The 57,671-nt window shown below is 36.2% G+C and carries 53 protein-coding genes (1 of these 53 running past the window's edge); 32 read left to right on the forward strand and 21 right to left on the reverse strand.

What is annotated here, in order from left to right; translation table 11 throughout:
• Window positions 1-141: 141 nt before the first annotated feature.
• Both ACQ76T_RS04545 and ACQ76T_RS04550 read left to right on the forward strand, forming a co-directional pair.
• Complete coding sequence (locus ACQ76T_RS04545; protein WP_431342149.1) at window positions 142-2,295, forward strand: alkaline phosphatase PhoX; 2,154 nt, start codon at window positions 142-144, stop codon at window positions 2,293-2,295.
• 54 nt (window positions 2,296-2,349) lie between these two features.
• Entirely contained in the window at window positions 2,350-3,249 is a 900-nt protein-coding gene (locus ACQ76T_RS04550; RefSeq protein WP_431342150.1) for a leucine-rich repeat domain-containing protein, read from the forward strand.
• 2 nt (window positions 3,250-3,251) lie between these two features.
• Here the strand turns inward: ACQ76T_RS04550 and ACQ76T_RS04555 are convergent, their stop codons facing one another.
• Complete coding sequence (locus ACQ76T_RS04555) at window positions 3,252-3,575, reverse strand: translation initiation factor (RefSeq protein WP_431342151.1); 324 nt, start codon at window positions 3,573-3,575, stop codon at window positions 3,252-3,254.
• 300 nt (window positions 3,576-3,875) lie between these two features.
• On the opposite strand from ACQ76T_RS04555, the gene gpmI reads away from it, so the two are divergent.
• The 5 genes from gpmI to ACQ76T_RS04580 all read left to right on the forward strand — a co-directional run bounded on the left by gpmI (window position 3,876) and on the right by ACQ76T_RS04580 (window position 8,737).
• Window positions 3,876-5,417: a 2,3-bisphosphoglycerate-independent phosphoglycerate mutase gene (gene gpmI / locus ACQ76T_RS04560; protein WP_431342152.1), complete on the forward strand. Its 1,542-nt coding sequence runs from the start codon at window positions 3,876-3,878 to the stop codon at window positions 5,415-5,417.
• A gap of 148 nt (window positions 5,418-5,565) precedes the next feature.
• Window positions 5,566-6,543, forward strand: a complete 978-nt coding sequence (locus ACQ76T_RS04565; protein ID WP_431342153.1) for an acyl-ACP desaturase — start codon at window positions 5,566-5,568, stop codon at window positions 6,541-6,543.
• 99 nt (window positions 6,544-6,642) lie between these two features.
• A complete protein-coding gene (locus ACQ76T_RS04570) occupies window positions 6,643-7,074 on the forward strand; it encodes a BT0820 family HAD-type phosphatase (RefSeq protein WP_431342154.1) in 432 nt (143 codons plus the stop codon).
• 86 nt (window positions 7,075-7,160) lie between these two features.
• Entirely contained in the window at window positions 7,161-7,970 is an 810-nt protein-coding gene (gene map / locus ACQ76T_RS04575; RefSeq protein WP_431342155.1) for a type I methionyl aminopeptidase, read from the forward strand.
• The gene (locus ACQ76T_RS04580; RefSeq protein ID WP_431342156.1) at window positions 7,970-8,737 is read left to right on the forward strand and encodes a class I SAM-dependent methyltransferase; all 768 of its coding nucleotides are present in this window, start codon (window positions 7,970-7,972) and stop codon (window positions 8,735-8,737) included. The genes map and ACQ76T_RS04580 overlap by 1 nt, the downstream gene beginning before the upstream one ends.
• 87 nt (window positions 8,738-8,824) lie before the next feature.
• Here ACQ76T_RS04580 and ACQ76T_RS04585 read toward each other — a convergent pair whose 3' ends face one another.
• Window positions 8,825-9,157 carry a DMT family transporter gene (locus ACQ76T_RS04585; RefSeq protein ID WP_431342157.1) on the reverse strand — a complete coding sequence of 111 codons (333 nt, stop codon included), beginning with the start codon at window positions 9,155-9,157 and terminating at the stop codon, window positions 8,825-8,827.
• A gap of 274 nt (window positions 9,158-9,431) precedes the next feature.
• Window positions 9,432-9,995 (reverse strand): Crp/Fnr family transcriptional regulator, encoded by a 564-nt coding sequence (locus tag ACQ76T_RS04590; RefSeq protein ID WP_431342158.1) that lies wholly within the window; start codon window positions 9,993-9,995, stop codon window positions 9,432-9,434.
• Between the two features lie 409 nt (window positions 9,996-10,404).
• On the opposite strand from ACQ76T_RS04590, the gene era reads away from it, so the two are divergent.
• The gene (gene era, locus ACQ76T_RS04595; protein ID WP_422692018.1) at window positions 10,405-11,280 is read left to right on the forward strand and encodes a GTPase Era; all 876 of its coding nucleotides are present in this window, start codon (window positions 10,405-10,407) and stop codon (window positions 11,278-11,280) included.
• 66 nt (window positions 11,281-11,346) lie between these two features.
• A complete protein-coding gene (locus ACQ76T_RS04600; RefSeq protein WP_431342159.1) occupies window positions 11,347-11,775 on the forward strand; it encodes a DoxX family protein in 429 nt (142 codons plus the stop codon).
• A gap of 63 nt (window positions 11,776-11,838) precedes the next feature.
• On the opposite strand, the gene ACQ76T_RS04605 is transcribed toward ACQ76T_RS04600, so the two are convergent.
• Entirely contained in the window at window positions 11,839-11,988 is a 150-nt protein-coding gene (locus ACQ76T_RS04605; protein WP_431342160.1) for a bacteriocin-like protein, read from the reverse strand.
• A gap of 121 nt (window positions 11,989-12,109) precedes the next feature.
• Here ACQ76T_RS04605 and ACQ76T_RS04610 point away from each other — a divergent pair, with 121 nt between their 5' ends.
• Window positions 12,110-14,512, forward strand: a complete 2,403-nt coding sequence (locus tag ACQ76T_RS04610; protein WP_431342161.1) for a prolyl oligopeptidase family serine peptidase — start codon at window positions 12,110-12,112, stop codon at window positions 14,510-14,512.
• A 76-nt stretch (window positions 14,513-14,588) separates the two neighbouring features.
• Window positions 14,589-15,323 carry a hypothetical protein gene (locus ACQ76T_RS04615; RefSeq protein ID WP_431342162.1) on the forward strand — a complete coding sequence of 245 codons (735 nt, stop codon included), beginning with the start codon at window positions 14,589-14,591 and terminating at the stop codon, window positions 15,321-15,323.
• A 31-nt stretch (window positions 15,324-15,354) separates the two neighbouring features.
• Here the strand turns inward: ACQ76T_RS04615 and ACQ76T_RS04620 are convergent, their stop codons facing one another.
• Entirely contained in the window at window positions 15,355-16,044 is a 690-nt protein-coding gene (locus tag ACQ76T_RS04620; protein ID WP_431342163.1) for an HAD family hydrolase, read from the reverse strand.
• Between the two features lie 76 nt (window positions 16,045-16,120).
• Between ACQ76T_RS04620 and ACQ76T_RS04625 the strand changes: the two genes are divergently transcribed.
• Entirely contained in the window at window positions 16,121-16,684 is a 564-nt protein-coding gene (locus tag ACQ76T_RS04625) for a Crp/Fnr family transcriptional regulator (RefSeq protein ID WP_431342164.1), read from the forward strand.
• Window positions 16,685-16,850: 166 nt separating this feature from the next.
• On the forward strand, window positions 16,851-17,354 hold the full coding sequence (locus ACQ76T_RS04630) for an N-acetyltransferase family protein (protein ID WP_431342165.1): 504 nt from the start codon (window positions 16,851-16,853) through the stop codon (window positions 17,352-17,354).
• A gap of 84 nt (window positions 17,355-17,438) precedes the next feature.
• On the opposite strand, the gene ACQ76T_RS04635 is transcribed toward ACQ76T_RS04630, so the two are convergent.
• The 10 genes from ACQ76T_RS04635 to ACQ76T_RS04680 all read right to left on the reverse strand — a co-directional run bounded on the left by ACQ76T_RS04635 (window position 17,439) and on the right by ACQ76T_RS04680 (window position 28,346).
• A complete protein-coding gene (locus ACQ76T_RS04635; protein WP_431342166.1) occupies window positions 17,439-18,263 on the reverse strand; it encodes a GLPGLI family protein in 825 nt (274 codons plus the stop codon).
• Window positions 18,264-18,323: 60 nt separating this feature from the next.
• On the reverse strand, window positions 18,324-19,718 hold the full coding sequence (locus ACQ76T_RS04640; protein ID WP_431342167.1) for an MATE family efflux transporter: 1,395 nt from the start codon (window positions 19,716-19,718) through the stop codon (window positions 18,324-18,326).
• Window positions 19,719-19,817: 99 nt separating this feature from the next.
• Window positions 19,818-21,002 (reverse strand): sigma-54-dependent transcriptional regulator, encoded by a 1,185-nt coding sequence (locus tag ACQ76T_RS04645; protein ID WP_431342168.1) that lies wholly within the window; start codon window positions 21,000-21,002, stop codon window positions 19,818-19,820.
• Between the two features lie 56 nt (window positions 21,003-21,058).
• Window positions 21,059-21,718: a YggS family pyridoxal phosphate-dependent enzyme gene (locus ACQ76T_RS04650; protein ID WP_431342169.1), complete on the reverse strand. Its 660-nt coding sequence runs from the start codon at window positions 21,716-21,718 to the stop codon at window positions 21,059-21,061.
• A 139-nt stretch (window positions 21,719-21,857) separates the two neighbouring features.
• Window positions 21,858-22,718 carry a polysaccharide deacetylase family protein gene (locus ACQ76T_RS04655; protein WP_431342170.1) on the reverse strand — a complete coding sequence of 287 codons (861 nt, stop codon included), beginning with the start codon at window positions 22,716-22,718 and terminating at the stop codon, window positions 21,858-21,860.
• A 292-nt stretch (window positions 22,719-23,010) separates the two neighbouring features.
• Window positions 23,011-23,739: a DUF72 domain-containing protein gene (locus ACQ76T_RS04660; protein ID WP_431342171.1), complete on the reverse strand. Its 729-nt coding sequence runs from the start codon at window positions 23,737-23,739 to the stop codon at window positions 23,011-23,013.
• A 5-nt stretch (window positions 23,740-23,744) separates the two neighbouring features.
• Window positions 23,745-26,603 (reverse strand): heavy metal translocating P-type ATPase, encoded by a 2,859-nt coding sequence (locus tag ACQ76T_RS04665; RefSeq protein WP_431342172.1) that lies wholly within the window; start codon window positions 26,601-26,603, stop codon window positions 23,745-23,747.
• Window positions 26,604-26,883: 280 nt separating this feature from the next.
• Window positions 26,884-27,444: a helix-turn-helix domain-containing protein gene (locus ACQ76T_RS04670; RefSeq protein ID WP_431342173.1), complete on the reverse strand. Its 561-nt coding sequence runs from the start codon at window positions 27,442-27,444 to the stop codon at window positions 26,884-26,886.
• On the reverse strand, window positions 27,441-27,836 hold the full coding sequence (locus ACQ76T_RS04675) for an acyl-CoA thioesterase (RefSeq protein ID WP_431342174.1): 396 nt from the start codon (window positions 27,834-27,836) through the stop codon (window positions 27,441-27,443). Before ACQ76T_RS04675 ends, ACQ76T_RS04670 begins: the two co-directional genes overlap by 4 nt.
• Window positions 27,837-27,932: 96 nt before the next feature.
• Window positions 27,933-28,346, reverse strand: coding sequence for a DUF6157 family protein (locus ACQ76T_RS04680; protein WP_431342175.1), 414 nt, complete (start codon window positions 28,344-28,346; stop codon window positions 27,933-27,935).
• Between the two features lie 524 nt (window positions 28,347-28,870).
• Between ACQ76T_RS04680 and ACQ76T_RS04685 the strand changes: the two genes are divergently transcribed.
• Entirely contained in the window at window positions 28,871-29,227 is a 357-nt protein-coding gene (locus ACQ76T_RS04685; protein ID WP_431342176.1) for an RNA recognition motif domain-containing protein, read from the forward strand.
• Window positions 29,228-29,338: 111 nt separating this feature from the next.
• Here ACQ76T_RS04685 and ACQ76T_RS04690 read toward each other — a convergent pair whose 3' ends face one another.
• The 3 genes from ACQ76T_RS04690 to ACQ76T_RS04700 are packed head-to-tail and all read right to left on the reverse strand — an operon-like array spanning window position 29,339 to window position 32,232.
• Entirely contained in the window at window positions 29,339-31,108 is a 1,770-nt protein-coding gene (locus ACQ76T_RS04690) for a DUF4153 domain-containing protein (RefSeq protein ID WP_431342177.1), read from the reverse strand.
• Window positions 31,109-31,129: 21 nt separating this feature from the next.
• Entirely contained in the window at window positions 31,130-31,621 is a 492-nt protein-coding gene (locus tag ACQ76T_RS04695; RefSeq protein WP_431342178.1) for a BlaI/MecI/CopY family transcriptional regulator, read from the reverse strand.
• A gap of 8 nt (window positions 31,622-31,629) precedes the next feature.
• Window positions 31,630-32,232 carry a phosphatase PAP2 family protein gene (locus ACQ76T_RS04700; protein WP_431342179.1) on the reverse strand — a complete coding sequence of 201 codons (603 nt, stop codon included), beginning with the start codon at window positions 32,230-32,232 and terminating at the stop codon, window positions 31,630-31,632.
• Window positions 32,233-32,809: 577 nt separating this feature from the next.
• On the opposite strand from ACQ76T_RS04700, the gene pdhA reads away from it, so the two are divergent.
• The 10 genes from pdhA (at window position 32,810) to ACQ76T_RS04750 (ending at window position 42,169) form a co-directional block, all read left to right on the forward strand.
• Complete coding sequence (gene pdhA / locus ACQ76T_RS04705) at window positions 32,810-33,811, forward strand: pyruvate dehydrogenase (acetyl-transferring) E1 component subunit alpha (protein WP_431342180.1); 1,002 nt, start codon at window positions 32,810-32,812, stop codon at window positions 33,809-33,811.
• A gap of 102 nt (window positions 33,812-33,913) precedes the next feature.
• On the forward strand, window positions 33,914-35,512 hold the full coding sequence (locus ACQ76T_RS04710) for a 2-oxo acid dehydrogenase subunit E2 (protein ID WP_431342181.1): 1,599 nt from the start codon (window positions 33,914-33,916) through the stop codon (window positions 35,510-35,512).
• Between the two features lie 265 nt (window positions 35,513-35,777).
• Entirely contained in the window at window positions 35,778-36,446 is a 669-nt protein-coding gene (locus tag ACQ76T_RS04715) for an ABC transporter ATP-binding protein (RefSeq protein WP_422692040.1), read from the forward strand.
• A gap of 16 nt (window positions 36,447-36,462) precedes the next feature.
• On the forward strand, window positions 36,463-37,041 hold the full coding sequence (locus ACQ76T_RS04720) for a murein L,D-transpeptidase catalytic domain-containing protein (protein WP_431342182.1): 579 nt from the start codon (window positions 36,463-36,465) through the stop codon (window positions 37,039-37,041).
• Between the two features lie 24 nt (window positions 37,042-37,065).
• Window positions 37,066-37,743 (forward strand): RadC family protein, encoded by a 678-nt coding sequence (radC, locus tag ACQ76T_RS04725; protein WP_431342183.1) that lies wholly within the window; start codon window positions 37,066-37,068, stop codon window positions 37,741-37,743.
• Window positions 37,740-38,654 (forward strand): hypothetical protein, encoded by a 915-nt coding sequence (locus ACQ76T_RS04730; RefSeq protein ID WP_431342184.1) that lies wholly within the window; start codon window positions 37,740-37,742, stop codon window positions 38,652-38,654. The genes radC and ACQ76T_RS04730 overlap by 4 nt, the downstream gene beginning before the upstream one ends.
• Before the next feature lie 101 nt (window positions 38,655-38,755).
• The gene (locus ACQ76T_RS04735; protein ID WP_431342185.1) at window positions 38,756-39,640 is read left to right on the forward strand and encodes a phytanoyl-CoA dioxygenase family protein; all 885 of its coding nucleotides are present in this window, start codon (window positions 38,756-38,758) and stop codon (window positions 39,638-39,640) included.
• Window positions 39,641-39,881: 241 nt separating this feature from the next.
• Window positions 39,882-41,003 (forward strand): hypothetical protein, encoded by a 1,122-nt coding sequence (locus ACQ76T_RS04740; RefSeq protein ID WP_431342186.1) that lies wholly within the window; start codon window positions 39,882-39,884, stop codon window positions 41,001-41,003.
• Window positions 41,004-41,027: 24 nt separating this feature from the next.
• Complete coding sequence (locus ACQ76T_RS04745; RefSeq protein WP_431342187.1) at window positions 41,028-41,540, forward strand: hypothetical protein; 513 nt, start codon at window positions 41,028-41,030, stop codon at window positions 41,538-41,540.
• 17 nt (window positions 41,541-41,557) lie between these two features.
• Window positions 41,558-42,169: an inorganic pyrophosphatase gene (locus tag ACQ76T_RS04750; protein ID WP_422692047.1), complete on the forward strand. Its 612-nt coding sequence runs from the start codon at window positions 41,558-41,560 to the stop codon at window positions 42,167-42,169.
• A gap of 82 nt (window positions 42,170-42,251) precedes the next feature.
• Here the strand turns inward: ACQ76T_RS04750 and ACQ76T_RS04755 are convergent, their stop codons facing one another.
• The gene (locus ACQ76T_RS04755) at window positions 42,252-43,973 is read right to left on the reverse strand and encodes an amidohydrolase (protein ID WP_431342188.1); all 1,722 of its coding nucleotides are present in this window, start codon (window positions 43,971-43,973) and stop codon (window positions 42,252-42,254) included.
• 132 nt (window positions 43,974-44,105) lie between these two features.
• Between ACQ76T_RS04755 and ACQ76T_RS04760 the strand changes: the two genes are divergently transcribed.
• The gene (locus tag ACQ76T_RS04760) at window positions 44,106-46,832 is read left to right on the forward strand and encodes a sodium-translocating pyrophosphatase (protein WP_431342189.1); all 2,727 of its coding nucleotides are present in this window, start codon (window positions 44,106-44,108) and stop codon (window positions 46,830-46,832) included.
• Between the two features lie 185 nt (window positions 46,833-47,017).
• Here the strand turns inward: ACQ76T_RS04760 and ACQ76T_RS04765 are convergent, their stop codons facing one another.
• The gene (locus ACQ76T_RS04765) at window positions 47,018-48,157 is read right to left on the reverse strand and encodes an aminotransferase class I/II-fold pyridoxal phosphate-dependent enzyme (RefSeq protein ID WP_431342190.1); all 1,140 of its coding nucleotides are present in this window, start codon (window positions 48,155-48,157) and stop codon (window positions 47,018-47,020) included.
• Window positions 48,158-48,320: 163 nt separating this feature from the next.
• Here ACQ76T_RS04765 and ACQ76T_RS04770 point away from each other — a divergent pair, with 163 nt between their 5' ends.
• From ACQ76T_RS04770 to ACQ76T_RS04800, 7 genes are all read left to right on the forward strand, one after another.
• Complete coding sequence (locus ACQ76T_RS04770; protein ID WP_431342191.1) at window positions 48,321-49,361, forward strand: M28 family metallopeptidase; 1,041 nt, start codon at window positions 48,321-48,323, stop codon at window positions 49,359-49,361.
• A gap of 108 nt (window positions 49,362-49,469) precedes the next feature.
• Complete coding sequence (locus ACQ76T_RS04775; RefSeq protein ID WP_431342192.1) at window positions 49,470-49,832, forward strand: glyoxalase; 363 nt, start codon at window positions 49,470-49,472, stop codon at window positions 49,830-49,832.
• A 9-nt stretch (window positions 49,833-49,841) separates the two neighbouring features.
• A complete protein-coding gene (locus tag ACQ76T_RS04780) occupies window positions 49,842-50,342 on the forward strand; it encodes an endonuclease V (protein WP_431342193.1) in 501 nt (166 codons plus the stop codon).
• A gap of 144 nt (window positions 50,343-50,486) precedes the next feature.
• Window positions 50,487-51,662 (forward strand): acetyl-CoA C-acyltransferase, encoded by a 1,176-nt coding sequence (locus ACQ76T_RS04785; RefSeq protein ID WP_431342194.1) that lies wholly within the window; start codon window positions 50,487-50,489, stop codon window positions 51,660-51,662.
• A 75-nt stretch (window positions 51,663-51,737) separates the two neighbouring features.
• Complete coding sequence (locus tag ACQ76T_RS04790; protein ID WP_431342195.1) at window positions 51,738-52,622, forward strand: leucine-rich repeat domain-containing protein; 885 nt, start codon at window positions 51,738-51,740, stop codon at window positions 52,620-52,622.
• Between the two features lie 158 nt (window positions 52,623-52,780).
• Entirely contained in the window at window positions 52,781-54,091 is a 1,311-nt protein-coding gene (locus ACQ76T_RS04795; protein ID WP_431342196.1) for a GEVED domain-containing protein, read from the forward strand.
• A gap of 367 nt (window positions 54,092-54,458) precedes the next feature.
• A complete protein-coding gene (locus ACQ76T_RS04800) occupies window positions 54,459-55,277 on the forward strand; it encodes a GLPGLI family protein (RefSeq protein ID WP_431342197.1) in 819 nt (272 codons plus the stop codon).
• 62 nt (window positions 55,278-55,339) lie between these two features.
• Here ACQ76T_RS04800 and ACQ76T_RS04805 read toward each other — a convergent pair whose 3' ends face one another.
• Window positions 55,340-57,671, reverse strand: partial view of a DEAD/DEAH box helicase gene (locus ACQ76T_RS04805; RefSeq protein WP_431342198.1) — the 3' portion only. The gene runs 1,010 nt beyond the window's last position; the window shows 2,332 of its 3,342 coding nt (coding positions 1,011-3,342); its start codon lies beyond the right edge, outside the window; it ends in the stop codon at window positions 55,340-55,342.

Genomic DNA, 57,671 nt, shown 5'->3' on the forward strand with positions numbered 1-57,671 from the left:
CGCATTATTTAACAAAAAATTAATTCTCTTAACATTGAGTTTCTGATAATTTAACATTCTCCGATTTATATTTAAAATCCTATTAACAAAGGGATAGCTTCAAAAAAATAGTTTTGCAACGTCTAATAAATTAAATTAAAAATGAAGAAAAAACTACTAACAATTGGAGCGTTAGCTTTAATTGCCTGCTCTGGTATTCAGGCACAGACCCTGATATTTGACAAAGGAGCATCATGGAGCTACAAAGACAACAATCAGGCACAACCAACAGGATGGAATGCTGCTAACTACGATGTTTCAACATGGGCCGTAGGAAATGGACCTCTTGGATACGGAGATCCTGTTACGACAACAATCAATTCCGGGTTAATTACGGCTTACTTTGCTAAAGATTTTACAGTAAATCTTTCTACACTTTCCGATAATATGGAGCTTGGTGTGATGAGAGATGACGGTATTATCGTATATCTTAACGGAGAAGAAGTCGTAAGAGACAACATGCCTGCAGGTACTGTTACGTTCAATACTTTTTCCAGTACAACAATTGACGGGGCTGCAGAAAATGTATACAACATTTTTTCTATTCCAAAATCTAAGTTCGTTAATGGAGTCAACAGAATTTCCGTTGAGTTACACAACAGAAGTGCTACCAGCTCAGATCTTAGAATTGATGCTTATCTGAAAACGACATCGAACACTACAAATCCTGTAGCTTGTAACGGAACTCATATCAGTTGCTTTACTTCTATCGTTCCGACAGCACAGACCGATAAACTGATCATTCCTGCGGAACATAAATATCAGCTTATCTTAAAAGAAGGTGACAATTACACAGAAGGAGGTGGATTAGTAGGAGGTCAGAATGACTTTACAGCATATGTTCCTAAAACAGGAAGCAGTACCAACGGATATCTTTCGGTAAACCACGAAACCAATCCTGGAGGAGTTACTATGGCAGAGATCAACTATAACGCTTCAACCAAGCTTTGGCAGTTGACAAAATCCAGAGCAGTAAGCTTTTCTGATCCTAGTTTAGTACAAACGATCAGAAACTGCTCGGGAGGGATCACTCCTTGGGGGACTGTTGTAACAGCTGAAGAATCTGTTACTTCAAATGATGTGAATGCCGATGGGTACAAAGATTACGGATGGTTGGTTGAGATAGATCCTGCAACAGCTCAGGTGATTTCTAAAAATCCTGATGGTTCCAAAGGAAAACTTTGGCAGATGGGAATTATGAACCATGAAAATGTAGTGATCAATAATGCAGGAACTATTGCTTATTATGGAGAAGATGGAGGAACTCACATGGTGTATAAATATGTGATGGATACTCCTAACGATCTTTCTTCAGGAAATCTTTATGTATTGAAGCTGGATCAGGGATTAACTGCTGCGGGAGATCCTGCAGGAACTACAGCAACGTGGATTCAGGTTCCGAATAAAACAAAGGCTGACCAAAATAATACCGCTTCATTAGCTCTTTCTCTTGGAGGAACCAAATTCAATGGAGTAGAAGATGTAGATATCAGCCCATTGGATGGAAGAATTTATTTTACCGCTAAAGGGCTAGACCGAGTTTACCGTTTACAGGATAACGGAACTACAGCTTCTCAGGTAGAAACTTTTGTAGGAGGGGGTTCTACTGTATATTCTTTCAATACTGCACAAGGAATGAAATCTGAAGTTTGGGCAGACGGTAATGATAACCTTACTTTCGACGAACTTGGAAACCTTTGGGTTCTTCAGGATGGAGGAAAGAACTATATCTGGGTTATTGCTCCGGATCATACTCAGGCGAATCCAAAAGTGAGATTGTTTGCATCTATGCCAGCTGGTGCAGAGCCTACAGGACTTACTTTTACTCCTGATCATAAATTTGGTTTCTTCTCTGTTCAGCACCCGGACTCTACCATTTCTACGGATGTAGATGCTACAGGAAATACAATCAATTACAAAGGGAAATCGGCAACGGTTGTTATCGCACTTAAAAGTAACCTGGGAATCGAAGGCTCTTTAGGAACTATTGAAAGTACAAACGCAGAAAATACCGTAACCGTTGCTCCAAACCCGACATCAGGAATAGTGAAGATCAATTCTGCAAAAGGATTGAAAGACATTTCGGTAACGGCTTACAGTATGGATGGGAAAATTGTCTATACAAAGAAATTCAACGGAACCAGCAAAGTATTAGACCTTGATTTCACGCAGCAGTTGGAAGGAACTCGTGTTTTAATTTTAAATATTGAAGCAGAAGGAGGATTCCAGAAAACAGTAAAGCTTCTAAAGAAGTAATAATTAATAATTTCTTTCTGGCGGCAACGAAGTTGCCGCCAGATTTCTATCTCTATGAAAAAACTGATTTTACTTATTTCCATACTGTCACTTTCCCAGATCAATGCACAGATTGATCCTGTTAAATATCCTACTTTTACTAATATTGAAGAGGCTTTAAAAAGTAAAAAAACGGTCTACAGCATCAGTTTTCGGGAAAAAGGAATGTTCAATCTTCCTCCACAGATTACCCAACTGGATTCTGTGTTCTTTCTGAATATTATGGCCAATAAGCTTGAAAAAATGGATCAGGAACTGTTTGCATTAAAGGCACTTGAAATTCTCAACGTCAACGAAAACAGTATTAAATATATTCCAAACGAAATAAGCCAGCTTACAAAACTGACGACGTTTTCTATGAATCTCAACAGTCTGACAAGTATTAATCCCAATCTTGCAAAACTTCAACGCTTAAAAGTTGTACATTTTGATGCCAATAATCTGAATGTTTTTCCAGAAGCATTAATGAAAATTCCAGCTTTGGAAGAAATTAATTTGCAGGGAAATCAGATCAGTTTCATTGCGGATGGATTGAATAAGATTACCAATCTGAAATTTTTGAACCTATCAGATAATCAGATCAATGATTTAGGCAATTTATCTTTTCCTAAAAACCTAAAATACCTTGAACTGCAGCAGAATGCTATCGTAAAACTTCCGGAAAACCTATTCAAAGCCAAAAACCTTGAATTTTTGAACGTAAGCGGAAACCAGATCACGGAAATTTCATCCCGAATAAAAGGATTGAAAAATATAGTCAGTATGAATCTTGCCAACAACAATCTAAAAGATCTTCCCGTAGAAATTCAACAGCTTAAAAACCTGAAAACATTGATTCTTACAGGAAATCCTATAGAAAAAAATACCATTGAAAATTTAAAAGCCTTACTGCCGGAAACCCAGATTTACTTCTAAACCTATCCGCCTACACGTTTGGTTTTATAACCCATTTCTTTAAGGATATCCATAATTTTATCACGGTTGTCACCCTGAATGATAATCGTTCCATCCTTTTCAGAACCGCCTATTCCTAAGGTGGTTTTTATTTTCTTTGAGATTTTTTTAAGGTCATCTTCACTGCCTTCCCAGCCTTCTACAATGGTGACAGGCTTACCATTTCTTCCCTTTTTTTCAAATTTGCATACCAAAGGTTCCTTTTGCTTGAACTCTTCTTCAGGCATTTCAAAATCCTGCTCATCATGATCAGGAAAAAGATTCTTCAATTGATCTCGTAAATCCATACCGCAAAATTAAAAAGATTTACCGATTTATGAAGGTAAATGAAGATGAATTTTTAGGATTTCCCCGTGTCAAGGTTTAAAACCTTGACACGGGGAAACTGGTTAGAAATATTCTTTTGAACGCAAAATCATCTCAATATCATAAGTCAGCGAGAAAACAAGCAATACGAATTAAGCCTACTTTTCATACAATAATTTTAAAAGCAATTCATTGATGATCAGTAATCAATAAAAATCGAGTCTTCAAATTCTTCTATTCATAGGAAATTCGATAAATTTGTCTAACAAAAGTTTTACAAAATGTCAAAAAAAGCAATACTGGCAATCCTTGACGGATGGGGATTAGGAACAAACCCTGACGTTTCCGCAATAGATAAAGCAAATACACCATTTATAGACAGCTGCTACCAGAAGTTTCCGCATACAACACTTGAAGCAAGCGGTTTGGCGGTAGGTCTTCCGGAAGGGCAGATGGGAAATTCCGAGGTTGGGCATATGAACCTTGGAGCTGGAAGAGTAGTGTATCAAAATCTCGTGAAACTTAATATGGCTGTTGAAAACGGAACTTTAGGACAGGAGAAAGCCATTCAGGATGCTTTTGAATATGCCAGAAAAGAAAACAAAAAAGTACACTTTATCGGATTGGTTTCCAACGGAGGGGTACACTCACATATCAATCACTTAAAAGGATTACTTACTGCTGCCAAAGAATTTGGTTTGAACGAAAATGTTTTTGTTCATGCTTTTACTGACGGTAGAGACTGTGATCCTCATTCAGGACTTGGATTCATTGATGAGCTTCAGCAGCATATGGCAGCCACTACAGGAAAGCTGGCTACCGTTGTAGGAAGATATTATGCAATGGACAGAGATAAAAGATGGGAGCGTGTGAAGCTGGCTTATGATGCCTTAGCAGAAGGAATAGGAGAACAGACTACCGATGCCTTAGCTGCTATTAAAACGTCATATGACAATAATATAACCGATGAGTTTATTAAACCCATCATTTTAGTCAATACAACAGAAACAGGAAATATAGTTCCGGTAGCAAGAATTATTGATAATGATGTGGTGATCTGTTTCAATTTCCGTACAGACAGAGGGAGAGAAATTACAGAAGTTCTTTCACAAAAGGATTTCCCTGAATATTCTATGAAAAAACTGAATCTGTATTATATTACATTAACCAACTACGACAAAACTTTCCAGAATGTAAAAGTGGTTTTTGATGAAAATGTTTTAACAGAAACTATGGGGGAAGTTCTTGAGAAAAATGGAAAAACCCAGATCAGAATTGCCGAGACAGAAAAATATCCTCACGTCACCTTTTTCTTCTCAGGAGGAAGAGAGCTGGAATTCAACGGAGAAAAAAGATTACTGTGCCCAAGTCCGAAAGATGTTCCTACTTACGATTTAAAACCGGAAATGTCTGCTTACGACATCACCAATGCTATCGTACCAGAATTGGAACAGGGAACGGCTGATTTTGTATGTCTGAACTTTGCCAATACTGATATGGTAGGTCATACAGGGGTTTTTGAGGCCGCAGTAAAAGCCGCAGAAGTAGTAGATGAGTGTATCCAAAAAGTAGCGACTGCCGCGTACGAAAACGGATATGCAGTTTTCATCCTTGCAGACCACGGAAACTCAGATGTGATGTTGAATCCGGATGGAACTCCAAACACTCAGCATTCAACCAATCTGGTTCCTTTCATCGTAATGGATAAAGATCATACATGGAACCTAAAACCAGGTAAACTGGGCGATGTAGCGCCTACCATACTTAAAGTAATGGGCGTAGAAAAACCAGATGCTATGACAGGTGACATTTTAGTTAGCTAAAATTCAATAATAATTATAAAAAAATGCCGTTATTATCATATATCGGCATTTTTTTATGATTTATGTCAGATAAGGTATGAGATGCATACTTTATTATGCTTTAAATAATAAATAAATCATATCTTTGCTGTTTAAAACTGAATAGAAAATGTATCAAAAGCTTGTTAGGAAAGAAGTAATGGGAATATTGGAAAAGGAAGTAGGTTCTTTTCTTGATAAATTTTTAACGCCAATTGAAAAAATATGGCAGCCTTCCGATTACTTGCCAGATCCTTCAAGCGAGGAATTCAAACATGATCTAGAAGAAATTCAGACTTTTGCCCGCGAGATGCCTTATGATCTTTTTGTAACGCTTATCGGAGACTGTATTACTGAAGAAGCTCTACCTTCTTACGAATCCTGGCTAATGGGAGTAGACGGAATTAATCAGGAAGAAAAAGTGGGCTGGGCCAACTGGGTGAGAGCTTGGACGGCAGAAGAAAACAGACACGGAGATCTACTGAACAAATATCTTTACCTGTGTGGAAGAGTGAACATGAGAGAAGTTGAAATTACAACTCAATATCTGATCAACGACGGTTTCGATTTAGGAACAAGCATGGATCCTTACAGAAATTTCATTTACACAAGCTTCCAGGAAACGGCTACCAATATCTCCCACAGAAGAGTAGGAACATTGGCAAAACAATCCGGAAACGGAAAGCTTGCTAAAATGTGTGGAGTAATTGCCGCAGATGAAGCAAGACACGCTAAAGCTTACAAACATTTCGTAGCGAAAATCCTTGAAATAGACCCTTCAGAAATGATTCTTGCATTCGAAGATATGATGCGTAAAAAGATCGTTATGCCGGCTCACCTGATGAGACAGTCAGGACAAAAGGCAGGCGAACTTTGGGGACACTTCTCAGATGCGGCACAAAGATGTATGGTATACACAGGTCAGGATTATATCAATATTATGAAAGACTTATTGGACGAATGGAAGATTGAACACGTAAAAGGTCTTACCGAAAAAGCTGAAAAAGCTCAGGAATACCTGATGAAGCTTCCGGCAAGACTACAGAAGATCACAGACAGAGTTTCTACTCCGGATCTTCAGTTCCAGTTCAGCTGGGTAAAGAGGTAATCTTTCCATCGTATCATTTAAATTATAAAAACTATTGAGTGCCTTTCTTTTGGGCACTCTTTTTATTTCTTATCTTTGCAAAGCTAAAAAAAGAACAAAATGTTAAATAATAAAAAAATTGCTGTTGACTTTGACGGAACTATTGTTGATGATGCCTATCCGGCAATTGGGAAAGCGAAAACTTTTGCATTCGAAACGCTAAAAAGGCTTCAGGCAGAAGGCTTCAGACTTATTCTTTGGACATACAGACATGGCAAAACTCTTGATGAGGCAGTTGAATTCTGTAAAAACAACGGAATAGAATTCTATGCCGTGAATTCCAGTTTTGAAGGAGAAATTTTTGATTCGGAAACGCAGTCCAGAAAATTAGATGCAGACTGGTTTATTGATGACAGAAACTTAGGAGGGTTCCCAGGATGGGGTGAAATCTACAATATTATTCAGGAAAGAATAGAATTCCGTGTAGAAGGAAAAGAAGTTCTTGCTTATTCAAAACTTAAAAAAGAAAAGAAAAAAGGACTTTTCTGGTAGTATAAAAATATAACAATTTAATAGTGTACCAATTTATCAATCAATATGGCTACACTGATATATTAATACATTGGTAAATTAATACAATGATTCAATTAAAAACGATAGACGAATTGCGTCTTATGAAGGAGAGTGCCCGTTTGGTTTCTAAAACATTGGGAATGCTGGCCAAAGAAATTAAACCTGGGATTACCACTTTATATTTAGATAAACTGGCTCATGATTTTATTAAAGATCATGGTGCAGAACCTGCATTTTTAGGATATGGAGGTTTCCCGAACTCACTGTGTATTTCTCCGAATGAGCAGGTGGTTCACGGTTTCCCGAATAATGATATTGTAAAAGAAGGTGATGTTCTTTCTGTAGACTGTGGAGTTATTCTTAATGGTTTTGTGGGAGATCACGCCTATACTTTTGAAATCGGGGAAGTGAAGCCCGAAGTTAAAAAAATGTTGCAGGTTACCAAAGAATCTCTTTACAAAGGAATTGAACAGTGTGTAAGAGGAAAAAGAATAGGGGATATTTCCCACGCTATTCAGGCTCACTGTGAAAAAGAAGGATATGGAGTAGTAAGAGAGCTTGTAGGACATGGCTTAGGAAGAAAAATGCACGAAGATCCACAGGTTCCTAACTATGGAAGACAGGGAAGTGGAAAAGTAATCAAAGATGGTTTGGCAATTGCTATTGAGCCTATGATCAACCTTGGAACAGAAAAAGTAAAGTTCCATAATGACGGCTGGACGGTAACAACTTTAGATAATTTACCTTCTGCTCACTTTGAGCACGATGTGGCGGTTATCAATGGTAAGCCGGTATTGCTTTCAACATTCGAATATGTATACGAGGCTCTTGGGATTGTAAGTGACGAAGAAAAGCAGTTCCAACTGGATTTTTAATGAAAAAGGTAACTAAACTTTTACTGAATAAAATTCCACGTCCGATGCTGATCAAGATGAGCATCTGGGCAAGACCTTTGATTTATCAGTTTTTCAAAGGAGAGAACTTCTATGATCCTATCGACGGAAGATCTTACAGGAAATTTCTCCCGTATGGATACGGAAAACAACGTGAGAATGCTCTTTCTCCGGGAACGTTGAGCCTGGAAAGACACCGTCAGATGTGGCTGTATCTTCAGAACGAAACTGATTTTTTTATTAAAAATTATAAAGTGCTGCACATTGCTCCCGAACAGGAATTTTTAAGGAAATTCAAAAGAATGAGCAATCTGAACTATATTTCTGCCGATCTTTATTCTCCCATTGTAGACGTTAAGGCCGATATCCTTAATCTGCCTTTTGAAAACGAAACGTTTGATATTGTTTTCTGCAATCATGTTCTGGAACATATTGAAGATGACGCAAAAGCAATGAGCGAGCTATACAGAGTCATGAAGCCTGGTGGTTGGGGGATACTTCAGGTTCCGATGAAAAACTCACTGGAAAAAACCTATGAAGACTTTACCATTAAAGATCCAAAAGAACGCCAGAAACACTTCGGACAGTACGACCATGTGCGCTGGTACGGAATGGATTATTTTGACAGATTGAGAAAAGCCGGCTTTGAAACAGATATCAATTTCTATTCAAAGAAGTTTACCGAAGAGGAAATCAAAAAATATGGGTTAAGACATAATGAAATCCTACCTCTGGTTTACAAGAAATAATAAGCAAAAATACATGAAAAACCGTCTCCTACTGAAGACGGTTTTTTTGTTTATTAGAGAGAAAGTTTTAGCCTTTTTTGAGTGACACTAGTGTGATGCAGATACTGCTTTCAGACCAACCACAGAACCGATAAGTGTTACGATGAAAAATATTCTCCAGAAACTTACAGGATCTTTAAAAAAGAAAATTCCCATCAGCGCTGTTCCTACAGCTCCAATTCCTGTCCATACCGCATAAGCTGTCCCGATTGGCAACGTTTGAGTTGCTTTGATCAGTAAAACCATACTTATTGTCATGGTAATCAGAAAGCCTGCGTACCAAAAATACATTTCAGTTCCTGAGGTTTCTTTTGCTTTTCCTAAACATGATGCGAAGGCGACTTCAAATAGTCCGGCAATTACTAATATTATCCAATTCATTATTTCAAATTTTTCTACTGCAAATTTCCACATTTGAAAAGAGAAAAAATTTTACAATTGTTAAAAAATGAAATTGAGAATATTTTTAAAGAATGGAAGATGGGAACTGGAGGTTTTGAATGAGAGGTTAAAAATGACAAAGAAAAGACAATCATCATATCAATAGAGGTGGACTTTAGTCCGCCCGCTCTCCATAATTATTCCTTTGGCTTTAGCACAAATGTAAATGAAGAATATACAATTTTTGAATCCTTAAATCTTTCCAGGGTAAAATTTATTTAATCTCCGCTCTTATTCTGCTTAAACTCACCTGAGTAATGCCAAGATAGGAGGCAATATAACCCAATTGAACCCTTTTCAAAAGGTCTGGCTGATAAGTAATGATATCTTTGTAACGTTCCAGTGAAGTTTTAAATTGTCTCGAAATAATAAGTTCTTCAGATTTGATCATCTCTGCTTCTGCCAATTTTCTTCCCCAGTTGGCAATATGAATATCTTCATTAAAAAGTTTTCGGAGACTTTCTGTTTCCAGAATATAAAGATCGCAGTCTTCCAGCAGTTCAATGCTTTCATAACCCGGTTTGTCTTCCACATAGCTTTTCATAGAAAGCACACACTGTCCCTCACTTCCAAACCAGAAAGTAATATCATTTTCCGCGGTAGAAGAATAAGCTCTTGCAATACCTTTACGGATAAAATATACATAAGGAATCACTTTATCAGCTTCCATCAGACAAAAACCCTTAGGATGGGAAATCTCTGTGATCTGTTCTTTTAAACTGGCTTTAGATGCTTCGGGAAGTACATAAATGGCATCAAGAATCTGGTCTATATTCATAAAAATGAATTCTAAAATTCAAAAATATCAGTTTTAAGTAATGCAATACAAAATTATCGGGTATTTTTTTATGTGAAATGTTTTGGGAGCTATGTCCCGAACCTTTAAAATGTCTTCTGTTTTCTTTACTCTTATAACACCATATTTGCGGATTTTATCTTTTGTAGAAAGAGTTAATTGATGATTTAACAGAAAAGCTGAAAGTACTTTACATAATTCATCATTAATGCCATTCATCGTCAACAATTTCCACTGAAGATTACATGAAATTAATAATAAAAGATTTTCGTCATTTCTTCCTCATCATGCCGTATTTTGAAATATAACTCTCTTTTTTCTTTTTAAATTTGAGATTAACGGTAAAGACCAATTTTGTTTTACTAACTTTGCAGTTCGTAATATTATTTTTATGCACAAAGCTGGATTTGTAAACATAGTTGGAAAGCCCAATGCCGGAAAATCAACACTCTTAAACCAATTAATGGGAGAGAAGTTGGCGATTGTAACGCAGAAAGCTCAGACAACCCGTCACAGAATTTTTGGTATTTATAATGAAGATGACCTTCAGATCGTATTTTCTGATACTCCAGGAGTATTAGATCCTAAATACGGACTGCAGGAGAAAATGATGGATTTTGTAAAAGATTCTTTGCAGGATGCTGACGTATTCCTTTTTATTGTAGATGTTACTGATAAGGCAGAGCCTTCAGAGTTTTTGATTGATAAATTGAATAAAATCCCTGTTCCTGTACTTCTTTTGTTGAATAAAGTAGACCAGACCGACCAGGCTGGCCTAGAAAAGCTGGTAGAAGACTGGCACAACAGAATTCCAAAAGCGGAAATTCTGCCTATTTCTGCTCTTAATGCTTTCAATACAGAAGTTATTCTACCAAAAATAAAATCTTTACTTCCTGAAAGTCCACCTTACTACGATAAGGATCAGTATACAGATAAACCCGAAAGATTCTTTGTAAACGAAGCTATTCGTGAGAAAATTCTTCTGAACTATGATAAAGAAATTCCTTATTCTGTAGAAGTAGTTACCGAGCAGTTTAAAGAAAAAGAGGGAATTATCTTTATAGATTCTATCATCTACGTAGAAAGAGATACTCAGAAAGGAATTATCATTGGTCACAAAGGTGAAGCCATCAAAAAAGTAGGAACAGAAGCAAGATTAGACCTTGAGAAATTCTTCTCAAAGAAAATTCACCTGAACCTATTCGTAAAAGTGAAAAAAGACTGGAGAAAGAACGACAGAGATCTTAAGAATTTCGGATACAGATAAACTAAAAGTGCTGAAACCCCTTTGTATTAAAAGATTTTTATTACCTTAGTCTAAATTTTTTAGTAAATGAACTATAACACTTCAAATTCGGGATCAATACTTAAAGATATTGTTTTGCTGGCTGTGAGGGTATTTGTAGGTTTTGCCATGCTTTCTCATGGTTTCCCTAAACTTCAGATGCTTTTGGCAGGTGGGAAAATTGAGTTTTTCGATTTTATGGGACTTGGCCCTCAGATATCATTAATTCTTACGGTTTTTGCAGAATTTGTTTGTTCTATTCTACTAATTTTAGGCCTTTTTACTAGGGTTTCATTAGGCTTTTTGATTTTTACCATGGGTATTGCTGCTTTTGTAGTACATGGAGCAGATCCCTTTGAAAAAAGAGAGATGGCCCTTATTTATCTTTGCATTTATCTTTTACTGATGGTAGCAGGAGCTGGGAAAGTATCCGTAGATCATATGATAGAAAGAAGAAAAAGAGCTTCCGACTGGTAGTTTATCATAATAACAATACACAATAAACAAGGCACTTCAGAATATGAAGTGCCTTTTCTGTTCTTAATAATTACAGTGAGGTAAGCAATCCCAGATCAGTTTTCCGTTTTCGTCTCTTACTCTGCAAGCCATATAGCCTGCATCACATAAAGGAGCACTTCCGCCGTTGATTGTTTTTAAATTAGCTTTTGATAATTTTCTTAAATTTTTCATATTGTTTGAATTTGGTTATCTAAAAATAATCAAAAAAATAAAATATGACACTAAAAAGAGTCTTATTTTTTATTTTCATAGATATTATTAAATTCACTACTTTCGTAAAAAATGAATTTATATGAAGATAAAACTGACAATTTGCCTTCTGGCATTTCTCAATTTTTATGATGCACAGGAGAATATTTCTTATCAGAAGCCACCCGCAGAGATTCTAAAGCTGGCTGACTACCAAAGGCCGCCAAGTGTCTTGATGAACAGCAAGAAAGACTGGGTTGTTTTTACTTATCGCCCAACCTATAAAACATTACAGGACCTCAATCAGCAGGAAATGAAATTGGGTGGTTTGAGAATCAATCCTGTGACCAATATTGCAAGCACGGTTACCTATCTCAATAATCTGAAAGTCAGAAAAATTAATGATAAAAATGAAGTTCAGGTAAAAAACCTTCCGGCGGACGTTAAAATTACTTACTTATCATTTTCACCGGATGAGAAAAAACTGGCTTTTACCAATACAACCAATAAAGGAGTTGAACTTTGGGTTGTAGATATGGAAACGGCTACAGCCAAAAAAATTACAGAAGACAATCTGAATGCAAATTTAGGATCACCTTATACGTGGTATAATGATTCTCAAAGTTTGTTGATTAAAACTCTTCCTCAGAGCAGACCTGCACTTATTGATTCAAGTAAAGATCTTCCTACAGGGCCCATTGTTTCTACAGCAGATGGAAAAGTTTCGCAGAACAGAACCTATCAGGATCTTTTAAAAAATCCTCAGGACGAAAAAAACTTTGAGACCCTTACTGCTTCTGAGATCTATAACGTAGATTTGAACGGAGCTCTTAAAAAGGTGAAAGATCAGGATATGTATTCCGGACTGAGTTTTTCTCCGGACGGAAATTATCTGATGGCAACCGTGATTAAAAAACCGTTCTCTTATATCGTTCCATTGAGCAGATTCCCGTCAACGACAACTGTATATGATGTAAAAGGCAATACAGTAAAGGTGGTAAACGAGGTTCCTCTGAGCGAAATAATGCCAAAAGGATTTTCATCAGTAAGAACAGGAAGAAGAAATGTAGTGTGGAGAAGTGATGCTCCTGCTACTTTGGTTTACGCTGAAGCCTTAGACGGAGGAGATCAGTCCAAAGCGGCAGAATATAGAGACGAAATTTTCACTTGGGAGGTTCCGTTTACAGCAGCACCAAAGTCGTTCTTCAAAGTAAAACAAAGATACGGTGGAGTAAGCTGGACAAACGATCATTATGCTATTGTATCAGAAGACTGGTATGACACTAGAAATACAAAATCTTTCCTTGTTGATCTGAATAATGGCGAATCCAAAGTGATTGAAGATAGAAATTCTCAGGATGTTTACAGCGATCCGGGGAGTTTTAATACCATTAAAAATCAGTATGGAAGATACGTCGTGGATATGAAAGGTGGAAAAGCATATCTTATTGGAGAAGGGTTTACAAAAGATGGACAGCATCCTTTTATTGATGAAATGGATGTTAAATCCCTGAAAAAGAAGAGGCTTTATACTTCCAGTCTTAAAAATGCTAAAGAAGCAATTATTGATATTCTAAATCCATCAAAAGGAGAAATTCTGACCACTCAGCAGTCTCCAAGCCAATATCCTAATTATTTTAAAAAGAATATCAAATCCAATAAGGCGGAGGCTGTAACCAATTTTGCCAATCCTTTTGAAAGCATAAAAGATGTTTATAAAGAAGTGATTACTTACAAAAGAAACGATGGAGTTACTTTAACCGGAACACTTTATCTTCCTGCCAACTACGACAGAAAATCAAAAAAAGAAAAGCTTCCATTACTGATCTGGGCTTACCCTACGGAATATAAAGATAAAAATACTGCAGGACAGAATACCCAGAATCCAAATGAGTTTACATTCCCGTCTTACGGATCTTTCATCTATTGGACAACCAAAGGATATGCGGTGCTTGATGATGCAGCTTTCCCAATTATTGGAGAAGGAAAAACAGAGCCTAATGACACTTTCATTCCGCAGTTGGTAGCAAATGCAGCTGCAGCTATTGATGCCGTAGATCAGTTGGGATATATTGATAGAAAAAAAGTTGCGGTAGGAGGGCATTCTTACGGAGCTTTCATGACGGCGAATCTTTTAACACATTCTAATCTTTTTGCTTGCGGTATAGCCAGAAGTGGAGCCTACAACAGAACATTGACACCATTTGGGTTCCAAAGCGAGCAGAGAAATTATTGGGATGTTCCGGAAATTTACAATGGAATGTCTCCGTTTATGCATGCTGATAAAATGAAGACCCCTCTTCTTTTGATTCATGGTGATGCAGACAATAACCCGGGAACTTTCACTTTACAGACGGAAAGATACTTCCAGGCATTGAAAAATTTGGGTGCTCCTGTAAAAATGGTTCTTCTTCCAAAAGAAGCCCATGGATACCAGGCTAAAGAAAATATCTTACACGTTTTATGGGAACAGGATCAGTTCCTTGAAAAATGTTTGAAGAAATAATAAACAGATACAAAACTCGTTCATATTTGGACGAGTTTTATTTTGAGAACTCAAGAAACTATGACCATCATTTTCAATGAAAAAAACAATTCTATTATTCCTGATTTCTGCCTCATGTTTTGGACAGTTATCTCCAAAAGTCAATGAATTATATCAGGAATTATCAAAAAGTAACCAGTATGAATCCAAGAACATAGGAATTGATGGTCATGAAAGTGAACTCTATAAAATTCATACAGAAATAGGTCAAATAGCAACCGATCAGGAATTGAAATTTATAGCTCTGCAGGGTAACGTTGTTGCAAAAACTTATATCTCCAATATCCTGATTTCCAGAAAATCAAAAGTATTAGAAGAAATATTTAAAAGATATTTAGAAACAAATGACTCTATTAAAATAAGATCAGGATGTGTTGGTTATCAGTCTTTTTTGGCAGATGAAATGTATAAGAGCATTGTATTTGAAAGAGAAAAAATAAAAAGAGCCAGATATTATAAAAAACTGAAAAATAAATTTCTTCATAGTAAAAAAAGACTCAACAGTTTTGACCTTGATATAATAGAATCTCTTAAAATAGAAACCCAATGGAAACCAAAGGAAATCGATTCTTTGCAATATAAACTAGATCAAATTGTTTTGGATAACAAAAAATCCTCTGAAGATATTGTTGATTTGATTTGTTCGTATTATTTAGATACAAAAATTAAGATTCCTTACTATAAAAAGATGATATATTTTGAAGAGAAATATAATTCTGAATATATTAAAGACTATTTGAAGTTTTGCAGATATGGAATTCTGAAAAAATAGAAACGCATTCAAATATGAACACGTTTCTATTTTATAAATAACCTAAAATTTCATTAATACTTTTTAGTTCCATGAATTTCTCATGTTCGAGATTAACTTCATGTTGCTCATGGCTCCACGTCACATGATAAGGAATATGAGCGGCTGAACCCCCAATTTCCAGAACAGGAAGGATATCAGACTTGATAGAATTTCCCAGCATGAGAAAATTTTCAGGCTGGCAATCCAAATGCTTTAATAGTTTTTGATAATCATTTTCTTTTTTATCACTCATGATTTCAATGTGATGAAAATACTCCTGCAATCCGGAATTTTTCAATTTGCGTTCCTGGTCCAGAAGATCTCCTTTTGTGGCAACTACCAATCTGTATTTTCCTTTTAAGCTTTCGAGCGTTTCAGTGACACCGCCCAGAAGCTCAATAGGTTTTTGAAGAAGTTCCTGGCCCAGCTCAACGGCTTTATTCACTAGCTGTAAAGACGCTGTGTTGTTGGAAACTCTGCCAATTGTTTCAATCATACAAAGCATAAAACCTTTCACGCCGTATCCGTATAAATGAAGATTTTTCATTTCTGTTTTGAATAACTCCTGAGACACCGTATGCTGAGGAAGATAATCTTCAAGCAACATACAGAATTCCTTCTCGGCTTCTTGGAAGTAAGGTTCGTTGATCCAAAGAGTATCATCAGCATCAAAAGCAATAGTCGTAATATGATTATTCATTTTTGTTTTGTAATTTTCTGGTCACAAAATTCAATAAAAAAACTCAATCACAAAAGGACATTTGTCCCGGATCCATATGTTACGAACAAATCAGTCATTCTTAAAGTATTTTGAAGAACTTTATCAGAAACAAGAAGGAAGAGAAGAGGTAGTGCTAAAATCTTTTTCCCGTGACGAAAACCTGTTGATGCAGGATCAGTCACTCTTGAAGGTGATGTTGATTAAAGAAGGTATTGCCAAATGCTATTTAACCGAAGAAAACGGAAAAGAATACATCATGGAATTTCTGGGAGACGGTGAAATCCTTGGAGAAGTAGAATTGATTAAAGATATAAGCTGTCTGTGCAGTGTAAAAGCGGTATCGGAAGTAACAGTTTACGAAACAAGTGTTTCCTATTTTAAATCTTTGGTTAAAAATGATCTTGCTCTCAATCATTTATTGTTGGATTCATTTGCAGAACGAATCATCAATACTTCAAGCAGAGCTTCTTATCAACAATTGTATACGATAGAACATACTGTAATGCAGTTATTGAATATGCAGACCCAACAAGGGATTCAAATCTCAAAAGAAGATATGGCGGCTTATTTGGGAATAACGGTGAGAAGCTTAAATAGAATTTTAAAAGATTTGAAATAAAACGATAGCTTTAGGAGGTGATGAGTTATGAATTTTAATTTTGAGGTTGTTTTTTAAGGGGTTAATTTATTTAAATATATAAAATAAAATAATTCGATTATATATTTAATGGGGTTGTTTCTGAAATTCACTATTTTTGTATTCGAATAAGTTGAATTTACTATCAATGGAAAAATTAAAGTTTAGAAATGCCGAATTATCCGATTTAAAGAAAATTGTAAAGATCTACAATTCAACAATTGCATCAAGGATGGTGACTGCAGATGTAGAAGAAGTTTCCGTAGAAAGCAAACAAAAATGGTTTGACGATCACAATCCGGAAACAAGACCTCTTTGGGTGGTTAAAGATCAGGCAGAGCAGATAGTAGGATGGGTAAGCTTCAGTTCTTTTCATGAAAGAGCAGCCTATAGCGGAACCGTAGAAGTGAGTATTTATCTGGATGAAAACAGCCGGGGAAAAGGCTATGGAAAGATTATTTTGCAGTATTGCATCGACAATGCTGGAAAGTTTGGAGTGAATAATCTGGTAGCCCTTATATTTCTTCACAATGAGCCCAGCTTAAAACTCTTCCGTCACTTTGGCTTTGAAGATTGGGCGAATCTTCCGAATGTAGCTATTTTGGATGGGGTAGAAAGAAGTCTTGTTATATTAGGAAAAAAGATTGACTAAGATATAAAAGCAGCAGTTTCAAAAATATAACAAACCTATGTGAGGTACATTGTTTTTGAAACTGCCGTTGTATTTGTCCTCTATTTATCCTTTAAATATTGGTTCTTTGTCTTTTTCAATAAAGATATATCTCGCTTTAATTCCTTTTTGAAGCATTCCCTTTTTCTTATTAAGTTCTTCCGTAGATTCTACGCTTTCATTTTTAAAACTTAAGTTTCCTCCATTTTTCAATTTTTCTGAGAAAATTCTTGTTGGATTTTGATAAAGATCTTCAATATACCGATTGAATTTTTCATTGGTGATTGGAAGTGCCTGTTTTCCGTAATGGGTTTCCACAAAATCTTCTGTATCGTAATCTGAGGTTAGCTTTTCGTTGTTGATAAGTTTATAGATGAAATTTTGATCCGTATCTTCCAGAATGAAGATTAAACCGGGCAGCCCTCGAAATTTATAAGGTCCTTCTTTGATATTTACATCATTGGAAAACCACGCGTTCCAGCTTCTGCCGCCAAAGTCTGTGGTTGCTTTTTGGAGTTTATATCCGTTGTATTCTTTGGTTTCCTGAAGTAGCTTCCATTTCATTTCGTCGTGTGTTTTTACCACGAAATAGTCGAAAAAATCTCGGTACCATTTATTATCAAAAGATTCCGGCTTTCTTTCTATAACCTGGTCTGTTTTGGTGCTGTAATGGGAAATGGATTGGTTAGATTCTTTATTTTTCACATCATAATCTGCAAAGTCTTTATCATAGAACTTAACCGATTTTGAACTGATATCTAAGTTCATCAGGTTTTTTCTGTATTCCTGAGTCGGTTCCTGGCGATACTGAAGCTCGTACGTAAATCTATTGGTTTGAGATTGATATAAAGTGCCTGCACATAAAGCTAGGAAGGCAATTGTTCTTTTCATGTTTGTTAGTTAATGAAGACAAAAATAATAAAAAACGCAGAGCGATTGCCCTGCGTTCTTCTATTTTACTATTTTTTGTATTTCTACTTCTGTTTGTATATTCTGCTTTACTCTTTTCGCAGACATATTGAGGAATCGTTTTACCAGGAAAACAGCGGAAACTGTTAATCCTAATCCTAGGGCGATCCACATTCCAAAGGCCCCCATTTTCAAAGTGACACAGAAAAAATAGCCTAAAGGAATCGTAATGACCCAATATGCGATGAAAGTATAAATAGACGGAATTTTCACATCCTGTAAACCTCTCAGCATTCCTAAGGCCGTTACCTGAATTCCGTCAGAAAGCTGGAATAACGCTGCGATAATCATCAGTTTGGAAGCGAGAGTAATTACTTCTACTTCCTCTTTTTTGGTGAAGAAAGTAGGAAGGATATTTCGCCCTAAGATAAATACCAATCCACAGATACACATGAAAATAAAAGCAATTTTCAGGTTGTTAATCCCTACATTTCTTAGCTCAACGAAATTCTGCTCACCCAATTTTCTTCCGATCATTACAGTTGAAGCCACGCTGAATCCTACACATAAATTGAATGTGAAAGAAGCCATACTTAGTGCAATCTGGTGAGAAGCAATATCATGGGCAGAGATTAGTCCACAGATAAATGCTGCACCTGCAAACGCAGTTACTTCAAAAAACATCTGTAAAGCTGTAGGAAGTCCCAGTCTCACCATTTTATCAAACATCTTTTTAGAAAAAACCTGAATTTTCAATGAGAAATCTTTAATATAACGTCTTGTTCTCTTCTCTTTCAACAATACAAAATAAAGGAACACCACCATAAATATTCTCGAAATAAGGGTAGCTAAAGCCGATCCTTGCACGCCCATTGCAGGGATTCCCCAAAGTCCTTTGATGAATACATAGTTCAAAGCAATATTAATGATATTGGCGATAATGGTAGCTTTCGTCACTCCAATCGTATAAGAAAGCCCTTCAGAAACCTCACGAAGCGTCTGAAAAGCCATAAATGGAACCATACTGATCACCATAATACTTAAGAAGCTTACCGTATCAGGAATGATCTTGGCGGGCTGTCCTGAATGATAGAGCAGAGGCATTGCCAAAAGCAGTACAACCATCAGGATAATTCCTACAGACATGTTGATGATAAATCCGTGGCTGAAAACTGAGTTAATCGTAGCGTGGTCTTCTCTGGAATGAGCCTCAGAAACCAAAGGCGGAATGGCAAATGAAAAACCCAACGCCAATACAAATATGGAGAAAAACACCGCATTTCCCAATGAAACAGAAGCCAGAGCATCTGCACCCAAAAGTTTTCCGACAATAATGTTGTCGAATAAGTTTACCGAAACTTGCCCTACCTGAGTTAGCATTACAGGCAGAGCCAAAGTCAGGCATTCTTTCGTGTATTTTTTGTTTAAAAAGTTCATAATATTTTAAGATTCATATAGTTTATAATTAAAATAAGGGCAAAAAAAAATTTGCAGTGTTGACTGCAAATTTTTATAATATGGTGAATAATCGGTAAATTATTTCCTTACAAAACTTGCAACGTCAGTTTCTGAAACAGAGTTTCCACCAAGAATGATCAATCTTTCCACCACGTTTCTTAATTCTCTGATATTTCCAGTCCACGAAAGAGCTTTTAAAGCATCAATAGCTTTATCATCAAACTTTTTCACTGCAGTACCGTGCTCATCAGCAATCATACCGGAGAAATGTTCAACCAACAATTTGATGTCATCTTTTCTTTCGTCCAATGGCGGAACATAAATTTCAATAACAGAAAGTCTGTGATAAAGGTCTTCCCTGAATTTACCTTCTTCAATTTCTTTCTGCATATTCTTATTTGTTGCTGCAATTACTCTTACATCAACTTTTATTTCTTTATCACTTCCCACAGGAGAAACCTTGCTTTCCTGTAGCGCTCTCAATACCTTAGCCTGAGCAATAAGGCTCATATCACCAATCTCGTCAAGGAAAATAGTTCCTCCGTTAGCCTGTTCAAACTTTCCCTGTTTATCTTTAATCGCACCGGTAAAAGATCCTTTTACGTGGCCGAAAAGTTCAGATTCAATAAGCTCAGAAGGGATGGCAGCACAGTTTACCTCTATCATTGGACCTCTTGCACGGTCACTCTGATTGTGAATAGCATGGGCAACCAATTCTTTTCCGGCTCCGTTAGGACCTGTGATCAGAACTCTTGCGTCTGAAACAGCTACTTTTTCGATCATATCCTGAATCTTTTGCAATGCAGGAGATGTACCGATCATCTGGTATTTTTTGCTTACTTTTTTCTTTAATGTTTTGTTTTCAGTTTGAAGATTTTTGTTTTCTTTCTTCAAGGTTTCCTTTACTAAAGCATTTTTAACACTTGTAATCAGTCTGTTAATATCAATAGGCTTGGAAATGAAATCATATGCACCCTCTTTCAGGCAGGAAACGGCAGAATCAATGTCTGCGTGTCCCGAGATCATGATAAAAGTAGTTTCTGGTTTTAGGGCAAGACTTTGTTTTAAAAGTTCGGTTCCTGAAAGCTTAGGCATTTTAATATCGGAGATCACCAATGCGAAATCTTCTTTTTCTACCTGCTTGTAGCCTTCAAGGCCGTCTTCTGCGATTACAAATTCATAATCGCTAAGTTCATCCGAAAGAATACTGTGAAGTACTCCCGAGATTGCTTTTTCGTCTTCTACTATAAGGATTTTTTGCATAGTTGCAAATTTAAATTTTTTGTTTCAATTATTAGCAAAAACCGTACCTAAATATTCTATTTTGAATAGTCTCTTCGTCCGAAAATAGCGGATCCAACGCGTACAGAATTCGCTCCGCACTCAATAGCTATGGGGAAATCATCGCTCATTCCCATGGATAGGGTATTGAGTGTTTTTAATTTATTTAATTCATCAAAAAGACTCTTTAATGTTAAAAACTCCCTTCTTATCTGTTGCTCATCTTCGGTGAAGGTAGCCATTCCCATCAATCCTGTAATCTCAACATAAGGGAAATTTCCATCAGCATATTGTTGAAAAAGATCTTTTGCTTCTGAAATTTCAAGCCCGAACTTACTTTCTTCCGCCGCAATTTTTACCTGAAGAAGAACTTTTATTATTCTGTTATTCTTGCCTGATTCTTTATTGATTTCTGCTAAAAGCTTTTCAGAATCTACACTTTGGATGGTGTCTATAAAAGGAGCGATGTACTTAACTTTGTTAGTCTGTAGATGTCCGATCAGGTGCCATTGTATGTCTTTCGGCAGAAGAGGGGATTTTTCCATTAGTTCCTGAACTTTATTTTCTCCAAAAACTTTCTGTCCCAAATCGTAGACTTCCTGTACTGCAGAAGCTGGATGTGTTTTTGAAACGGCAACCAGCTGTACATCCTTTGGTAGCTGATCTTTTATAGCGTGATAATTGTCTTTAATACTCATAATTGCAAATTTCCGAAATTTAGCTGAAGGTTCAAAGCTCGAAAGAGTAAACTTTAGCAGCAAAAAAAATATCCATCTTTTACGAAAATACGCTTCATAGAAGATGGATAAGCCTTTATTTGTAAATTCTTACTTATTATTAATTAAGAACCTCATTGATTTTCGGATATTGAGATATTTTTCTGAAAACAAATCTGTTGCTTTTCTGCAGCTTTTCGATAAACAGATCCAACTCGTTGATAGAATCTGTATCTCTAAGGTACTGATCATGGGTAAGAAATACAAGGTGTCTGGATGTTTTTTCAAGATCGTTAAAGAAAATACTGTCTACTTTCTTTAACATGGCTTCGTGGCTTCCCTTTAATGTCATTTTCTGACTTGGTCTCCATTCCAGATCCCAACCTATTACCTTATATCCAGCTTTTTTAAGGCCATCTGCAGCGGCAGTAGTACTTTTTATATCAGTGACATTAATATTATTGAGTCTCCATACATTTCTACCCGGAGTTCTTGCAATTTTGTCTGTAAGTTTCAGGCTGTCTTTGGCGATGTCAAAATCGTGTACAACAGCATCTGCATTTTTATAAAAGTCAGAGTATTTGTTGTGCGCATGGGTAAAACTGTGATTCGCCAGTTCAATGAGAGGGTTTTGTTTTAACAGTTCCAAATCGTCTTTTTGCTTCTTGCTTCCATAAGCGTGTTTTCCCACCAGGAAAGCGGTAGCGCAAACATTTCTTTTGTCCAGAATTTTAAGAAGATTTTCAGTTCCCTGGTTGGGACCGTCATCAAAAGTAAGATAGATAATTCTTTTGTCTGTTTCTACGCTTTCGTCATCTATTTTGGGGACTATTTCTGCGGTAGGATGTTCCTGCGAATGGATGGGGGCATTCACCTCGTTTTTGGAATTACAGCTATTTAATAAAACTGATGTTGTACTCATCAATACAACCATCCCAAGAAAAGTCATCTCTTTTGACTTTTCCGCAAAATTTTTTTTCATAAATGTAGTAGAAAATTAAATTGTTAAAAATCGTTAAAAATAATGATTGAATGTTAACAAAATATATGCCGTTTTTTGTCAGTTTCTTCCTTTTTAAGATTATTTTAAGAACTTAATTTTAAAGCATTTTTTGATAGACAATCTCAAATTGATACTATGGTTTTGATTTTTCTATATCTTAACATTTATAAATAGTGAAATGATAGTTTTTCTCTATTATTGTTAGGGTAATCACATTCTTCATTGAGCTGGGAATTATTTTATTTTAACAAATTGATTCTATACATTGCGATTACTCTAATATGTTTTTGAGGTACATTCCATTCTCTACAGCAGATGTTCCCCAGGTATTATTAAAGAAAATAAATGTTTTTTGTTGATGTCTTCTGATTTTTTCAGCAAGGAGATCCAGGAAACCCTTGTCGTAAGAAGACTTATAAAGAACTGGTTTACCATGCAATCTGTAATACGCAATTTCCGGATGATTGAAAACAGGATCTTCCGGAAGGTTGCCTGGAAAACTGACACCGGATATAATAATATTCATATTTGTCAAAACATCAAATGTCTCTTTTTTCCACCAGGATTCATTTCTGAATTCAATGACATTGGTGAACTCCATATCAAGATTTTCTGCGATAAGAGCTATATTTTCCGGAGTATTTTTAAAGGAAGGTGGAAACTGATACAGAACACCTGAAAGTTTATCTTTGAGGTGACTTTGTATATGATTGCAGAAAGCTGTAATTTCTTCTTTAGAATGGTTAAGACGGTTTTGATGAGTGATCAGTTTCGGAATTTTAATAAAAAATCTGAATGATGCAGGAGTATCATCATACCACTTTGAAAGAGTCTTTGCAGTAGGTTTTCTGTAAAATGTAGAATTGATTTCAACGGCATTGAAGACTTTTGCGTATAAAGAAAGAAAATCTTTACTCGGGCTGTTCTCAAGATATAATGACCCTTTCCAGTCATTATTATAAAATCCTGAACATCCTATGTAAAGATTTTCTTTTTTCATGAGGTCTATTTTATATCCAGATCTACGGAATTTAATCTTAATGAATTCAGAATTACAGATAAAGAGCTAAAGCTCATGGCAGCGGCTGCAATCATCGGTGATAACAGAATTCCAAAGAATGGATACAATAATCCTGCCGCAACCGGAACGCCCAGCACATTATAAATGAAGGCGAAGAACAGATTTTCTTTGATATTTCTGAGTAGTTTTTCGCTCAATAATTTGGCTTTGGCAACGCCCAGGATATCGCCTTGTAATAATGTGATCTCGGCGCTTTCTATAGCAACATCGGTTCCTGTTCCCATGGCAATTCCTACGTCTGATTGGGCAAGGGCAGGAGAGTCGTTGATTCCGTCTCCGGTCATTGCTACAATTTTACCCTGTTGCTGAAGTTTTTTCACCTCATTCAATTTATCTTCCGGAAGACAATTCGCTTTAAAATGCGTAATTCCCAGTTCGTCCGCAACAGCTTTTGCAGTATGTTCGTTATCTCCGGTCATCATGATGACGTCAATTCCTTCACTTATCAATTGTTTAACTGCTTTTTTGGAACTTTCCTTGATCTTGTCTGTAAAGCTTATAAATCCTAATACTTCCTGTCCGTGAGCAATATAAGAGATTGTATGTGCATTTGACTGAACTTCTGTTGCTTTCATTTTCAGATCATCCGGAATCTGAATCTGATGAGAGGTCAATAGATTCTCATTGCCGAGATAAGCTGTTTTTCCATGAATATTTCCTTTGATTCCTTTTCCTGAAATATTTTCAAAATGTTCTACTTTCTCTGCTGCTATATTCTCCTCTTTTGCTTTTTTTATCACCGCATTGGAGAGAGGATGTTCAGAATTTTGATTTAATGAAAATGCCAGTTGTAAAACCTGATTCTGACTTCCGCTATTCATTGTTTCAATATGCTCTACGGAAGGCTTTCCTTCGGTTAAAGTTCCTGTTTTGTCTGTAATTAAGACATTTACTTTATTCATCTGCTCAAGAGCTTCTGCATTTTTGATCAGAATACCGTTTTTGGCACCTTTTCCAATTCCTACCATAAGAGACATTGGAGTAGCAAGGCCGAGAGCACAAGGACAGGCAACAATAAGAACAGCAACTGCATTAACGAAAGCAAACAGGCTTCTTTTTCCCTCCGGTCCGAAAAACTGCCAGAGAATAAAGGTAAGAGCAGCAATAAGGATTACTGCAGGAACGAAAACCTTGGCAACCTTATCGGTAAGCTTTTGAATAGGAGCTTTGCTTCGGCTGGCTTCGTTCACCATTTTAATAATCTGTGAAAGCAGGGTTTCGTCACCTACTTTTTCGGCTTTCATAATAAATACCTGATTTCCATTGATGGTTCCTGAAGATACTTTATCGTTAACACTCTTTTCAACGGGAATCGGCTCACCTGTGATCATGCTTTCGTCTACAATGGACGACCCTTCAGTGATTTTTCCGTCAACAGGAATTTTTTCACCGGGTTTTACTTTTAAAAGATCTCCGATTTTAACCTGGGATAATAAAACCTTTTTTTCTTCACCATTTACAATAAGATTGGCTTCGTCCGGTGAAAGGTTCATCAGTTCTTTGATAGCGTTTCCTGTTTTTTTATGAGCCGCCGCTTCCATAAGCTGGCCTAAAATAACAAGCGTTAAAATTACACAAACGGCTTCAAAATATAATGGAATTTCGTGGTTGTGACCACGGATCTCGTGTGGAATAATATCAGGGAAAAATAAAGCTGCAATACTGAATATAAACGCTGCTGCCACCCCGAGAGCAATGAGGCTGAACATATTAAGATTCCAGGTTTTAAAAGAAACCCATCCTCTTTTAAGCAGAAACCATCCCGAGTAAAACATGACAGGAAGGGTTAAAGCAAGTTCTATAAATCCCTGAATCTGATGTGAAAATGGGAAGCTGATAAGCATTCCACCCATAGAAAGAATGAAGACAGGAATAGTGAAAGCCAACGATGTGATGAATTTTCTTTTCAAAATATTGTAAGTTTCATCTTCGTCGTCATCTCCGCTATCCGGCATTCTTACAAGGTCCATCCCGCAGATTGGGCAATCTCCCGGCTCATCACGAATTACTTCGGGATGCATAGGACAGGTGTATTTTGCCGTTTTCTTTTCAGGATATTTTACAAGATCCATCCCACAAACAGGGCATCCTACATTAGAGTCATAGGTTTTGTCACCTTCACAATACATCGGACAGTAGTATCTGCCTGCCATATCGTCAGTAACTTTAGGAGGTTTATGATGGTGGCTGTGGTCGTGATGATGAGAATGAGGGTGGCTATGCTGGTGGGATGCTGCATTTTGAACAAGCTCCTGTGTGATAGGCTCCAGATGCATGTAACAAACGGGGCAGTCGCCATTTTCTGCATATACTTTATCTCCTTCACAGAACATTGGGCAATAATGTTTTCCAATACTGTCTTTGAAATTTTCAGGAAGGTGGGTAGACGAATAGGTAGGTTTATAATTAGGATCTTTTGCCAGCTTCTCTTCAATAGGAACAAGGTACATATTGCACACCGGACATCTTTCACCTTTCTTAAAATATACTTTATCCCCTTCACACTCCATTGGACAGTAATATACCGAAGAAGGAGATACACGATCCTGAGGTTTTATGAATGTTTTTTCAGGATTATTTGGGTCTTCAAGTTTATAATTTCCGATTTCTGCTAAGGCATCATTTAAAATCGAAAGTCCAACTTCCCGGTCGGAAGTGATGGTTGCGGTATTGTTTTCCAGATTGACATCAGCCGTTACACCATGTACACTGTTCAGCTGATTGGAGATTTTTTTCTGACAACCGGAACACGTCATTCCAAGTACTTTATACTGTCGTTCCATGATTCTTACATTTATACTGCAAATTTCCAAAATGAATTTGGAAGGCTGTTATAAATTTAAGGATAATAGTTATAAAATTTGGAGTGAAAGTCTTTTTAGAGGGGGAGGGTTTGAAAGGGTTGGAGCGTGGGAGAGTAGTTTGTAGAGTCTATATTTATTAAAGTTGAAAGAATAAAAATTGATCTGTTATAGAGTGTATTATGCGAAAACGCTGTTAAACAATCTTTTCTTGCTCTCTTACCTTACGTTAAAACCTTTAAGCTCTCCCACGCTCAACATCTTAGAGGTTATCCAATGACTTTCGGTTATGCTCTTTCAGTTTTTTAAATTCGGTAGGGGTGAATCCGGTAATATTCCGGAATTGAGAAGAGAGATACTGTACACTTTTGTAGCCTAGTTTCCCTGCAATTTCAGTAAGGTTGAATTCATTATATAGAAGAAGTTCTTTTACTTTCTCTATTTTCTGAAGAATGAAGAACTGCTCCAGCGTAATATTCTCATTTTGTGAAAAAGTTTTCGAAAGAGCGCTGTAATCTTTATGAAGTTTGGAACTTAAGAATTCAGAAAGTAGGAAATTTTCATCAATGTCAAGTTCGCTTACCTTTATGATAATCAGGTTTTTGATTTTCTCAGCAAGCTGATGAGCAGAATCCATAATTCTTTCAAAGCCTGTTTCAAGAAGCTTTTCTTCAATACGCTGCATGTTTTCTGCAGGAATATCAGATTCAGTTTCCACTTCTCCCAATATTACGGAAGACGTTTTGATTTCTGAGGAACTGAATATGTTTTCAACAGCAGCAATGCATCTGTTACAGACCATGTTCTTTATGAAAATCCTCATAGTTCGCTGTTTAGCCTGTCTTTTACGAATTCAATTTTGGTTTTTCCATGAGGAGCGGGATTTCCGTCCTGGTCCAGATTAACCATTACAATCTTATCAACCGTAATAATCGTTTGATGGGTCATTTTATTTCTTACATCACATTTTAAAGTAACAGAAGTGGAACCGAAATGGCTCGCTTCAATACCGATTTCTATAATGTCTCCCTGCTTGGCAGAACTTACAAAGTTGATCTCTGAAATGAATTTGGTAACTACTTTGGTGTTTTCCAACTGAATAATAGCATATAAAGCTGCTTCTTCATCAATCCACTGTAAAAGTCTTCCTCCGAAAAGAGAATGGTTAGGATTCAAATCTTCTGGTTTTACCCATTTTCTGGTATGGTAGTTCATGTTCTTAATAATTTATTGAGCAAATTTAGTGTTAAAAGCTGATGTTATCAAAAGAATAGTATTTATTGATCGGAACAGAATTATTCATTTTCTCAATCATTTTCTTTTGGAGCGCATTGCTTTCGTTTTAACGATGGAAGAATCATTTAAGAAAGATTGGTATTCCTTACTTTCTATAGGAAACAAAGCTACTTTTCCTTCCGAGTTATGATGGATTCCAAAGCCGTACTTTTTAGCCAGAGGAGAGCAGCGAAGACAAGCCTGCCCTTTAGAAAAGAATATTTTTCGGGCTTCTTCTTTTTCATTTTCCAAAATATCGTTTTTGGCAGCATGACATTCAAAAATAATATCGTCAGATGAGTATTGATAAGGATGTCGTGTCATTTTCTCATATTGAAGCGTAGCTATCGTCTTTTCTTTCTTTTCCGGAGGAGTCTGTGAGTGCAGGACAGGACAGTCTTCTGCGACTTCAATGAAAGTGTTGATATAATTAGTGGTATGCTGTTTCATAGAGTAGGTGGTTGCAAGAATTCATGAAATCTGAAGGAGAATTTCAATGAATAAAGGTGATACTATATATAAGGTAAAAAGAAACAAAAAAATTGTTGTCATTTTCTTTATAATATGAATAATGTGTTGTTTTATTTTGAAATATTTTTGATTTTTTGTGAATAAAAATTGATAATATTGTCGTGAAATCAATTTATCCATCCCATAATGTTTAAAAATAATTGAGATAGATGTAAATTGTATCATAAAATTGGATCTGAGTTTTATTTTTTTTAATATTAATAATATTTTAACAATTACATATATTTGGTTTAATTGATTGATTTTTAAATTATTATGTGTGTTTTAAGTTTGTTTTTACTATTAGGATTCAACATAATGTGAGAAATGTTAAAAAAAAGCTTTGATTTGATTTTTTTAATTGTATCTTGCATACGTTATATTTGGAATCAATATTTGTTCATTAATTTATGTTGTTTTTCTCTTATATACCAAATTTTTATTAATTTTTTAATTTATTTAAAATGAACATTTTTGTTTCAAACATCAATTACGCAACTAAAGAGTATGAGTTGCACGATCTATTCGCAGAATTTGGAGATGTATCATCAGCTAAAATCGTTACAGACAGAGAAACTGGTCGTTCCAGAGGTTTCGGTTTCGTAGAGATGGGTGATGAAGAAGGAAAGCAAGCTATTGAAGCTCTTAACCAAAAAGAATTCAACGGAAAAACTCTAAACGTATCTGAAGCTAAACCAAGAGAAGAAAAACCAAGAAGAAGCTTTGATAACAACAGAGGTGGAGGTTATGGTAACAACAACAATAGAGGCGGAGGCTATGGTAACGGTAACAACCGTGGCGGAGGCGGAAGTCGTTGGTAAAAAATACGAAGCGGCTTTTAAGCCGCTTTTTTTATAGTTCTAATTAAAAGAACTAATATAATAAATAAAAGAGACTAGTTAATACTAGTCTCTTTTGTTATAGAGGAGATGTTATTTCAATCTTATCAATACATAAGCCTTGTTCAAAGAGATTTCTGGATAATTGTTGCCAGGGTATTTCTCGTAATTCAGTTCGTCGAATATTAGTTTGATATGATACTTGCCCAAATCGCTTTCCAAGGCAATGTCGGAAGTTTTTAAAACCCTGGTCTTGCTTTTGTTTTCTTCAAAGAGTTTTACAAGTTGGGGACCGAAATCTATTCTTTCTTTACCATTAAGGATAATTTCCAGCGATGGTTTTTCAATAAGGTGGCTTTCCATCTGGAAGTGATCCTGATTGATTTGTTTATTATTTTCTTCATTATAGAGAGGAAAATCAAGGAAGTATTGATAGTCTCCAATTTCTATGGCTTGATTGTCAACGGCAATACTCAGTCTTTCTATTTCAAATTGACTGATATTGGAAAATTTATCCTCAATATCATATCCTATACTATCGTAACTTCCACTTGCAATATGATCTGCCAGTTTCAGCTGTTCTTTTTCATCAAGAAACGTCGATAGAAAGTCTGCCTGTTTTCTTTTTCCCAGAAATTCAAATATATCAGAAATTTGTCTGCTCGCTGTTTCGTCAATTTTATTTTTAAAAATTATTTTGCCGTTTTTGAGCAGCTGATGTTGGTTTAATATTTTTACAAGCTCAGTTTTCTGACTTCTTTTTGCAACACTAAATGCATTGAAATAAGGAAAAATTAAAGCAAAAATACCAAAAGTAAATAAACTAACAGGAATAAATTTTATCGTTGTTTTTTTAACGAAAACAAAATAGATAACAGTACTCAATAACCATAAGGCCAGCAGTAAAACAAAATATCTTGGTTCTGTATAACCGTATTCTAAAATTCTTGTAAAAATAGCAGTGAAAAGAAGAACAATTAAAGGTATAATCGTGTAATAAAAAACTTTTGAAAATACTTTAACCCAAGACTTTGCATTTTCTTCCTTTAAAGGATGTACCAGAAGCAATGCTAAAATTCCAACAGTACTGTAAGCAAGGATAAGATAGGATACCCAGCCTCTCGGCAACTCCCAGTTGATGACTATTTTAAGAGAATAGAAATAAAGAATAACCGCATAAATAATAAGGAGGGGAATTAAGATAAACTGTGTGAAAAACTTCAGAACAACAGGATAAGTGCCATCTTTCTCAAGATTACTTAATCCTTTTTCATTAAATAAAAGAAATATAAAAGTGCTTCCGGAGATCCCCAGAACAAAAAAGGTGTAAGAATAAATTTTCTCGCCAAAACTAAAATTAAAAAGCTCTGTTACGGCAAAAAAAGCAAGTTCAATTCCTCCGGTTAAAATCCCTGTGAATATAATGGTAAGAAAGAAATTAACAAAAAGATTTTTGTTGTACTGCCAAAACCCGAGCTCTCTGTCCTTTTTCAAAAAGGGAATAAAAGACACCAAAAGGTGTATAAGAATGGAAGTTACGACAATAGTATAGCCTTGTACTTCTGTAAAATCGTTTGATCTTGCAGGGAGGATGAAGTAAAAACCTATTAGAAAAGCGATCCCTGAGAGCTGCAATAGTAATTCTCTTCCGATTCTTTGTGACAGCATCTTTACAGCAAACATTAAAGATATTCCGAGGCAGGCGCAGGTTGTAAGTTTTGAATAAATAAAGGGTTGATTAAAACTGCTTTTAAGAATGTAAATGGCCCCTGCTGAAGCGAATGAAGCCATGATCAACACTAGAGGATAGCGGAAAATGACTTCATTGGCTTTGCTTAAAGTTTCATATAATTTCGTTTTCATGGTAGTTAGGAAGGTCGTTATTTAGTCTTTTTTCTTTTTCTTTTTCTTCTCCTTATCTTTTTCCTTTTCTTTTACTTTGGTTTTTTTCTCTTTTTTAGGATTTAGAATCTCATCAGCAAATTCAAACTTTGGCTCTTCCACTTTTGTAGGTTTGATTTCTATTTTAAGATCAAAATATCCTTTCAAATCTTCCTTGGAGATAAGATTTTCAGTCAATAAAAGCTCCAGAATTTCTTTTCCTGCATCGTTGAAGAAGTTATGAGACAATTCTTTCAACAGAAATTTTTTATACTCCTCCAAAGGAACAAGGGTGGTGTATTTGAATATTCTCCCTTCTTTTTCAGTAGACAGATATCCTTTTTCAACTAATATTTTAAGATAAGTAGATACCGTGTTCTGGTGGGGTTTCGGTTCCGGGTGCTGCTCCATAACGTCCTTCAGATAGAAAGATTCCATTTTCCAAAACAGCTTCATAAAGTTCTCCTCTGCGGAAGTAAGATGATTAATTTTCATATAGAATTCTAATGTTGAAATTGAATATTGCAATAAAGATAGATAAAAGATACCATAAAAGCTATTCCAGCCCCCATAAATACCTCTTTTACGGTATGTCTTTTTAAAATGATTCTGGTAATTCCTACCAAAATGGCGATTCCCAGCCAGGCCAGACCCATTGCCCAGTTCAGACCGAAAAACAGTGCCGCTACAAATATATTAAACGCTGTATGCATGGAACTTTTAATAAAAAAATTGCTGACCTGAAGAGCAAAAAGAAGAATTAAAATAAACAGCATGACCAGATCAATATAACCGTTCTTTATATAATTATAGATAAGATAGATCATTACACAGGCCGCAATAAAAATGTAAAGAGTCTTTCTTTGAACTCTGTTGGAGACATCCATATTGGTATACCGCCCCGTTTTTACATTCCACACCAGCCAGATAATGACAGGCGCAATGATCATTAACAATACAGGTACAAAATAAAGAAGGGATTCCTGAAGACTGTATTCTCTTGTACTCATGTAAACAAAAAAAATGATCAGAGAAACAAGAGGATTGAAAAAATCGGAAATGACCTTTGATATTTTATGTAATAATGAAGACTGCTTTTCTTCCATAATCGAGTTTAAAGATCAAATATACCATTATAACCTCAAAAAACAAGGGAAAAGCATGGGCAGAAAGACCTGATAGATTTTGAAAATATGCGCATATCAATGATTTTCAATACCACAGAAATGCTTTGTTTATTTCTATGAAGAGTAGTGGTAAAGTAAAGGCTTAGATCGTAAAATGACAAGGTGATTTTTTCAACAGATTTGAAAGGATGTTCTTACAATTGCAGATTTTTCTATCAAAAAGAAGCGGTTGAAATAACCAAAAGATATGTTAACAATAATTAAAGCCGAAGCAAGCAAGGGGCAAAATAGAATGAATTTGTGTGATTGAAGTATTGTTCATAACTTCAGGAAAACAAGATGAACAGGATGTTTTCTGTTGTATTCGCCAGAGAAAACCTCTTAATGAAATACTGCTTTATGAATATTTCCGTGGGTCGAAAATTAAGAATAATACATTCCGCGTGCAAATAGATTTCACAGAAAAAACGAAAAGTTATCTATGTATAGAATAAAAACAAAGTTTTTTTCATAATTTTGCTCAACTATTTCATCATAAAAAAGCAAGAGCTAACACATGAAAGAATTTTCTAAAGAGGTATACCTGAAGTGGTATGAAGATATGACAATGTGGAGAAGGTTTGAAGACAAATGCCGTTCTCTTTACCTAAAACAAAAGATCAGAGGATTTTTACATTTGTATAATGGGCAGGAAGCTATCCCTGCCGGTTTTACCCATGCAATGGATCTATCAAAAGACAGTATGATTACTGCTTACAGATGTCACATCCATCCAATGGCAATGGGAGTAGATCCTAAAAGAATTATGGCTGAACTTTGCGGTAAAGCGACTGGAACATCCGGAGGTATGGGTGGATCTATGCACATTTTCAGTAAAGAACACCGTTTCTATGGTGGGCACGGTATCGTTGGAGGACAAATTCCTTTAGGTGCCGGTATTGCTTTCGCAGATAAATATTTTGACAGAAAAGCTGTGAATATCTGTTTCTTCGGAGATGGAGCTGCGAGACAAGGTTCTTTACACGAAACTTTCAATATGGCAATGAACTGGAAACTTCCTGTAGTATTTGTAGTTGAAAACAACCAGTACGCAATGGGAACTTCTGTAAAAAGAACTGCCAACCACGAAGATATCTATAAATTAGGATTAGGATACGAAATGCCTTGTCTTGCTGTAGATGCAATGGACCCTGTGAAAGTAGCAGAAGCTGCTTATGAGGCTATTGAAAGAGCAAGAAGAGGAGACGGTCCTACATTCATCGAAGCAAGAACTTACCGTTACAGAGGACACTCTATGTCTGATGCTGAGCCATACAGATCTAAAGAAGAAGTAGCGCTTCACAAGAACGATGACCCAATTGAATTGGTAAAACACAAAATTCTTGAAAGCGGATGGGCTACAGAACAGGAATTGGAAGTGATCGATAACAAATCAAGAGACTTTGTTGAAGAGTGCATCGAGTTCATGGAAAACTCTCCGTATCCGGATGCTGAGAAAATCTATGAGTATGTATACGCTCAGGAAAACTATCCATTCTTAGACAAATTAGAAAACTAAAAAGATAATGAGTTAATTTGACAATTTGAAAATAAGATGATAAAACATCCCTTTTGATTTTCAGGTTTTCAGATTGCTAAATTTTCAAATTAAAAAATAATTATGGCAGAAGTAATTACGATGCCCCGCCTATCCGACACTATGACGGAAGGTAAAGTGGCAAAATGGCATAAAAAAGTAGGAGATAAAATAAAGGAAGGAGATATTTTAGCTGAAATTGAAACTGACAAAGCCGTTCAGGATTTCGAATCTGAAGTAGAAGGTACCCTTTTATACGTTGGTGTAGAAGAAGGTGCTGCCGCTGTTGTAGATTCAGTGTTAGCAATTATCGGTAATGAAGGAGAAGATATTTCAGGACTTACAGGTGGGGCAGCAGCTCCCAGTAGTGGTTCTGAAGAAAAAAAATCAGAAGAGCAGCCTAAAACAGAAACTGTTGAAGCTGTTGCCGCTGAAGTTCCGGCAGGAGTAGAAGTTATTACAATGCCTAGACTTTCTGATACAATGACAGAAGGTAAAGTCGCTAAATGGCACAAAAACGTAGGCGATACAGTAAAAGAAGGTGATCTTCTTGCTGAAATCGAAACAGATAAAGCAGTACAGGATTTCGAATCTGAATTCAATGGAGTACTATTGAAGCAGGGAGTAGAAGAAGGAGGTGCTGCACCAGTAGATTCTGTTTTGGCAATTGTTGGTCCTGCAGGAACTGATATTTCTGCTGTTGGAGCTCCAAAAGCTGCTGCACAGGCAACAGAAAAACCAGCTGAACAAAAAGCAGAAGTTAAAACTGAAGAAAAAACCGCTGCGGCTGTTAGCAATTCATCTTCAGACAGAGTGGCAATTTCTCCATTGGCTAAGAAAATGGCTCAGGATAAAGGAGTTGACATCAATGCTGTTCAAGGTTCAGGTGAAAACGGAAGAATCGTTAAAAAAGATATCGAAAATTATCAGCCGTCTGCTAAACCAGCTGCTTCAGCTCCGGCTGCAAGTGCTGCTGCTCAGGTTGCTGTAAGTTTCGTACAGGGTGAAGATACAGAAACTCCAAACTCTCAGGTAAGAAACGTAATTGCAAAACGTCTTTCTGAAAGTAAGTTCTCTGCACCTCACTACTATCTGATGGTTGAAATCAACATGGATAAAGCAATTGAGGCTAGAAAAGAGATCAATTCTATTCCAGATACGAAGATTTCATTCAACGATATGATCATCAAAGCCACTGCCATTGCTTTAAGAAAGCACCCTCAGGTTAATTCAAGCTGGGCAGGAGATAAGATCATTCACAGAGGAAACATCAATGTTGGAGTAGCAGTGGCTATACCTGACGGATTGGTAGTTCCGGTATTGAAAAATACAGACCAAATGTCTTATACTCAGATTTCTGCAGCGGTAAAAGACATGGCTTCAAGAGCTAAGAACAAAGGCCTTAAAGCTAACGAAATGGAAGGATCTACATTCTCTATTTCCAACCTTGGAATGTTCGGTATTGAAACATTTACAAGTATCATCAACCAACCTAACTCTGCCATCCTTTCAGTAGGAGCTATTATCGAAAAACCAATCGTTAAGAACGGTCAGATCGTGGTAGGAAACACAATGAAGCTTTCATTAGCATGTGACCACAGAGTAGTAGACGGTGCTACAGGTGCTCAATTCTTACAGACGTTAAGAACATATTTAGAAAATCCATTAACATTGTTACTGTAATTTCTAAAGTACAGATATTTAAAAACCTCCTGAAATAGGAGGTTTTTTTGTTGATAAATCTTTTCAACGAAAAAATAATCAATGGAAATCTTTAATAAATCACAGGGATCTGTAAAAAGATTTTCATTCTAATAAGCAATTCTCCTTTTTCTTTTCAATAGTATACTGCAAACGACTTGTTTTATTATGGATCAATTTAATATTAAAAAAAATTATCATCTCTTTTTTTGATGGAATTTTAAAATCAAATTACTATTTTTGAATCATGATTAAAGCAAGAAATATCCATAAATCTTATGGGAATTTAGAAGTACTGAAAGGCGTTGATATTCATATTAAAACAGGGGAAGTTGTTTCTATTGTCGGAGAATCGGGGGCAGGTAAATCTACATTGCTTCAGATTTTGGGAACTCTTGATCATCCGTCCCAATTCAATAAATATGATACTGAAATTGCCATAGCCGGAGAATCATTTATTAATATGAATGATAAGCAACTGTCTAAATTCAGAAATCAGAATATTGGTTTTGTATTTCAGTTCCATCAGCTTCTTCCTGAGTTTACAGCTCTGGAAAACGTTTTGCTGCCTACCAGAATTGCCGGAGCAAACGAAAGAGAAGCTATCGAAAAGGCATATGCTTTATTTGAAGACTTAAAAATAGAGCAGAGGCTGAATCATAAACCCAATCAGCTTTCAGGTGGAGAAGCTCAAAGGGTGGCGGTAGCGAGAGCTTTAATCAATTCGCCAAAAATTATCTTTGCCGATGAGCCAACAGGAAACCTGGATTCTAAGAATGCAGATGACCTTCACAGGCTGTTTTTTGACTTGAGAGACAAATACAATCAGACATTTGTCATTGTAACACACAATCCAAATCTCGCTGAAATTACAGATCGGAAGCTTGTCATGAAAGACGGTATGATTATCGAATAAAAACACACAACTTCAAATGATGAAACACTTAATTTTCCTTTTTTTAATTGTAATTTCCTGTTCAAAAGCAGATTCGCAGCAGTTGAATACTTTGAGTATTCCTCAGTCAAGAATTTCAGAAATTAAAAATTATATTAAGGAAAATGGGTATAATCAGGAGCTTGTTATTTTCATAAATTTTAAAATTCCTTCCGGGAAATACCGCTATTTTGTATATGATCTTACAAAAGATAAGATTGTTCAAAAAGCAGTGGTATCTCATGGTTCGGGATCAGTTGTTCCAAAGTCAGATGCTTTACAGTTCAGCAATATTGAGGGATCTTATCAGTCTTCTTTAGGAAAATATTCAATTGGAGACAGTTATGTTGGGAAATTTGGGAAAGCTTACCGCTTAAAAGGCTTGGATGCTACCAATGACAATGCCATGCAAAGAGCAATTGTTCTTCATTCTTACGGATGCATTCCGGATAGTGAGTCGAATGACCCGGCGTGCTTAAGTTTAGGATGTCCTATGCTTTCTGCAAATGCTTTTAAAGAGTCTGCGAAGTATATTGATACATCTAAAAAACCGATTATTTTGTACGCTTTCTATTAAATCAACATGTATTAAACTATTTCCATGTCTATAAAATTTCTTGCTGAAGATGACCGACCCCGAGAAAAGTTTTTGCTAAAGGGCAAAAGCTCACTTTCAGATTCAGAATTGCTGGCCATCATTATAGGCAGTGGCAACAAAGAAGACAGCGTTATAGAACTTTCAAGAAAGATTCTTTCATCTGTTAATAATAATTGGCATCAGCTAAGTTTACTGACCCTGAAAGATCTTATGAAATTTAAAGGGATTGGAGAAGCAAAAGCAATTTCTATCATATCTGCTTTGGAAATAGGAAAAAGAAGGGCTCTACAGGAGATTCCGGAAAAATCGGTCATAGGTAACAGTGATGATGCTTATGTGTTATTGAAAAATCATCTCTCAGATTTAAGAACTGAAGAATTTTGGGCTATTTTCCTGAACAACAGCAACAAGGTGATCCATATTTCACAATTGACACAAGGTGGGATAAGCCAGTCTATTGTAGATGTCAGGGTTTTATTTAAAACAGCTTTAGATCACTTCTCAACCGGTATTATCATTGCTCATAATCATCCCTCAGGCAGTCTAAAGCCAAGTAGGGAAGATATTTCAGTAACGCAGAAAATAAAAGAAGCCGGAAATACGTTAAGTATCCAGCTTTTAGACCATATTATTATCACACAGAATACCTATTTTAGTTTCTCGGACGAAGGTTTATTATGATTAGAAGATTAAAATACGATGAAATTGATTTTGTAAAATACACTCAGTGTTTAGAAAATTCTGAACAAAGAAAATACAGTGCTGCCCGACACTTTCTGGATGTTACTTCAGAAAAGCAATGGGAACTTCTGGTTTACAGAGACTACGAAGCCGTTATGCCTGTTCCTTATGTAAGAAAATACGGCGTAAAAATTGTGCTCAATCCAAAGCTTTGTCAGCAATTGGGTGTTTTTTCAGAGAAAGATAGTGCAGATCTTAATGAAACTTTTTTAGAATATCTGGAAAAGAATTATATAATAAGAATCTATACTTTCAATGATATTAATAAATTTCGCACAAGGATTCATTTCAAGAAAAATTTTTTAATTTATCCTGAATCTTATGAAAAAGTATATGCAAAATATTCTCCCAAAAGGAAAAGAAAGCTGCGCCTCAGTGAAGATGTTCTCAAGGAATCAGAGGTAAAAGAAATTTCTTATGATAAAGCCAAAAACTTTATAGAAGCCAATACCATAGGAACCAGTAAAGACAGCGATTTATCTGATTTTATGAGGATTTTTGAAATGTTTCATCAATTAAAATATCTTACATTCACTGCTTTTTATTATCAGAACATGATAGCAAACGTTATTGCAACGTATTCAGATTATGGAATGGTGGCTCTTTTGGGAAATTTTAATGATAAGGATTATGTGAAATTATCAGGAGCCTCGGTATTAATTGATCACAAAATTAAAGAGACTATAGACACTCATACATTCGATTTTGAAGGCGGAGAAATTCCCAATATTGAAGAGTTTTTCAGAGGATTTCGACCAGAATTAAAACCTTATGGAATTATTGAAAATTCAAAAAAAGAACTTTTTAAGAAACTTGGGTATCTTGCAGTCAGCGGAAAGCCTTTTTTATGACGAAAAGAGTTGTTTAGATTGATTCTAATTAATCAGTATTCCATAACTTTATAAAATACTTACGGATTCATAATTGCAAACTATCATATATACTTTACAACTTGTTTAAAAAGAATAAGTTAAAGCATAATATTCCATTGTATAAAAAGTGCGGAATTAATAAGAGTTATTTTTCCAGTATTTCCAGTAAAGATTTTTCTCACTTTCCGGCTAAAAAAAGATCGATAGATTATCCACAATTGGAAGCCACTCCTTTTTTTAAAACCTTATCAGAAGAAAATCAGGAAAGTGCCCGCCAATATAATGATAACGGGTATATGATTCTGAGAAATTTCTTAAGTCCTGAAAGTGCAGATAAAATCAATGCAGAAATTGAAAAACTGATGAAGGAAGGAACGCCCAAATTCTGTTACGGAGGAAAGCTGATGTTTGCTATTCATCACTCTGAAATCATTCGGAATATTGGAAATGATAAAGAGCTGTCAGAATTCTTATCTGTTTTACTGGACGGTAAATCAAAGCTGTTTCAAAGTATCAATTTTATTAATGGAAGTCAGCAGAAAACCCACTCGGACAGTATTCATATGACGACTTATCCGCTGGGGGGGCTTTTGGGAGTTTGGATCGCTCTGGAAGATGTAGATGAAACCAATGGAGCCCTTCATTACATCCCCGGAAGCCATAAGTTGCCTTATTTCCTGAATTCGGACTATGATAATGAAGGATCTGCTTTAAAGATTGGTAAGAAAAGCTATAAAGCTTATGAAGAGTTTCTTGAAGATAAAGTGAAGGAGCTAGGTTTGAAAAAGGAAATCTTCAGAGCCAAAAAAGGAGATCTGTTAATATGGCACGCCAATATTCTGCATGGAGGGGAGCCGCACACCGATAAAAATAAAACCAGAAAAAGTTTGGTATATCACTTCTTTGATGAAAACAGTGTTTGTTATCATGAAGTAACGCAGAGACCAGCTTTATTTGAACTTTAGATTTAAAATAAATCAATTTTATCTCTTTTTAGGAGTTATCAATGTACGAATGAATAAAGATTCGTGCATTCGTGATTATTATAAAGTAGATTTTCTGCGTTATTTATTATAAAAATTTAAACAGATTAGATAAAGAATGCTTTTTTAGAAAGATAGTTTTTTACTTTTGTGGTCTTATAATGAACGTATGAAAAAAAGGGAAAATATTTTTGTTTTTATATTTTCAATCTATGTATGCATCATGTCATACTATCTCTATACCCATCAGTATTATAATACAGATATGGAAGCTTATATGGGATTGATCTATAAAACAGAGTATCCCCATATGAAGATTGAAGAGATTCATAAGAAGGTATATGACGAATTGAAAGAGAAGAATCCCCATTTTGCAGGTCTAGATCCTGTAGATCCTATGGTGGAGGAAGTGGCAGAAGGCGAAAGCACCTACTACAAAATTATATCAGAAAACCCGAAAGCATACGATGAGGAACTGCAGCTTTTTGTTGTGAAACCACTGTATAACTTTGTCAACTGGTCGTTCTTTAAGCTTGGTTTTAGTGCATCCACATCTACGTTTTTAATCTCGATTATCTCTTACGCGCTGATCCTCATTCTGATCTTTTCTTTCTTGATAAAGATTTTGAAAAACTATACGCTGGCTTTCATTATTACTGTTTTATTTTCACTGTTCAAGCCGCTTTTAGAATCCAGTAGACATGCTTCTGCGGACTCGTTATCATGTTTATTGCTGCTTTTAAGCTTTTATATGTTCACTATTAGAAAGAATTTCTTTGTGGCGGGTGTTTTTGCTATGTTATGTATTCTGACCAGGCCGGAATACTTTATTTTCTACTCATTTTTGTATGTTTTTATATACATTTACAGAAAGAGTCTGAAGGTTAGCTCCCGATCTTTAGGACTGTCATATATCTATCTTTTCCTTTCTTTCTTTTTGATTCAGTACTTTAACCAGGTTTCATGGTCTACCTTATTCATGAATCAGTTTACCAAAGTTCAGATTTATCCTGTATCAAATCCAGATCCATTCGTTTTCGCGGATTATTTACAGTTTATTAAAAGTAATATTATGCTGGAGTTCAATTCTTCTTATTTTCCCATTATATTGCTTTTCCTGGTCATCATTCTAGCCAATGATTTTTCAGTAAAAAGCAGAAAAAGCCAGATCCAGGTTTTATTTTTTGCCATTATTTATGGGACGGTATTTCTAAGATTTTTAGTTTTTCCGTCTTTGGTTAACCGAATGATGCTGGGCTTTTACCTGTTAATTATACTTTCTATGATCTATATTCAGAATTCTAAAGTGGATATATTTAAAAACTCTTTAGAAGACGGAAAATAATTAGTAATTTTGCAGTCTAAAATTATGATGAGTTTTTCAGGATATTTACCCTATGCATTTGCTGCAATCATTGCGATTCCTTTTTTGGTTTTGCTCAGACAATTTGTACATTCATACATTACCCTTAAAAATCAGGAAATCAGATTGCTTAGCATAAAGTCTAATTCTGAAAACAAAACACATTCTTATGAAAGGATGACATTGTTTCTGGATAGAATAAAACCTTCCAACCTGGTTCAGAAATTTGATAAAGGACTTGCTGTTCATGAATTCATTTTTCTTACTGAAAAAACCATCAACGATGAGTTTGAGTACAATTCTTCGCAACAGCTGTACATTACGAAAAATTCATGGAAAAATATTGTAGATTCTAAAAACGCGATTATAAATTTGCTTCATAAAACATATGACGGTCTGAAAGGAAATGCTGAACTGGAAGAGTTCAAGACTATTTTCATCATGAACTATATGGAAGACAACGATTATATTACCGCAACAATAGAAGATTTAAGAAAAGAGATTTTAATTATAACTTAAAAAATAACAGATAAATAATGATTCCAAATTTTAAAGCACATCCATGGCACGGAATTTCTGCAGGAGAAGATGCGCCAAATGTTGTAAACGTATTTGTAGAAATTGTTCCTGCAGATACTATTAAATATGAAGTAGATAAAGAAACAGGATATTTAAAGGTAGACAGGCCACAGAAATTCTCTAATATCATTCCAGCTTTATATGGTTTTGTTCCAAGAACATATTGCCACAATGAAGTAATGAAACTGGCGATTGAAGCAGGAGCTACCGATGTGACAATGGGTGATCATGATCCGCTTGATATTTGTGTTTTAAGTTCTCACAACATTCATGCTGGAGGTTTATTAATGGAAGCTATTCCAATCGGTGGTTTCAAAATGATCGACGGTGGTGAAGCTGATGATAAAATTGTAGCAGTAATGATCAATGACCACGCATTTGGACACTTCAGAGATATTTCTGAATTACCTGAAGCAGAAGTTAAAAGATTGATGCACTACTTCTTAACATACAAAAACTTACCAGATGAGCCTGCGAAATGCAGAATTCAGGAAGTATACGGAGCTGAGCACGCTAAAAAGGTAATTAAAGCTTCTCAGGCTGACTACGCAGAAAAATTCGGAGGATAATATTTCCTTCCCAGAGATAAAAAAGGCAGATGAATTTTCAATTTTCATCTGCTTTTTTGTTGATATACCCTCAAATAAGGATTCAATTTCTTTTATATACGATATTTCCTTCCTTTATTGTTTCCAGTACTTTAATGCTTCTGATATCTTCCGGGGCAATTGTTAGCGGATTTTGATCAAGAATAACAAGATCTGCCAATTTACCTGCTCTTATGGATCCTTTTCGGTCTTCTTCCTGCAGCTGATAAGCACCATTAATTGTAATTGCTTTTAATGCTTCAAGAGGAGTGATTCTTTCATTAGCCCCTAGAATCATTCCTGATCTGGTTTTTCTGTTCACTGCTGCATATACTGCGGTAATAAGGTCCGGAGGAGTAACAGGCGAATCATGATGAATGGTAAAAAGAATGCCAGCTTTCAATGCTGAGTGGGTAGGACTTATAAAAGAGGCGCGTTCAGGACCAAAAACACTTGAATAATGCCAGTCACCCCATAAATAGGTATGGGTAGGAAAATAAGAAGGGATAACTCCTAATTCTTTTATTTTCTGAATATGATCAGGACGGCTATTCTGTACATGAATAAGTGTTACCCGAAGTTCCGGTACGTAAATACCTTCATCTTTTAACCTTTTAATCACTCGCAAGGCTTGGTCTATTGCTGCATCCCCATTCACGTGAAGCTGAGCGGTAATGTGATTTTGAAATAATGTTTTCAGGTCATTGTACAAGGTCTCATCCGTAAAGATAAGAAATCCTTTATAATCTTTAGATTGTCCTTCCGGCGGAACTAAATAGGGTTGGGTAAGCCATGCTGTCTTACCCTGTGGAGAGCCGTCATCCGAAAACTTAAAACCGGCAAGTTTTAAATGATTTTCATACTTCATGTATTGGGATTTGAGACTGTTGAAATTATTTTTAGAATATTCATAATCCGGAAAATACACTACATCAGCTTTAAAAAGATTTTGATTGGCCGCATTTTGTAAAAGAGCAATACTTTCTCCCATGGTTCTTCCGTCACAAATCGTAGTCTGGCCATAGCTCAGCCATTCTTCCTGGGCTTTCATCAGATTCTGCATCGCATGAGATTCTGTGTTTTGGCCTGTGCTCATTTTATTCGTAAGGGCTAGAAGTGCAGTAAAGCTTGCATTTTCTTCTAATTTTCCATTTAACTTTCCTGTTTTTTTATCCCTGCCGAGATGACCTCCTTCAGGGTCTTTTGAAGATTCTGTAATTCCTAAAAGCTTTAACATTGCACTATTGGCTACGCTGGCATGACCTGAAGCATGAATAACGATAATAGGATTGGACTTACTGATAGCATCCAGTTCCGTTTGGGTAGGATGGCGGTGCTCTGTCATAATAGCATCATCATATCCGTTGCCGATAATGGGCTGTTGCGCTGTGACTTTGTTTTCTTTGATGTAGTTTTTAATTCTGTTTTGTAAATCTTTAATGGAATTAACCGTTCCATAAGGATCAGGAGATAGATCTACCGCATCCATAGTGCCTGCTCTTGATGTAAGATGACCATGAACGTCTATAAAGCCGGGTAGGAGCGTTTTTCCATTCAGATCAACCATTTTGGTGGCAGGACCAGTATAATGATCCGTTTCTGATTTTGTTCCTGCAAAAAGAATTTTTCCGTTTTTTACAGCAACAGCCTCAACCTGTGGATGGGAATTTTCCATTGTCAGAATGGTGCCGCCAAAGTAAATGGTTTCTGCATTCTCTTTAGGAATTCTGTTTTGGCAACTGCTTATGGCCCCTGCCAAGAAAAGGATGTAAAATATTTTTCTCATAATTAATTCTAACAATTGTGATAAACTAATTTACAAAATAATATATTATTATAGATGAATTTTATAAAGTGTTGGTAAATTGATTATATTTATAAGACTAATTGCATTTTTTTAATATAAAAATAATAAACTATGGATTTGTTCTATTTAATTCCTGTTTTTGGTGTGGTGGCTTTAATCTATACTTATATTCAAAGCAACTGGGTGAGTAGGCAGAATGCAGGAAATGAAAAAATGAAAACCATCAGCGGACATATTGCTGATGGGGCAATGGCTTTCTTAAAGGCCGAATACAAGATATTAACCTACTTTGTAGTAGTGGTAGCCATTTTACTGGCAGTAATGGGATCTACAAATGCTAATTCACACTGGAGTATAGGACTTGCCTTTGTAGCCGGAGCTATCTTCTCTGCATCAGCAGGTTTTATTGGAATGAAAATCGCAACTAAAGCAAATGTAAGAACTGCCGAAGCAGCAAAAACTTCTCTATCAAGAGCTCTTAAGGTTTCTTTTACAGGAGGTTCCGTAATGGGAATGGGAGTTGCCGGATTGGCTGTTTTAGGATTGGGAGCCCTTTTTATTATCATTAAGCAGATCTTTGCTCCGGATGCTCATGTAGATTCTCATGAAATGGAAAGAACGATTGAAATTCTTACAGGCTTTTCTCTTGGCGCAGAATCAATAGCACTTTTTGCAAGAGTAGGAGGCGGTATTTATACAAAAGCAGCAGATGTGGGAGCCGATCTTGTAGGAAAAGTAGAAGCTGGAATTCCTGAAGACGACCCGAGAAATCCAGCTACTATTGCTGACAATGTAGGAGATAATGTAGGAGATGTTGCAGGAATGGGAGCAGACCTTTTTGGTTCGTACGTGGCAACGGTATTGGCAACAATGGTACTGGGAAGAGAGACCATTTCTAATGATTCCTTCGGAGGATATGCGCCCATTCTTTTACCCATGCTGATTGCCGGAACCGGAATTATTTTTTCAATGATCGGAACATTATTTGTAAAAATAAACGATAACGAAGGTTCATCAACATCCAGTGTACAAAATGCACTGAACCTTGGAAACTGGGGAAGTATTATCATAACTGCAATTGCGTCTTATTTCCTTGTAACCTATCTTCTTCCTGAAAAAATGGTTCTAAGAGGTCATGAATTTACCAAAATGGGGGTCTTTGGAGCCATTATGGTAGGATTGGTGGTAGGAACTTTAATGAGTATCATTACAGAATATTATACTGCTATGGGAAAAAGGCCTGTTTCCAGTATTGTAAGACAGTCTTCCACAGGACATGCCACCAATATTATTGGTGGACTTTCGGTTGGAATGGAATCTACCTTACTGCCTATTATTGTCCTGGCAGGAGGTATTTACGGTTCTTATTTATGCGCCGGTCTCTATGGAGTCGCCATTGCAGCAGCAGGAATGATGGCTACTACAGCAATGCAGCTGGCAATTGACGCCTTTGGCCCCATTGCAGATAATGCCGGAGGTATTGCAGAAATGAGCGAGCTTCCTAAAGAAGTACGTGAGAAAACAGATATCTTAGATGCTGTAGGAAATACTACCGCTGCAACCGGAAAAGGATTTGCCATTGCTTCAGCAGCATTAACTGCATTGGCTTTATTTGCTGCTTTTGTAGGTATAGCAGGAATTGATGGGATTGATATTTACCGGGCAGATGTTCTGGCCGGTTTATTTATTGGAGGAATGATTCCTTTTATTTTCTCCTCATTGGCTATTACTGCTGTAGGACAGGCTGCCATGGCAATGGTAGAAGAAGTAAGAAGACAGTTTCGCGAAATCCCCGGAATTTTAGAGGGAAAAGCACAACCCGAATACGAAAAATGCGTGGCTATTTCTACAGATGCTTCCATTCGGAAAATGATGCTTCCGGGTGCTATTGCTATTATTTCTCCATTATTGGTCGGGTTTATATTCGGTCCGGAGGTTCTGGGAGGCTTTCTTGCAGGAGCCACAGTAAGTGGAGTTCTGATGGGAATGTTTCAGAATAACGCAGGAGGAGCTTGGGATAATGCTAAAAAATCCTTCGAAAAAGGAGTGGATATCAACGGTCAGACTTACTACAAAGGTTCAGAACCTCATAAAGCATCTGTAACGGGAGATACAGTTGGAGATCCGTTTAAAGATACTTCGGGTCCTTCTATGAATATTCTTATTAAACTGATGTCTATCGTTTCTCTAGTAATTGCACCAACTTTAGCAGTACTTCATAAAGATAAAATTGAAGCCAATAGAAAAGCTAAATTAGAGAGCCTAATAGCGGCTTCAGGGAATATCGTTGGTGCTCCGGACGTTAAAATACCTTCAACTCCTGCAGAAGTGAAAGGACACCTCAATGAAAATGGAGATTTTGTATACGAAACAGGAAACCTTCAGAAAATAAAACTGAATAATGGAAAAACTATAGCTATAGGAGATGGAAGTCAGCTTTATCAGTTTTATAATGCTGTTAATAAGAAAGATCAGTCTGTGTTGGACCCTAATAAATGGTTTACCGTTGAAAATCTGTACTTCGAAACAGGTTCAAGTGACTTAAAAGCAGGATATGAACTACAGCTCAACAATCTTGCAGAAATGCTGAATGCTTATCCGACTCTTAAAATAAAATTGGGAGGTTATACAGATAATAGCGGGAATGAAGACAGTAATCAGAAACTTTCCAACCTGAGAGCACAAACAGCAAAACTTAAATTGTTGGAATTAGGTGTTCCTGCAGACCGAGTAGAAGCGGATGGCTATGGATCACAACATCCCGTTTGTGAAGCTAACGACACGGACGAATGCAAAGCCAAAAACAGAAGAATTGATGTAAGAGTTCTTGCTCTTTAAAATCATTTAAAATACAATAAAAGCATCGCGACTTGCGGTGCTTTTTTATATGCATACCGAAGAATAATATTAAACAGAGGGATTATCATAACATTATCTATAACCATTAGAAACATACTAACCAACATAAAATCTCCCCAATCATCTGTGAAAATCTGCGTAATCTGTGGTAAAAACTCCAAGTATCAAAGGTTCCTTATCAAATGCTCCAAAGCCTGTACAATCACTTCATCCTTTTTAGCAAAGCTAAATCTTATATAATCCGAATTCTTCCTTGAATGATAAAATGCTGAAAGAGGAAGGCAGGAAACCTTTTTCTCTACAGTCAGCCATTTCGAAAACTCAACATCTATCATCGTCCTGGAAATATTCCTGAAATTAACGATCTGAAAAACACTTCCTTCCGCCTGTTGTTCAACTGATAAAGGGGTTTCCCTGATAAGCTCGTTGAAAATATCCCTTTTATTCTGCATTATTACTTTATTGGTAGTAGGATCAAATATCTCAAGATACTTTGCCAGGGCATATTGCGCAGGAGCATTTGCACTGTAGGAAATATACTGTTGATGGCATTGGAACAGAGCTGTTAGTTCTTCAGAAGCCAGCAGATAGCTCACTTTCCATCCGGAAGTATGAAACATTTTCCCAAAAGAGAAAATACAAAACGTGCGGTTTTTGAGCTCAGGATGAATAAATGAGCTGTAATGCTCAGCGCCATCATAACAGTACGTGTCATAGATTTCCTCTGAAATCAGATAAATCTCCCTGTTTTTTATCAACTCATACAATTGGATCCAGTCTTCCTTTTTCCACATTTTACCCGTTGGGTTTTGCGGGGAATTGACAATCACAGCTTTTGTTTTTTCTGAAATACAATTCTTAAATACGTCCCAATCTATGCTGAAATTAGGATTAAGGTCATAATAAACGGGAACACCGCCGTTCATCACCACAGAAGGCCCATAAGTATAATAGGAAGGTTGAATAATAATCACTTCATCACCTTGGTTTAGAATAGATTTCAAGGCTGTATATAAAGCAAAAGTTGCACATGGAACAACCGTCACTTCATGGGTTTTAACGGCGATATTATTTTTTCTTTTAGCATTGAAAGCGACAATGTTTTCAATCAGCAGAGGGTTTCCGGAGAGGGGCTCATAATTGTGAGTGGAAAGTTCTGCAGATTCTTTTAAAAAAGATTTCAGTCTTTCATCAATATCAAAATCGGGCAGTCCCAGCGAGAGATCAAAGCTGTTGTTTTTTACAGCCAGCTCAGACATTTCGGTAAAAAAGGAATAATGAGTAAATCCTTGAATATCTTTCATCTATTTTGTAATTTTTTCAAATGTAATAAAAAATTGACATCACATTTCTTTTATTTTTTCCAATGTTGTAATGTGGTTATTGCTTTTTTGAAAAAATAGAAGATCTTAATGTGCTATTGCTTAGATTCAATAAAAATTGTTACTTTTAAGAAATTTATTCTTTATGAGAAAACTACTTATTCCCCTATTTTCTATAGCTGTTCTTATAAGCTGTGGAACGGCCAAAATGCCGGATGGTGCATCATCGCATCCTATTTCCACAAAGCATGATAAGGCTTTTTCTAACGCTTATAAAATGATTAAAGCAGAAGACTTAAAAAAGAATCTGTATGTGATTGCTGCTGATGATATGGAAGGAAGAGATACAGGAAGTAAAGGGCAGAAGAAAGCGGGAGAGTATATCATTAACTATTATAAAAACTTGGGAATTGCTGCGCCTAAAGTATTAGGGTCTTACTATCAGAAAGTTCCCGCAGATTTCATGAAGAAAAGAGGTGGAGGTAACCTTCCAGATTCTGAAAATATTCTTGCTTTCATTGAAGGAAGTGAAAAACCGGAAGAGATCGTTGTGGTTTCTGCCCACTATGACCATGTTGGGGTGAAAAATGGAGTCGTATATAATGGTGCTGATGATGACGGAAGTGGAACAGTAGCCGTAATGGAAATTGCTAAAGCTTTTCAGGAAGCTAAAAAAGCAGGTAAAGGTCCCAAAAGATCTGTGCTGTTTTTACATGTGACAGGAGAAGAACATGGCCTTTTTGGTTCAGAATATTATTCTCAAAACCCAGTTTTTCCATTAGCTAATACAGTGGTTGACCTTAATATTGATATGATAGGACGTGATGATCCTGAGAACAGAGGAAAACAATATGTATATGTAATTGGATCTGAAATGTTGAGCTCTGAGCTGAAAGTCATCAACGAAGCGGCTAACAAAAGAACCAATAATCTGGAACTGAATTATAAATATGACGATCTGAATGATCCTGAACAATTGTATTATCGTTCAGATCATTACAATTTTGCGAAACATAATATTCCCGTTGCATTTTTCTTTGACGGAATTCACGAAGACTATCACAAACCCACCGATGATCCTGATAAGATAGACTATAATTTATTAGAAAAGAGAACTCAGTTAATTTTCACAACAGCCTGGGACATTGCGAACAGAGCAGAAAGAATTGTGGTGGATAAAAAATAAAATAGACATTATCGCTTCCCATAGATTATTCGGGTTTAGCCATTTATCGGAAGAATCTGTAGAAATCATGTAGCAAAATATAAACAACTCCATCTTCATTATCAAAGAATGAAACAACAGCTAAAATCCATCCGTCCTTTTATTGGGGCAAAGAATTTTGACATAAGCCGAAACTTTTATAAAGATCTTGGTTTCGAAGAAGTTCCTTTAGAAGCGAAACTTTCAATGTTTAAAAAACAGGATATTGCTTTTTATCTTCAGGATTATTATGCCAAAGAATGGGTTGATAATAGCATGATTTTTATTGAAGTAGCGAATACAGATCAATTTTGGCAACACCTTCTGACTTTAGATCTTATCGGGAAATACGAAAATGTAAAGCTGACTCCTGTAAGAACACTGGATTGGGGAAAAGAATGTTTTGTACACGATCCGTCAGGAATTTTGTGGCATTTTGGAGAATTTTTTTAGAAAAGAAGTATGATTTACGCGTTTGATACCTATTATTATGAAGAGTATGCCAATACAGTATGTCTGGCATTTGAAAATTGGACATCTGAGAAAGAAACCGAAGTTTTTGTAGAAGAAACCGATATCAATTCTGAATACGAAAGCGGAGCGTTCTACAAAAGAGAATTGCCATGTATTTTGAGCCTTTTGAGCAAAATAACCTTAAAACCAGGTGATATTATTCTCGTTGACGGTTACGTAACCCTTGATAATGAAGGGAAAATTGGCCTTGGAGGACATCTTTACGAAGCTTTGAAAGGACAATACGCTGTTGTCGGAATTGCAAAGAATGGTTTCAACTCTCCGGATTCCCAAAGAAGAAGTGTGTTTCGGGGAGAGAGCAAAACCCCTCTTTTTTTGACGGCAAAAGGGGCAGATGTAGACAAAATACAATCGAAAATTGAACAGATGCATGGTGCTTTCAGGATACCGACTTTACTGAAAAGGCTCGATCAGCTAAGCAGAGAATAACCATAAAAGGTCTTACAGTAAAGGGTAAGACTTTTTTTTATTATAAATAATACCAATCGGTATATTTTGTTTATATTTGTTAAGATCATAATTAAAAACAGTTTAATCAAAAATATTCCGATATAATAAAAATTCAATGAAACTATGAAAGATGTATTTATAATTGCCGCTAAACGTACTCCTGTTGGAGGATTTATGGGAAGTCTATTCGGTTTTACAGCACCTCAGTTAGGAGCTATTGCTATACAGAATGCATATGAAAGTGTTCAACTTGCCCCGGAAAATATAGACAGCGTTTATATGGGAAATGTATTAAGCGCAGGAGTAGGGCAGTCACCCGCAAGACAAGCTGCTATTTTTTCTAATATTCCAGTAGAAAAAGATGCTACGACTATTAATAAAGTATGTGCTTCCGGAATGAAAGCTTCCATGATAGGTGCTCAGCAAATTCAGCTGGGGCTAGAGAATATCGTCATGACCGGAGGTATGGAAAGCATGAGTAATGTTCCTCATTACACTTACCTGAGGCAGGGAAAGAAATTGGGAGATATGAGCCTCACAGACGGATTGATTAAAGATGGCTTATGGGATGTTTATAATAATTTCCACATGGGAAGTGCCGCAGAGTTGGGAGTAAAAAAGTATAGACTTACAAGACAGCAGCTTGATGAATATGCTTTACTTTCTTATCAGAGAGCTCAGGAAGCGACTGCCAACAATAAATTTCATAACGAACTTGTAAATATATCCGTTGAAGGTAAGAAAAGTACAATCATTGTAGATAAAGATGAGGATATAGATAAACTGATCCCCGAAAAAATCTCCCTTTTAAAACCCGCTTTTGAGAATGACGGATTTTTAACTGCTGCTAATTCAAGCAACCTGAACGATGGAGCTGCGGCCATTCTTCTTGGTTCTTCAGAAGCTGTTCAGCAGTATAATCTGAGCCCGCTTGCCAGAATTGTTGCCTACGCAGACGCAGCACAGTCTCCGGAATGGTTTACCACTTCACCTTCTGTAGCCATTAATAAAATTTTGAAAAAAACAGGTTTAAGCATTTCAGATATTGATTATTTTGAGATCAATGAAGCATACTCTTCCGTCATTTTATCCAATCAGCAGATTCTGGGATATCATTTGGACAAAGTAAATGTATACGGAGGTGCAGTAGCATTGGGACATCCTATTGGAGCCTCGGGAGCCAGAATAATAGCAACATTGGTAAATGTTTTGAGACAGGAAGGAGGCAGATATGGTATCGCCGCAATTTGTAATGGTGGGGGCGGCGCTTCAGCAATCCTTATTGAAAATTTAAATTAAATCCATAAATTTATACAGAGAAAAGACGGTTAAGATGTATTGAACGTTATTTCATTCCAATGCAATATATCAAATATGAAAGAAGACAATAACGATTTATTAGGGAAATTAGATCATTATTGGAAAATGATTCCCACTCACCATACACCTTCTTATTCTGTAGAAAATACAGTTGGTGATATCAGTTCCATTCAAATTTTAACATTAAGTAAGAATGATAAGAACTGGAAAATGATCTTTGAATGTCCACATCTTGAAGAACTCAATCTGGTTCAGCCCAGTCTGGATCAAATTAAGGCACTTGACAAGTTGATTGGTCTTAAGAGATTGAGAATAAAGTCTTTCCGTGCTAAAGATGTTGAATTTATCAGATCTCTGGAACACTTAGAAGAACTGTCATTGGAATATGGGTCAGGATTTTCAGATCTTTCTCCATTACAAAGTCTTTCAAAACTAAAATCATTACATCTTGAAAACCTTCGTAAGGTCTCAGATTTTAATGGATTACAGGGAATTGAAAGTCTGAAGTATCTTCATATCAGCGGAACATTAGACTGGAAACAACCCATTGAAAATCTTTCTTTTTTAGAAGACCTTCACGAACTTGAGGTCTTCAGCCTATGGATTTTTGCTCTTAAAGCTTCATTTCCTGCTTTTATATCTGTTTTAAAGCTAAAAAAGCTTCTTGAAATAAGAATACCAATAGGAATGCTGGATACTGCGGAATATGCTTTTTTAGAGGTTGCCAAACCCGAAGCCATTAAAGGATTCGGGGATGAAACCTCCTGGCCTTTGTATATTAATACAGACTATACAGACCAAGGATACTTAAGTTTATTGGGGAAAGGAGAGGGCAGAATAAAGGTAAATCATCCCGATGCCAACACTCAATTACAGGCTTATCTCAAAAAATATAAAGAATATAAACAAAGCGCTCAAGATATCATCTCAATGTATTAATGATTTTAACGTATTGGTTATTATGTAATTAATCCATATTTTATTATTTATTTTATAGTTGTTTTCTGAAAATATCATTAAACTGATAAATATCATTGCATTCTTATTTTTATTGATTCTAAATAAATATAAATTTGTCTCAAGAAATTTGAATATAAATGAAGAAACTAACTACCTTTTCTGCTGTAGTGCTCTGCTCACTGATGAATGCCCAGATACAGTACTGTATGCCTGCATTCCAGTACGGGGCCGACAGCAACATGATTAGTAATGTAACCTTTGGGAGCATTAATAATTCATCATCAACTAATTCCGGGAACGCACAGATCTACGAAAACTTTACGACAATTTCTACAGACCTGCAGCCTGGAAATACGTATCCAATATCGGTAAAAGGTCCGTCCAGTACCTTTCCAAGTGATGTAGTGGTTTTTATTGACTTCAATCAGAATGGAAACTTTGATGATGCGGGAGAAAGTTTCTATTTAGGACGAATAGGAGCAGCCAATCCTGCCAATGCACAGTCTGTCAGCAGTTCCATTGTAGTTCCGGGGAATGCTGTAAACGGAAGCACAAGAATGAGAATCCTTAAAAACACGAATGTTGCGGCCTATTCAAATCCCAATGCACCCAATTCTATCAATTCAGCCTGTGATTCAAGCTTAAGAGCAGGACAAACTGAAGAATACACCGTTAATATTGTAGGAAATACGATCAATTTTCCAGCTCCTTATTGCGGTACTCAGGATATAACGAGTCTTACCGTAAGTGAGATTGGTGAAGTAGAATTTGCCGGAATTGTTAATAACAGTGTGATTGATGGAAATTCAGACGTTCTTGAAAACTTTACAAGCGTTGTCTTCAATGTCAACCGAGGAAATGATTATCCTATTAAAGTAGTTGGAGGAACTCATGGGCAAGCTACTGTATCAGCATATGCTTATATCGATTTTAATCATAACAACGTGTTTGATAGTGATGAAATATTCAACTTAGGATACCTTGATAACTCCAATCCGGTGGCAGGCCATCAATCTGGGGCGGTTTTGGGCAATATCACTATTCCTATGAATGCCTTGCTTGGAGAAACACGTTTCAGACTGGTAAAAGCATACGAATCGAATTCGTGGATGGGTGTTCTGCAAAACCTTGCGTGCCCTAAAGACTGGTTTATAGGACAGGTAGAAGATTATACGATCAATGTACAATTGGAAAGCCTTTCTACACTTGAAGTTTCTAAAGATTCGTCAACCAAAGCACAAATTTATCCTAACCCTGTTTCGGGTTCTGCAACGATCAGCGTAAAAGAGGGAGTAGAGAAGTATGAAGTGTACGCAGTGTCAGGACAAAGAGTTTTGGAAGGAAATTCCGTAACCGTTAATATGGAAAAACTGGTTCCGGGAACTTATATGATCAAAATTGTAACGAAAGATAAAAAAGTAATCACTGAAAAGGTGATCAAAAAGTAAAACACATATCTAATCATATCCATATCAATTTTTGTTTTTATCGGCAGGTTCTATCCTGCCGGTTTTGTTTTTTTATATGTTCTCGGAAAATCCTTATTTAAGAGGATTTTAACTAAAATAAATGGAAAACACTTAATTGTTAAATTTTAAAAATGAGTCTTAACATTTAGTGCTAAAAATTAGTAAAACTTTATCATGTTGCGGTGGTGAGAGGTTGAAAAATTGCGATTACTTTTACAGCAAACTTTTAATGATGATCGTATGTAGTGAATGATTTTTTTAATTATAGACTGCTTTTTAAATGGATACATAAACGCAGAGTAATAATTGAAAGAATTTTCACTATAACGATGATAAACCTAATACCATGAAAAAAACGATTTTTCTTGCAGCTTTGATTGCAGGACTTTGGGCAAAAGCTCAAACTCACCGGTTTATTTACGATGTTGTATATAAAAAAGATGAGGCGTCAGAATTTTTAACAAAAGAAAACTTCCATCTGGACATTCATCCTGATAAAACAGATTATTATCAAAGAGATTTCTTTATTGCGGATTCTTTGATTTCCGGGAATATTCAGTTTCCAAAAGATGCTAAACTCAATACTTCTTCCATTGTTTCACATAAAGCAGGTGATGAACTTTATGATGAATATGATCTGCTGGAAAATACCATTTTAAAGCTTCAGACCAAAGATTCTCAAAACTGGAAACTGGCAAACGAAAACAAGAAAGTTAAAGATCTTGTCTTACAAAAAGCAACCACCCATTATGGGGGAAGAGAATGGACGGCCTGGTTTGCCAAAGAAATTCCTTTTCAGGAAGGACCGTATAAGTTTCATGGGCTTCCAGGGCTGATAGTGGAACTGTATGATGATAAGAACAATTATAAATTTGAACTCGTAAAATCCACCAAACTCGATAAACCTGTAAAAAATATGTTTATTGATATGGCCAAACAAAACGGAGTTTCTACCACTTGGGATAAATATAAAACTACAAAACTGGCCTATTACGATTCTCCAATCAATTTTATAAGAAATGGAAACCAGTCAGATCAGTTCTTTCTTAATGACGGCACTAAAGTAAACCCAACCAACAGACGTGAAATCAATGAAAGACTGAGAGAAAATATCAAAAAAAATAACAATCCTATTGATCTGGACAGGAAGATTAATTACCAGTAACATAAACAACTGCCACGAATATCTCTTAGACATTCGTGGTAATTGTTTTTTAGGAATACTTCTTATGAACCAGACTCCAGCAAGTCCATCAGATCCTGTTTTGACAATCCCTGAAACTTAGCTCCGTCACTTTTAAGAAGATTCTGAGCCAGTTGTTTCTTTTTCTTTTGTAGTGTAAGGATTTTTTCTTCTACCGTATTGGAACATATCATGCGGACAGCAATTACATTTTTGGTTTGCCCTATACGATAACTGCGATCTATAGCTTGATTTTCAATCGCAGGATTCCACCATGGATCTACGAGATAGATATAATCAGCCTGGGTAAGATTAAGCCCTACACCTCCAGCTTTTAAACTGATCAGAAATACCCTTATATCTTTATTATTCTGAAAATTAGCCACCTTTTCACCGCGGTCTTTGGTTTGCCCTGTCAGATATTCAAAAGCGATATTATGTTTTTCCAATTCGGCTTTAATCAGATCCAGCATTCCGACAAACTGAGAGAATATCAGGATTTTGTGATCTTTAGATTTTCCAAGGATCTGCTCTGTTAAGATCTCTATTTTCACAGAATGTTCTCCGGAATATCCTTCTTTAATGAGAACAGGAGAATTACAGATCTGACGAAGCCTTGTAAGCCCTGTAAGAACATGAATACTGTTTTTATTCAATTCATCATCGTCATTGGTTGCGATATACTCACGAAGCTCTTTTTCATAAGCATCATAGATCCGGCGCTGTTCAGCGTTCATTTCACAGTAAATTACGGTCTCTGTTTTCTCAGGAAGTTCCTTTGCAACTTGTTTCTTGGTTCTGCGGAGAATGAAAGGCTTTATTTTTTGTTGAAGCTCCAAAGCACGTTTGCTGTATTCAAACTTATCAATCGGAATCGCGTAAATATCTTTAAAATACTGCTTACTCCCCAACAATCCAGGGCAGGCAAAAGAAAGCTGGCTGTAGAGATCAAAAGTACTGTTTTCTACAGGTGTTCCTGTCAGAACAACCTTGTTTCTGGACTGAAGAAGGCGGGCTGCTTTATACCGTTCCGAATTTGGATTCTTGATCGTCTGGGATTCGTCCAGGAAAATATAGCTGAAAGTAAAGGTTTTCAGAAAGCGAATGTCGGAAAGTAACATTCCATACGTTGTTAAAACTACGTCATAATCAGACATATGAGCGGTGGCTTTTGGTCTGTCTGCTCCATAATGCAGTACAACTTTGATAGAAGGTGCAAACCTGCTGATTTCTTCCTGCCAATTGAAAAGAAGGGAAGTAGGAACTACCACAAGATGAGTAGAATGCCCCCGTTTTTCCTTCTGAGACAAAATAAAGGCAATGATTTGAATTGTTTTTCCCAACCCCATATCATCGGCCAGGCAACCTCCGAAATTGAATTCATCAAGGAAGCTCAGCCAGTTGAGTCCCTCATGTTGATAATCTCTTAATTCTGCATTCAAACCAGCCGGAACAGAGACAACAGGGATCTTTTTGACCCTTGAAAATTTTGATGAATACGTGCTGATTTCATTTTGAACTTCTTTACTCAATACTTCTTTTTCGAAAAGAGAAGAAATTTCTGTGAAATTGATCTTTGGGATCTTTAAAAGTTCCTCATCAATCTCTCCAGCCTGAAAATAAGCCGCTATTTTTTCCATCCATTCCTCCGGGAGAATTCCTAAGCTGCCATCATCCAGTTGAACGAATTTACTTTTATTTCGAATAGTCCTGTGAAGTTGTTTTAAGGTGGCCTCTTTTTGTCCAAAACCTACCTTTAACTGAGCGTTGAACCAATCCAGTCCGCTGGTAATCTGTATGTTAATTTTTGCCCGGTGTGGGGAAAGTCTGTTGTTTTTTAATTCATTGAAGCCCAGAATCGTAACCCCTTCACTTCGCCAGATATCAAACGCTTCAAGAAACCAGTTGTTATCCAGGAACTTATCCCTGTGAAGATAAAAATACTGATAGCCATCCATCTGTTCTTCAAAATCAGGGTGCTGTTGCATAATCAGCGATGTAAAGCGGGCCTCTGCGGCATCATTCCTGTCTATCCTGAAGGGGTTTCCATTTTGATCTGTATCAAAAATCTGCTTTTTTGAGTAGACCGGAACTTCAACATCTCCATACTTCATTACGGGAGTAATTCCAATATAGTTTTCCTGCTGACGAAGATAAACTACTTTCTCTACCTGATAATCTTTGTCTTTAAGCTGTGCTTTCGTTGCGGGTTGTATGTAGTTGTAATTGATGTGTATACGTTCTTCAAGCGTATGTAGGATATGATGCATGAAATCTTCGTATTTTGAAGAATGAATAAGCAAAATCTCATTATTAGCTTTAAAAAACCTGATGATTTTCAGCATATCAGGATGATCTACAAAGCTGAAAATGTTT

It is taken from the genome of Chryseobacterium sp. JK1 (assembly GCF_050632815.1).
Lineage (GTDB): Bacteria > Bacteroidota > Bacteroidia > Flavobacteriales > Weeksellaceae > Chryseobacterium.

Excerpts from the sequence above, each read along its gene's own strand:
- ACQ76T_RS04555 (WP_431342151.1), bottom strand. The coding sequence starts at position 3,575 with ATGGATTTACGAGATCAATTGAAGAATCTTTTTCCTGATCATGATGAG.
- ACQ76T_RS04770 (WP_431342191.1), top strand. The coding sequence starts at position 48,321 with ATGAGAAAACTACTTATTCCCCTATTTTCTATAGCTGTTCTTATAAGC.
- ACQ76T_RS04730 (WP_431342184.1), top strand. The coding sequence starts at position 37,740 with ATGATTAGAAGATTAAAATACGATGAAATTGATTTTGTAAAATACACT.
- ACQ76T_RS04670 (WP_431342173.1), bottom strand. The coding sequence starts at position 27,444 with ATGAGGATTTTCATAAAGAACATGGTCTGTAACAGATGCATTGCTGCT.
- ACQ76T_RS04565 (WP_431342153.1), top strand. The coding sequence starts at position 5,566 with ATGTATCAAAAGCTTGTTAGGAAAGAAGTAATGGGAATATTGGAAAAG.
- radC (WP_431342183.1), top strand. The coding sequence starts at position 37,066 with ATGTCTATAAAATTTCTTGCTGAAGATGACCGACCCCGAGAAAAGTTT.
- ACQ76T_RS04545 (WP_431342149.1), top strand. The coding sequence starts at position 142 with ATGAAGAAAAAACTACTAACAATTGGAGCGTTAGCTTTAATTGCCTGC.
- ACQ76T_RS04745 (WP_431342187.1), top strand. The coding sequence starts at position 41,028 with ATGATGAGTTTTTCAGGATATTTACCCTATGCATTTGCTGCAATCATT.
- ACQ76T_RS04590 (WP_431342158.1), bottom strand. The coding sequence starts at position 9,995 with ATGAATATAGACCAGATTCTTGATGCCATTTATGTACTTCCCGAAGCA.
- gpmI (WP_431342152.1), top strand. The coding sequence starts at position 3,876 with ATGTCAAAAAAAGCAATACTGGCAATCCTTGACGGATGGGGATTAGGA.
- ACQ76T_RS04680 (WP_431342175.1), bottom strand. The coding sequence starts at position 28,346 with ATGAAACAGCATACCACTAATTATATCAACACTTTCATTGAAGTCGCA.
- ACQ76T_RS04755 (WP_431342188.1), bottom strand. The coding sequence starts at position 43,973 with ATGAGAAAAATATTTTACATCCTTTTCTTGGCAGGGGCCATAAGCAGT.
- ACQ76T_RS04635 (WP_431342166.1), bottom strand. The coding sequence starts at position 18,263 with ATGAAAAGAACAATTGCCTTCCTAGCTTTATGTGCAGGCACTTTATAT.
- ACQ76T_RS04655 (WP_431342170.1), bottom strand. The coding sequence starts at position 22,718 with ATGAAAAAAAATTTTGCGGAAAAGTCAAAAGAGATGACTTTTCTTGGG.
- ACQ76T_RS04675 (WP_431342174.1), bottom strand. The coding sequence starts at position 27,836 with ATGAACTACCATACCAGAAAATGGGTAAAACCAGAAGATTTGAATCCT.
- ACQ76T_RS04695 (WP_431342178.1), bottom strand. The coding sequence starts at position 31,621 with ATGAAAATTAATCATCTTACTTCCGCAGAGGAGAACTTTATGAAGCTG.
- ACQ76T_RS04615 (WP_431342162.1), top strand. The coding sequence starts at position 14,589 with ATGAAAAAAACAATTCTATTATTCCTGATTTCTGCCTCATGTTTTGGA.
- map (WP_431342155.1), top strand. The coding sequence starts at position 7,161 with ATGATTCAATTAAAAACGATAGACGAATTGCGTCTTATGAAGGAGAGT.
- ACQ76T_RS04775 (WP_431342192.1), top strand. The coding sequence starts at position 49,470 with ATGAAACAACAGCTAAAATCCATCCGTCCTTTTATTGGGGCAAAGAAT.
- ACQ76T_RS04710 (WP_431342181.1), top strand. The coding sequence starts at position 33,914 with ATGGCAGAAGTAATTACGATGCCCCGCCTATCCGACACTATGACGGAA.
- ACQ76T_RS04785 (WP_431342194.1), top strand. The coding sequence starts at position 50,487 with ATGAAAGATGTATTTATAATTGCCGCTAAACGTACTCCTGTTGGAGGA.
- ACQ76T_RS04765 (WP_431342190.1), bottom strand. The coding sequence starts at position 48,157 with ATGAAAGATATTCAAGGATTTACTCATTATTCCTTTTTTACCGAAATG.
- ACQ76T_RS04605 (WP_431342160.1), bottom strand. The coding sequence starts at position 11,988 with ATGAAAAATTTAAGAAAATTATCAAAAGCTAATTTAAAAACAATCAAC.
- ACQ76T_RS04625 (WP_431342164.1), top strand. The coding sequence starts at position 16,121 with ATGTTACGAACAAATCAGTCATTCTTAAAGTATTTTGAAGAACTTTAT.
- ACQ76T_RS04780 (WP_431342193.1), top strand. The coding sequence starts at position 49,842 with ATGATTTACGCGTTTGATACCTATTATTATGAAGAGTATGCCAATACA.
- ACQ76T_RS04660 (WP_431342171.1), bottom strand. The coding sequence starts at position 23,739 with ATGAAAAAAGAAAATCTTTACATAGGATGTTCAGGATTTTATAATAAT.
- ACQ76T_RS04760 (WP_431342189.1), top strand. The coding sequence starts at position 44,106 with ATGGATTTGTTCTATTTAATTCCTGTTTTTGGTGTGGTGGCTTTAATC.
- ACQ76T_RS04600 (WP_431342159.1), top strand. The coding sequence starts at position 11,347 with ATGAACTATAACACTTCAAATTCGGGATCAATACTTAAAGATATTGTT.
- ACQ76T_RS04585 (WP_431342157.1), bottom strand. The coding sequence starts at position 9,157 with ATGAATTGGATAATATTAGTAATTGCCGGACTATTTGAAGTCGCCTTC.
- ACQ76T_RS04690 (WP_431342177.1), bottom strand. The coding sequence starts at position 31,108 with ATGAAAACGAAATTATATGAAACTTTAAGCAAAGCCAATGAAGTCATT.
- ACQ76T_RS04715 (WP_422692040.1), top strand. The coding sequence starts at position 35,778 with ATGATTAAAGCAAGAAATATCCATAAATCTTATGGGAATTTAGAAGTA.
- era (WP_422692018.1), top strand. The coding sequence starts at position 10,405 with ATGCACAAAGCTGGATTTGTAAACATAGTTGGAAAGCCCAATGCCGGA.
- ACQ76T_RS04570 (WP_431342154.1), top strand. The coding sequence starts at position 6,643 with ATGTTAAATAATAAAAAAATTGCTGTTGACTTTGACGGAACTATTGTT.
- ACQ76T_RS04685 (WP_431342176.1), top strand. The coding sequence starts at position 28,871 with ATGAACATTTTTGTTTCAAACATCAATTACGCAACTAAAGAGTATGAG.
- ACQ76T_RS04750 (WP_422692047.1), top strand. The coding sequence starts at position 41,558 with ATGATTCCAAATTTTAAAGCACATCCATGGCACGGAATTTCTGCAGGA.
- ACQ76T_RS04550 (WP_431342150.1), top strand. The coding sequence starts at position 2,350 with ATGAAAAAACTGATTTTACTTATTTCCATACTGTCACTTTCCCAGATC.
- ACQ76T_RS04665 (WP_431342172.1), bottom strand. The coding sequence starts at position 26,603 with ATGGAACGACAGTATAAAGTACTTGGAATGACGTGTTCCGGTTGTCAG.
- pdhA (WP_431342180.1), top strand. The coding sequence starts at position 32,810 with ATGAAAGAATTTTCTAAAGAGGTATACCTGAAGTGGTATGAAGATATG.
- ACQ76T_RS04620 (WP_431342163.1), bottom strand. The coding sequence starts at position 16,044 with ATGAATAATCATATTACGACTATTGCTTTTGATGCTGATGATACTCTT.
- ACQ76T_RS04610 (WP_431342161.1), top strand. The coding sequence starts at position 12,110 with ATGAAGATAAAACTGACAATTTGCCTTCTGGCATTTCTCAATTTTTAT.
- ACQ76T_RS04650 (WP_431342169.1), bottom strand. The coding sequence starts at position 21,718 with ATGAGTATTAAAGACAATTATCACGCTATAAAAGATCAGCTACCAAAG.
- ACQ76T_RS04795 (WP_431342196.1), top strand. The coding sequence starts at position 52,781 with ATGAAGAAACTAACTACCTTTTCTGCTGTAGTGCTCTGCTCACTGATG.
- ACQ76T_RS04740 (WP_431342186.1), top strand. The coding sequence starts at position 39,882 with ATGTCATACTATCTCTATACCCATCAGTATTATAATACAGATATGGAA.
- ACQ76T_RS04800 (WP_431342197.1), top strand. The coding sequence starts at position 54,459 with ATGAAAAAAACGATTTTTCTTGCAGCTTTGATTGCAGGACTTTGGGCA.
- ACQ76T_RS04790 (WP_431342195.1), top strand. The coding sequence starts at position 51,738 with ATGAAAGAAGACAATAACGATTTATTAGGGAAATTAGATCATTATTGG.
- ACQ76T_RS04720 (WP_431342182.1), top strand. The coding sequence starts at position 36,463 with ATGATGAAACACTTAATTTTCCTTTTTTTAATTGTAATTTCCTGTTCA.
- ACQ76T_RS04580 (WP_431342156.1), top strand. The coding sequence starts at position 7,970 with ATGAAAAAGGTAACTAAACTTTTACTGAATAAAATTCCACGTCCGATG.
- ACQ76T_RS04645 (WP_431342168.1), bottom strand. The coding sequence starts at position 21,002 with ATGCAAAAAATCCTTATAGTAGAAGACGAAAAAGCAATCTCGGGAGTA.
- ACQ76T_RS04630 (WP_431342165.1), top strand. The coding sequence starts at position 16,851 with ATGGAAAAATTAAAGTTTAGAAATGCCGAATTATCCGATTTAAAGAAA.
- ACQ76T_RS04700 (WP_431342179.1), bottom strand. The coding sequence starts at position 32,232 with ATGGAAGAAAAGCAGTCTTCATTATTACATAAAATATCAAAGGTCATT.
- ACQ76T_RS04640 (WP_431342167.1), bottom strand. The coding sequence starts at position 19,718 with ATGAACTTTTTAAACAAAAAATACACGAAAGAATGCCTGACTTTGGCT.